The 47647-nt window shown below is 58.7% G+C and carries 50 protein-coding genes and 1 pseudogene; 9 read left to right on the top strand and 42 right to left on the bottom strand.

From position 1 onward, the window contains the following. Positions 1 to 35: 35 nt before the first annotated feature. On the bottom strand, positions 36 to 1424 hold the full coding sequence (locus NQ014_RS09730) for a type VII secretion-associated protein (protein WP_257075073.1): 1389 nt from the start codon (positions 1422 to 1424) through the stop codon (positions 36 to 38). Then, positions 1424 to 5251 (bottom strand): type VII secretion protein EccCa, encoded by a 3828-nt coding sequence (eccCa, locus tag NQ014_RS09735; RefSeq protein ID WP_257075074.1) that lies wholly within the window; start codon positions 5249 to 5251, stop codon positions 1424 to 1426. The genes NQ014_RS09730 and eccCa overlap by 1 nt, the downstream gene beginning before the upstream one ends. Positions 5252 to 5445: 194 nt before the next feature. Here eccCa and eccD point away from each other — a divergent pair, with 194 nt between their 5' ends. Both eccD and mycP read left to right on the top strand, forming a co-directional pair. Further along, positions 5446 to 6861, top strand: coding sequence for a type VII secretion integral membrane protein EccD (eccD, locus tag NQ014_RS09740; protein ID WP_257075077.1), 1416 nt, complete (start codon positions 5446 to 5448; stop codon positions 6859 to 6861). Between the two features lie 14 nt (positions 6862 to 6875). Beyond that, on the top strand, positions 6876 to 8114 hold the full coding sequence (gene mycP / locus NQ014_RS09745) for a type VII secretion-associated serine protease mycosin (protein WP_257075079.1): 1239 nt from the start codon (positions 6876 to 6878) through the stop codon (positions 8112 to 8114). Here the strand turns inward: mycP and eccB are convergent. After that, positions 8073 to 9524, bottom strand: a complete 1452-nt coding sequence (gene eccB / locus NQ014_RS09750; protein ID WP_257075081.1) for a type VII secretion protein EccB — start codon at positions 9522 to 9524, stop codon at positions 8073 to 8075. The two genes, mycP and eccB, sit on opposite strands and share 42 nt — an antisense overlap. Before the next feature lie 115 nt (positions 9525 to 9639). Between eccB and NQ014_RS09755 the strand changes: the two genes are divergently transcribed. Next, positions 9640 to 10794, top strand: coding sequence for a hypothetical protein (locus tag NQ014_RS09755; RefSeq protein ID WP_257075084.1), 1155 nt, complete (start codon positions 9640 to 9642; stop codon positions 10792 to 10794). 589 nt (positions 10795 to 11383) lie between these two features. Here the strand turns inward: NQ014_RS09755 and NQ014_RS09760 are convergent. The 9 genes from NQ014_RS09760 to map form a co-directional block, all read right to left on the bottom strand. Further along, positions 11384 to 13525 carry a DUF6541 family protein gene (locus NQ014_RS09760; protein WP_257075086.1) on the bottom strand — a complete coding sequence of 714 codons (2142 nt, stop codon included), beginning with the start codon at positions 13523 to 13525 and terminating at the stop codon, positions 11384 to 11386. A gap of 59 nt (positions 13526 to 13584) precedes the next feature. Beyond that, positions 13585 to 14475, bottom strand: coding sequence for a tRNA pseudouridine(38-40) synthase TruA (locus NQ014_RS09765; RefSeq protein ID WP_257075125.1), 891 nt, complete (start codon positions 14473 to 14475; stop codon positions 13585 to 13587). A gap of 293 nt (positions 14476 to 14768) precedes the next feature. Then, complete coding sequence (gene rplQ / locus NQ014_RS09770; RefSeq protein ID WP_257075087.1) at positions 14769 to 15245, bottom strand: 50S ribosomal protein L17; 477 nt, start codon at positions 15243 to 15245, stop codon at positions 14769 to 14771. 37 nt (positions 15246 to 15282) lie between these two features. Beyond that, positions 15283 to 16308 carry a DNA-directed RNA polymerase subunit alpha gene (locus NQ014_RS09775; RefSeq protein WP_016422079.1) on the bottom strand — a complete coding sequence of 342 codons (1026 nt, stop codon included), beginning with the start codon at positions 16306 to 16308 and terminating at the stop codon, positions 15283 to 15285. A gap of 73 nt (positions 16309 to 16381) precedes the next feature. Further along, positions 16382 to 16987: a 30S ribosomal protein S4 gene (gene rpsD / locus NQ014_RS09780; RefSeq protein WP_005509964.1), complete on the bottom strand. Its 606-nt coding sequence runs from the start codon at positions 16985 to 16987 to the stop codon at positions 16382 to 16384. A gap of 24 nt (positions 16988 to 17011) precedes the next feature. Beyond that, the gene (gene rpsK / locus NQ014_RS09785; RefSeq protein ID WP_016422078.1) at positions 17012 to 17416 is read right to left on the bottom strand and encodes a 30S ribosomal protein S11; all 405 of its coding nucleotides are present in this window, start codon (positions 17414 to 17416) and stop codon (positions 17012 to 17014) included. A gap of 3 nt (positions 17417 to 17419) precedes the next feature. Next, complete coding sequence (gene rpsM / locus NQ014_RS09790; protein WP_005509836.1) at positions 17420 to 17788, bottom strand: 30S ribosomal protein S13; 369 nt, start codon at positions 17786 to 17788, stop codon at positions 17420 to 17422. A gap of 296 nt (positions 17789 to 18084) precedes the next feature. Next, complete coding sequence (infA, locus tag NQ014_RS09795; RefSeq protein ID WP_016422077.1) at positions 18085 to 18306, bottom strand: translation initiation factor IF-1; 222 nt, start codon at positions 18304 to 18306, stop codon at positions 18085 to 18087. 284 nt (positions 18307 to 18590) lie between these two features. Then, complete coding sequence (gene map, locus NQ014_RS09800) at positions 18591 to 19391, bottom strand: type I methionyl aminopeptidase (protein ID WP_257075127.1); 801 nt, start codon at positions 19389 to 19391, stop codon at positions 18591 to 18593. 137 nt (positions 19392 to 19528) lie between these two features. Between map and NQ014_RS09805 the strand changes: the two genes are divergently transcribed. Further along, entirely contained in the window at positions 19529 to 20110 is a 582-nt protein-coding gene (locus tag NQ014_RS09805) for a hypothetical protein (protein WP_257075094.1), read from the top strand. Positions 20111 to 20291: 181 nt separating this feature from the next. Here the strand turns inward: NQ014_RS09805 and NQ014_RS09810 are convergent, their stop codons facing one another. Next, a complete protein-coding gene (locus NQ014_RS09810) occupies positions 20292 to 20843 on the bottom strand; it encodes an adenylate kinase (RefSeq protein WP_005509947.1) in 552 nt (183 codons plus the stop codon). Further along, entirely contained in the window at positions 20843 to 22174 is a 1332-nt protein-coding gene (gene secY / locus NQ014_RS09815; protein ID WP_257075096.1) for a preprotein translocase subunit SecY, read from the bottom strand. Before secY ends, NQ014_RS09810 begins: the two co-directional genes overlap by 1 nt. A gap of 353 nt (positions 22175 to 22527) precedes the next feature. Between secY and NQ014_RS11000 the strand changes: the two are divergent. Both NQ014_RS11000 and NQ014_RS11005 read left to right on the top strand, forming a co-directional pair. Continuing rightward, positions 22528 to 23187 (top strand): annotated as a pseudogene (locus NQ014_RS11000) (6-carboxyhexanoate--CoA ligase); the annotation flags it as partial. A 78-nt stretch (positions 23188 to 23265) separates the two neighbouring features. After that, positions 23266 to 24387, top strand: coding sequence for an aminotransferase class I/II-fold pyridoxal phosphate-dependent enzyme (locus NQ014_RS11005; protein ID WP_373467723.1), 1122 nt, complete (start codon positions 23266 to 23268; stop codon positions 24385 to 24387). A gap of 106 nt (positions 24388 to 24493) precedes the next feature. Here NQ014_RS11005 and rplO read toward each other — a convergent pair whose 3' ends face one another. The 10 genes from rplO to rplN form a co-directional block, all read right to left on the bottom strand. Continuing rightward, positions 24494 to 24940, bottom strand: coding sequence for a 50S ribosomal protein L15 (rplO, locus tag NQ014_RS09825; protein ID WP_005509936.1), 447 nt, complete (start codon positions 24938 to 24940; stop codon positions 24494 to 24496). Positions 24941 to 24947: 7 nt separating this feature from the next. Next, positions 24948 to 25133, bottom strand: coding sequence for a 50S ribosomal protein L30 (rpmD, locus tag NQ014_RS09830; protein WP_257075099.1), 186 nt, complete (start codon positions 25131 to 25133; stop codon positions 24948 to 24950). Positions 25134 to 25138: 5 nt separating this feature from the next. Continuing rightward, positions 25139 to 25756: a 30S ribosomal protein S5 gene (gene rpsE, locus NQ014_RS09835; protein ID WP_005510059.1), complete on the bottom strand. Its 618-nt coding sequence runs from the start codon at positions 25754 to 25756 to the stop codon at positions 25139 to 25141. 34 nt (positions 25757 to 25790) lie between these two features. Then, complete coding sequence (gene rplR / locus NQ014_RS09840; RefSeq protein WP_005510009.1) at positions 25791 to 26189, bottom strand: 50S ribosomal protein L18; 399 nt, start codon at positions 26187 to 26189, stop codon at positions 25791 to 25793. Beyond that, a complete protein-coding gene (gene rplF, locus NQ014_RS09845) occupies positions 26189 to 26725 on the bottom strand; it encodes a 50S ribosomal protein L6 (RefSeq protein WP_005509895.1) in 537 nt (178 codons plus the stop codon). Before rplF ends, rplR begins: the two co-directional genes overlap by 1 nt. A gap of 15 nt (positions 26726 to 26740) precedes the next feature. Continuing rightward, entirely contained in the window at positions 26741 to 27139 is a 399-nt protein-coding gene (gene rpsH / locus NQ014_RS09850) for a 30S ribosomal protein S8 (RefSeq protein ID WP_005509822.1), read from the bottom strand. A gap of 403 nt (positions 27140 to 27542) precedes the next feature. Then, on the bottom strand, positions 27543 to 28439 hold the full coding sequence (locus NQ014_RS09855) for a GDSL-type esterase/lipase family protein (protein WP_257075100.1): 897 nt from the start codon (positions 28437 to 28439) through the stop codon (positions 27543 to 27545). A gap of 383 nt (positions 28440 to 28822) precedes the next feature. Continuing rightward, positions 28823 to 29377 (bottom strand): 50S ribosomal protein L5, encoded by a 555-nt coding sequence (gene rplE, locus NQ014_RS09860; RefSeq protein ID WP_005509901.1) that lies wholly within the window; start codon positions 29375 to 29377, stop codon positions 28823 to 28825. A 2-nt stretch (positions 29378 to 29379) separates the two neighbouring features. Continuing rightward, positions 29380 to 29694, bottom strand: a complete 315-nt coding sequence (gene rplX, locus NQ014_RS09865) for a 50S ribosomal protein L24 (protein WP_005509963.1) — start codon at positions 29692 to 29694, stop codon at positions 29380 to 29382. Next, entirely contained in the window at positions 29695 to 30063 is a 369-nt protein-coding gene (gene rplN, locus NQ014_RS09870) for a 50S ribosomal protein L14 (protein WP_038627660.1), read from the bottom strand. It abuts the gene before it with no gap. A 281-nt stretch (positions 30064 to 30344) separates the two neighbouring features. Between rplN and NQ014_RS09875 the strand changes: the two genes are divergently transcribed. Both NQ014_RS09875 and NQ014_RS09880 read left to right on the top strand, forming a co-directional pair. Further along, positions 30345 to 31586, top strand: coding sequence for a multidrug effflux MFS transporter (locus NQ014_RS09875; protein ID WP_257075102.1), 1242 nt, complete (start codon positions 30345 to 30347; stop codon positions 31584 to 31586). A gap of 130 nt (positions 31587 to 31716) precedes the next feature. Further along, positions 31717 to 32433 (top strand): VIT family protein, encoded by a 717-nt coding sequence (locus NQ014_RS09880; protein WP_257075104.1) that lies wholly within the window; start codon positions 31717 to 31719, stop codon positions 32431 to 32433. A gap of 44 nt (positions 32434 to 32477) precedes the next feature. On the opposite strand, the gene NQ014_RS09885 is transcribed toward NQ014_RS09880, so the two are convergent. The 18 genes from NQ014_RS09885 to rpsL all read right to left on the bottom strand — a co-directional run bounded on the left by NQ014_RS09885 (position 32478) and on the right by rpsL (position 46418). After that, positions 32478 to 33260: a formate/nitrite transporter family protein gene (locus tag NQ014_RS09885; protein ID WP_257075108.1), complete on the bottom strand. Its 783-nt coding sequence runs from the start codon at positions 33258 to 33260 to the stop codon at positions 32478 to 32480. 103 nt (positions 33261 to 33363) lie between these two features. Then, a complete protein-coding gene (locus NQ014_RS09890) occupies positions 33364 to 34020 on the bottom strand; it encodes a bifunctional 2-polyprenyl-6-hydroxyphenol methylase/3-demethylubiquinol 3-O-methyltransferase UbiG (protein WP_257075109.1) in 657 nt (218 codons plus the stop codon). Positions 34021 to 34073: 53 nt separating this feature from the next. Further along, a complete protein-coding gene (gene mgtE / locus NQ014_RS09895; RefSeq protein WP_257075111.1) occupies positions 34074 to 35423 on the bottom strand; it encodes a magnesium transporter in 1350 nt (449 codons plus the stop codon). Between the two features lie 201 nt (positions 35424 to 35624). Further along, positions 35625 to 35903, bottom strand: a complete 279-nt coding sequence (rpsQ, locus tag NQ014_RS09900; RefSeq protein ID WP_048760623.1) for a 30S ribosomal protein S17 — start codon at positions 35901 to 35903, stop codon at positions 35625 to 35627. Beyond that, entirely contained in the window at positions 35900 to 36136 is a 237-nt protein-coding gene (gene rpmC, locus NQ014_RS09905) for a 50S ribosomal protein L29 (protein WP_005509851.1), read from the bottom strand. The genes rpsQ and rpmC overlap by 4 nt, the downstream gene beginning before the upstream one ends. Next, positions 36136 to 36552 (bottom strand): 50S ribosomal protein L16, encoded by a 417-nt coding sequence (gene rplP / locus NQ014_RS09910; protein WP_048760621.1) that lies wholly within the window; start codon positions 36550 to 36552, stop codon positions 36136 to 36138. Before rplP ends, rpmC begins: the two co-directional genes overlap by 1 nt. Before the next feature lie 3 nt (positions 36553 to 36555). Beyond that, positions 36556 to 37296 carry a 30S ribosomal protein S3 gene (gene rpsC, locus NQ014_RS09915; RefSeq protein WP_016422058.1) on the bottom strand — a complete coding sequence of 247 codons (741 nt, stop codon included), beginning with the start codon at positions 37294 to 37296 and terminating at the stop codon, positions 36556 to 36558. Next, complete coding sequence (rplV, locus tag NQ014_RS09920; protein ID WP_005509775.1) at positions 37296 to 37658, bottom strand: 50S ribosomal protein L22; 363 nt, start codon at positions 37656 to 37658, stop codon at positions 37296 to 37298. The genes rpsC and rplV overlap by 1 nt, the downstream gene beginning before the upstream one ends. A 3-nt stretch (positions 37659 to 37661) precedes the next feature. Next, a complete protein-coding gene (gene rpsS / locus NQ014_RS09925; RefSeq protein ID WP_005509882.1) occupies positions 37662 to 37940 on the bottom strand; it encodes a 30S ribosomal protein S19 in 279 nt (92 codons plus the stop codon). A 14-nt stretch (positions 37941 to 37954) separates the two neighbouring features. Beyond that, positions 37955 to 38797 (bottom strand): 50S ribosomal protein L2, encoded by an 843-nt coding sequence (gene rplB / locus NQ014_RS09930; RefSeq protein WP_005509800.1) that lies wholly within the window; start codon positions 38795 to 38797, stop codon positions 37955 to 37957. 37 nt (positions 38798 to 38834) lie between these two features. After that, positions 38835 to 39140, bottom strand: a complete 306-nt coding sequence (gene rplW / locus NQ014_RS09935; RefSeq protein ID WP_005509869.1) for a 50S ribosomal protein L23 — start codon at positions 39138 to 39140, stop codon at positions 38835 to 38837. Beyond that, complete coding sequence (rplD, locus tag NQ014_RS09940; RefSeq protein ID WP_049190610.1) at positions 39140 to 39787, bottom strand: 50S ribosomal protein L4; 648 nt, start codon at positions 39785 to 39787, stop codon at positions 39140 to 39142. Before rplD ends, rplW begins: the two co-directional genes overlap by 1 nt. Then, positions 39784 to 40440 carry a 50S ribosomal protein L3 gene (gene rplC, locus NQ014_RS09945; RefSeq protein WP_005509762.1) on the bottom strand — a complete coding sequence of 219 codons (657 nt, stop codon included), beginning with the start codon at positions 40438 to 40440 and terminating at the stop codon, positions 39784 to 39786. Before rplC ends, rplD begins: the two co-directional genes overlap by 4 nt. A 31-nt stretch (positions 40441 to 40471) precedes the next feature. Continuing rightward, the gene (rpsJ, locus tag NQ014_RS09950) at positions 40472 to 40777 is read right to left on the bottom strand and encodes a 30S ribosomal protein S10 (RefSeq protein WP_003938093.1); all 306 of its coding nucleotides are present in this window, start codon (positions 40775 to 40777) and stop codon (positions 40472 to 40474) included. A 670-nt stretch (positions 40778 to 41447) separates the two neighbouring features. Next, complete coding sequence (tuf, locus tag NQ014_RS09955) at positions 41448 to 42638, bottom strand: elongation factor Tu (RefSeq protein WP_049170037.1); 1191 nt, start codon at positions 42636 to 42638, stop codon at positions 41448 to 41450. A 502-nt stretch (positions 42639 to 43140) separates the two neighbouring features. After that, entirely contained in the window at positions 43141 to 45273 is a 2133-nt protein-coding gene (gene fusA, locus NQ014_RS09960) for an elongation factor G (RefSeq protein WP_083324598.1), read from the bottom strand. 299 nt (positions 45274 to 45572) lie between these two features. Beyond that, positions 45573 to 46043, bottom strand: a complete 471-nt coding sequence (rpsG, locus tag NQ014_RS09965; protein WP_049193220.1) for a 30S ribosomal protein S7 — start codon at positions 46041 to 46043, stop codon at positions 45573 to 45575. Positions 46044 to 46046: 3 nt separating this feature from the next. Beyond that, positions 46047 to 46418 (bottom strand): 30S ribosomal protein S12, encoded by a 372-nt coding sequence (gene rpsL, locus NQ014_RS09970; RefSeq protein ID WP_038627636.1) that lies wholly within the window; start codon positions 46416 to 46418, stop codon positions 46047 to 46049. 542 nt (positions 46419 to 46960) lie between these two features. On the opposite strand from rpsL, the gene NQ014_RS09975 reads away from it, so the two are divergent. Beyond that, entirely contained in the window at positions 46961 to 47608 is a 648-nt protein-coding gene (locus NQ014_RS09975; RefSeq protein WP_257075123.1) for an SDR family oxidoreductase, read from the top strand. The last annotated feature ends 39 nt before the right edge of the window (positions 47609 to 47647 follow it).

Below are 47647 nucleotides of genomic sequence, written 5' to 3' on the forward strand. Positions count from 1 at the left end.
CCGCCCCAGTCACCTTCTCTCCCCCCCCCTGCGTATTACGGCACCGGCCGAGCGCTTACTACTGCCTGGTCGCATACGGGCCGTACCGGCGCAATAGTCCTTCCTCTGAACTGGCACCCCACACTGACTTGAGTGCCGTCCATCACTTTGTGATGCCAGAGCACTATCGAATTACCTGACGGCAGCCGCTCCTCTACGACTACGACATCGGTGCCCAGTACTTGTCTGCGTTCCGGCGCGGACTTTGTCTCATCCCCGGCAACGGAGCTACTCAAAGCGGCGGCTAGATGTTCAAGCGCCATGTCCTGCGAAAGCGGGCTAGCGAACACCAAAACCCGCATATCTCCACCATCCACCGCAATCAGACGATCTAACGGACTTGCCGAGTCAAGCTCCCACCCGCCGGGAAATCGAGCTTCCACGCCCGCATTGGTCAGTTTGACTACGGGAGCAGAATCGGGAACCGGTTTCGATGTAGACGGAGGCGTAGTTACAGGAGGTGTAGTTACAGGAGGCGCCTGTGCGTGCGACGTCTCACGCTGCTTCTGTCTTCCCTCGTTCTCGCTGACTATGCCACCACTAATCAGCCATGCAGCAATCCCCACAATCAGAACCACCACCGTCAACAAACCGACGGCAGCTACTGACACAACTGTGCTTTGCTTCGACGCTGCGTTCGCTTCTGCCCTGGCCGCAGGACGCCGCCCCGCGATTTCCTCCGATTGCGCCACTTCACCGGCCTCAGCGTCGCCGATGCTTTTCAACCAAGCCGGATTTACGCACTCCCCGAGCCGCGAGGCTGGGCAGTCGAAGACTAAAAATCCACGGTCGCGCAGACGATCGACTAGTAGCGCTCGCCGCGGGTTCGCTAGCCCAGGTGGAACTTCGCCGACGATAAACTCAATATCCTCCTGCCAGCGGGGCGGATACTCGGTGATACCGCGCCCACCACTAACTTCCACATCATCGGGTATCTCCTGGGGTGCATCCGGATACATGGTCAGCTGATAAGCCAGTGCAATGACTGTTTCCACCAACGGTGCGCTGTCGTTCGCTCCGACCAAATGTGTCATCCGACTGGCAATGTGGCCCCCGCTCAGACGAGTGACACAGACACGCGTTTCCTCTACTTCCACCAACACGCTATGAGACACAGTTGACTCATCGAGTTCCACAACGGCGTCGGCAAGCGTCAGGATGTACGGATTGAGCTCAGCAGCCAGTAGCGCGGAGGCCAGCCGGCACTGTCGCACAGCACCCCAATAGCTGGGCACAATGACTGTTTGCATGCTCTCGAGAAGCGGTCTAGGGCCATGCACCGCCAGCTCTGCGGTGTCTGCAGGTGCCGCGAGTCCCCACAGGTGCCAGGTGCCGTGGCGCAGCGTCGGGGTCTGGGTGGTGGAAGGAGATTCGACTCGAATCATCAACTGTCCTCCTGCTCACCAGCGGCATCCAACCACCCCAACTGCACAACCTGCGGACTCTGGCCGTGCGCCACCCAATAGCCACGACCCGGCGGCTGTTCGCAGGGTTTTACGCCGAGGATGGGGCCGTCATCGCGTGTGCCGTCCATGACAAAGACGCTGGCACCCTGATCCTTAACCGCACCCATGACCGGGTCGTGGAGGGAACGCAACGCCCCACTGATTCGACGGGCGAAAAAGATATTGAGCCCAATGTCGGCGGCGTGAGCAATGACTTCTGCCAGCGGCTGCAAGGGGTTACCCCGCGAGCCGGCCACGAGGTCATAGTCGTCCACGATGACATTGATGGTTGGACCACTCCACCAATTTCGGGCCTTCAACTGCGCTGGGGTGATATCCGGTTGCGGGAGACGGGCCTTCAGTACCTCTGCCAGCTCTGCCAGCATGGGTGTCGCCACCGCAGCCGAGCCCGCATAACCGGCCAGCCGCTCTTGGGGCACGGCCTCCATTAGCCCACGGCGGTAGTCAATCACGACGAATTTCGAGTCCGACTGGGAGTACCGCAACTGGTGAACGATGCCCCTCAACGCGGCGGTTCTGCCACTGCCCGCCGAACCGAATATCAGTAGGTGGCGATCCTTTTCTGGGTGGAATATCACCGCGCCCAGACCAGCTTCTTCGAGACCCACTGCAATCGCACCTCTCGTCGCAGCAGCTGGTCGTGGCAAACGCGCAATATCAATCCGCCGCGGCAACAACTGGAGCTTTGGTGCCTGCTCACCGTGCGGTGCCGTTTCTGCAATCCGCTTGGTCTCCGCAGCACCGGTGAGAGATACCAACATCGCAAACCCGCCCGGCGCGACCCCACGTCCTGGGCTCTCCGGCACCAACTCCGCCGCCTTACGATCAATCATTGAATCCATCGACTCCGCCTGCCGCAGCTCAATCCGAGTACCAATCAGATCGCGAACGGCAGGCCTCATGTCCGTCCAGCGATAGGCCGTGAGCAGGACATGAATTCCCACCGCCAGTCCATCTGCAACCAGCGCCTGCACATCGTCACTCAGTGCCGGAAACTCCGTTTTGAACGCGCCCCAGCCGTCAATGACCAACACCGAGTCCGGCTGACCTGCCGCCCGTGCTGCTTCCGGCGAGAGCCATCCATTAGTGCGAAAGAGCTGCTCCCGACGACTTACCTCACGACGCAAAAAACCAATCGTACGGCGAATAAGCTCCTCGTCTCCACGGTGCGCAACTGACGCGACATGCGGCAACTCAGCCAGGTCGCTCAGGCCACCCGCACCACAGTCGACGATATAAAAATGCAGGTCACGGGCGCTGATGCCGTCGGCAAGCGCGAGGACCGCGGTGCGTGCGGCAGTGGTCTTTCCCGACCGCGGCGCTCCGACGATTGCCACGTGCCCGCCGGTCGTGCGCAGGTCAATACGCAGTGGGTCCTGACGCTGAAACAGCGGCTTGTCCACCAGCCCAATCACACCGGTCAATCGCTGTCGCGGCAGCTGCTCGTCGGGCTGAAGCTCGATGGCCTCCGGTAGTGGCGGCAGCCACACCCGATGCGCACGTGTCGGTACGTGCGACACCGCTGCCACCACGGCACTGAGCACCGTCTGCTCCGATGTCTGCACAGGCGGATCCACCATTCCACCATCGCTTGACGACGCACCGAAAGCCTCCCGCGTCCAATTTTCAGCGGTAAATTCAGCGACAGCTGCGACCTGACTCTGCAGCCCCTGCTCTGCCCCAGCCGTCGCACCGTCAACAGGCTGCGGACGGACCACCGGTCCGGAAACATACGCCGACCGAAACCGCACCGGCTCGGCGGCAGCAGATTTGATATATCCGATGCCCGGGATGGCCGGCAGATGATAGGCGTCCGGAACACCCAGCACGCTGCGGGACTCCGCGACGGAAAAGGTCTTCAACCCAATGCGATAGGAAAGATGGCTTTCCAGCCCGCGCAAGCGGCCTTCCTCCAGACGCTGACTGGCCAGCAGCAAATGCATGTGCAAACTGCGCCCCAACCGACCAATTGCAACGAAAAGCTCAGCAAACTCCGGGCGTGCGGAGAGCAGCTCTGAAAACTCATCCACCACAATCAGCAACGCGGGCATGGGTGGCGCATCTATCTGCCCAGCGCGCCGGGCTTGCTCATAATCGCTGACACCGGCGAAATTCCCCGCAGCGCGCAGCTGCTCTTGGCGCCGCGTCATCTCACCGCGCAGTGCGTCTTCCATGCGGTTGACCAGGATAAGCTCCTGCTCCAAGTTGGTAATCACCGCCGAGACATGAGGCAATTGATCCAGTCCCAGAAACGTCGCCCCGCCTTTGAAGTCCACCAGCACAAAGTTCAACTGATCCGGGCTGTGCGTGGCTGCGAGCCCTACCACGGTCGTTCGGAGGAATTCCGACTTACCCGATCCTGTGGCACCAACGCACAGACCGTGTGGCCCCATGCCGCCCTCGGCACTCTCCTTAAAATCCAGATAGACCGGCGTGCCGCCGTCATCGGCCCCTACAGGAATTCGCAGACGAGCACTGCCATAGCGCGGTCGGTAGCGCAGAGTTGTCGGAGGCGGGTACAGCCCGAGCTCCTCCATCACCGGATCTTCCGAGGTCTTAACAGAATCATCTGCGCTTGTTGGCACTTCAAAACGCGCCAAGCTCCGACCAAGCACCTCCGCTTCTGCTGGACTCAGCTGATCAGGTACGCCAATCTCCTCCCGTCCGGACGCGGTTTCCGCATGCACAGCAGTAGTGGAAACAACCAGCGCGATGCCATGGTGAACCGCTGCCTCCCACAACGTTGACTGCGCTTCCACGACGGTCAGCAGAACTACCGAGGTCTCCGACCCCGCCGCGTCAAAAATCGGTGTCAGTTCAGTGACATCGTGCTGTCCGTTCGGATCCGCCAGCACAATCAGCACTGCAGCTGGCAGTGTCTCGATAGCTGTGAGCAGCTCAGTCAGCTGCGCACACGTCGCCGCCCGCAACCGCGCTGGGCCACAGGCATCAGTAACTGCGGGGTGTCCGTGGTGTGGCGTCCATTTCAGCCATTCCCACTCATCTCCCACAACTGCAATCAGGCAATCCTCCGGATGATGAAGCGCAGCAGCTTGGGCGACCATCGCTCGAGCCAGCCCTTGCGCCGCGGTATCTCCAGTGAGCGCGATGATCTCAAAGGCCGACACATCTATGGCAAAGGGCACTCCCTCAACCTGACGAGCCGATCGAATAACTTCCCGCAGTGCTACGGCTGAAACCGGATCCAGTTTCTCGGGCGCCGGAATTGCCGGCGGTGTTACAGGCGTTGCGGGCTGCTGCGTTGCCACCCCGATGCGCAGCTGCAAGAAATCCGGGTCCCCCTTTCGGCGTTCGCACGCCCGCCCCATCGCCCCCAGCTGCCACAGAGTTCCAGGCCGAGGGTGGATAAACTGCGTCGATTCACGCTGCATCCTCGCTGCTTTCGCCACCGCCCGGCGAATACTGGACAAATGCCTCTGATAGTCCTTCCGCGCCGGTGCCATGTCCTTATTTCCCGCCCCGCCCGACACCATCATGCCCACAGTGGAAAACACCATCATCAGCGGAAACATAAACGACATCGGGTTACGTCCCATCCCAGAGACAAACATCAACACCACCATGCCGACCACCGCCACGACCATGATTAACGGCATGAGTGCACGCATCAGCGGCACCGGCTGTGGCTCCGGCGCTTCCGGTGGCGCATCCGGCGCGATTGTGCCTGTCATAGGCTGCGGCCCCGCTTTTCGGGTAGCCGAAATCTCCGCCTGTGCACTAGTCACAAAAATCCCCCCGCTATGTGTCGCCCCTTGTGTTCACTCGACGGCCAATCCCCCTGACCGATCGGTGTACACATAGCTTAAAACACACTCCGGATTCTCGCAGCGCATGACCGAAACTGATAGCGGGGGCACGCGCAGTTACTACTCCGAGTAGCGCTCTAGCGAGTTGTACGACACTCTAGAGGGACTAAAGCATGCAGAATTCATGGGGGAAATACATGCTGGGGGAACTCATTCGCGTGCGCATTGATGCCGCACACATGCCTGAAGACACCAACCGAGCACACGCAGACCTTGCGTTACCGACCAACGTCGCAATCGCCGCACTTGTACCGGATATCCTGCAAATTTTCGATATCGATATTGCGGACTTTCCGCTGGCACAGTGGCAGTTACGGACCGCCGCTGGCACGATATTGCTTGCCGACGACACCCTGAACGATGCCGGTATTGCGCCAGGCGAACGCCTCGTTGTTATCAACGACCCAGGTCCCGTGCCCAAACCTCGACTCTTTGATGCCGCCGATGCTATTACCGACACCACCTATACCGACGGTATCGGTACAGCTGATTTGGTTGTTGGCTGTACCGCCGCCCTCGTGGCCACGGCTTCAATCGCAGCTGCCTCACTGAGCTTGAGCAGTACCGATTCCACACTGGCCGCGGCAATCAGCTTCATCGCGCTGCTGGCAGTAGCCGGTGGACTGCGCCTGGCTCTGTTGCGTAGCGCAAAACCGGCGATTGTCATGTCCCTGGAGCTGCAAGTGCTCATTCTGGGCACCGCTTCGGGACTCTGCTTCGTTGGCCTCGACCTACACCGCATACTCACCGACTGGCCGCCGACTGCTGCGATTAGCGTCGCGCTTGCCGTCATCGGTTTGGTATTTCTCATTCCCAACAGCGACGACGGCGGCAACCGCATCACTGCTACCCTGGGCGCCGCCAGTCTTAGTGCTGCAGTTACCTGCAGTCTTTACGCTGCGACTGTCACACTTTTCCACAACCCGGTTCAATCAGGAGCAATCACCGCTGCTTGCGCAGTCATCCTGATACTGCTGGCACCTTCCATCGCTATCAAAGCTGCCGGTATTCGCGTACCCAAAGTCCCCGCCGCCGGAGAGAGCTTCGATGACAGCGAAACTCCCGAAATATCCCACAACGCACCTAAGCGAGCGGGTTGGCTTCTCGACGGCATCCTCTGCAGTGGCACCGGAAGTCTCAGCATCTCCACATTGGTGGTACTTTTCTCCGGAGGCCATGCGAACAGGTGGTGGCCTCTGGGTATGGCTGCTGCTGTCATCGTCTTTTGTGCAATCCACTCCCGTGGCCAAGCCCGGAAAGTAGCTTCCACCTGCACTGCTTTAGCTGGTCTTGCCGTCATTGTGGCTGTCGCCTTTCAACAGTGGTTCGAGGGCAATTGGCCAATCTCCGCTGGCCTTATCGCCCCAATGCTTGCAGCCACAGCCTTAGCCGCATTTCCAGCGTCACGCATCTCACCTACGACGCGCCGCATAGCTGAGCTAACCGAGGCCTGCAGCATCGCCGTCATTCTGCCCATTGCGGCTATCATCGCCGAATTCCCTGAGTTCGTAAGTGGGTTCTTCCAGTGAAAAACCCACTTTTCATGAATTCCATAAAAACTCGTATCACCGCCACAACCGCACTTTCCACCGTGCTTATCTCCACGTTGACGGCGGCCACCTCAGTAGCACCACCGGGCATCGCGCCGGTAGCGGCTGCCCAAAACAGCCAGGACTGCGTGGCCACGATGCTGTCGTCGGAAAGCGCACTGCATGAACCGACAGTGATCGAAAAAGCTCTTCGGTTTCGCCAAGCATGGCAGCTAACGACGGGTGCGGGGATTACGGTGGCGGTAATAGATACCGGGGTCTCACCCAATGAGCGTCTTGGCGAGGTTCTCGACGGTGGCGATTTTGTCGACGGTGACAGTGGGTTCGTAGACTGCGACGGTCACGGAACTCTAGTGGCCGGCATTATTGCAGGCCGCCCCGGCGCCGATGGTTTCGCGGGACTGGCTCCCGACGCGCACGTGTTGTCGATAAGACAAACGTCCGATGGCGAAGGCAATTTGGAGTCGCTGGCACAAGCTATCGACAAGGCCGTCGCGGAGGGCGCGAGAGTCATCAATATCTCGCTCACATCGTGTGCCCCGGCAGGTGTAATGCCCCAAGGTGCAACGGAGGTTGCCGAGAGCGTCGCACGCGCGGAAGCCTCAGGCGCAGTAGTGGTCGCAGCGGCGGGCAATAAGGGCGATAGCTGTCAGGACGGATCTGTAGCGTGGCCCGCAGTCCTGCCGGAGGTGATTGCAGTATCAGCAGTACAGTTCGACGATGCTGGCCAAGCACAACCCGCGGAGTATGCGATTACGGGACAATGGGTCAATGTCTCCGCTCCCGGCGGCCCCGTACTCGGCCCCGACCCGCGCACCCCTACCGGTCTCATAGACCGCCACGTGTTCGGGTCCGGGGATAGCACCCGAGCTCAACAGATTGCCGGCACTAGCTTTGCCACACCGACCGTGTCGGGCACAGCTGCCCTGCTGCTGGCACGAAACCCAGAGCTTTCCCCAGCGCAGGTTCGCGACATCATCCTTAATTCCGCGAGCCCAATTAGTTCCGGCCTCGGCCTTGGTCGCGGCATCATTGCACCTTATGACGCTCTGATTTGGACCACTGTGGACACCGCCGCGCAGCAGGACGCCAATCCCGCTGCCGCACCAGCCCCGCCGGATCTGCTTTCTTCACAGGAGCGCAATGCACCGCTCCGGGCAACTGGATTGCTCCTGGTATCCGCGCTGGGCCTAGGTGCCTGGTTGCTCTTGCGTCCCAGACAGCGGCCCTAGCGCCGCCTGCTTACTCAGCTCAGGGCCTCCGCGCAACGCGGCCAGCACTTCCCAGTGCACTGGTCGCGTGCCACCGCTGTCGGCGTTGGTTGATGCATTAAACCCGAGGGCAGCCAACGTCGTGCGATCGTGCACAGCAAAGCGCATCCCCTCTGGGGAAATGACGTGTACAGCCCCATTTACGCTTACTGCAATCGAGCTGCGCTCACGGCTGCGGCCATCCACAAAACCATCGACGGCCACACCCGACCCGTCGGCATGCGGGTAATCCACGTGCCGCCCCTCCGGAGCATGCTGCGACCACTGCACGAGAGCTTGCGGCCGTCCTGCTATCCGGCCGGCACACAGCCAGCCATCAGCATCGGCAAACGTCAATGGCTTTTCAGGTAGGCCCGCGACTGCTGGCGCATTCGCTACGGGAACTGCCGCCAGCTGCCCCTCACTGGCCTGCAGAACTGGGCTATGCGCAGCTAATAGCTCTCCTAGCACCGGGGAGAGAATCGCGGCACCGTCGTCAAGCACGATGACGCGCCGCTGCCCGACCTCAACCACGTTGCCGACTGTGTCGAATGGGGCGGCGAAGTGTGTGGGTGCGCCACGGTTCGGAATTGCTGGCACGGCCAGAATCGGAACCTCCGGAATCGTTCTGAGCAACGCAGGGCTGACCGGCCGGACTGCAGCGCGCTCCAACCCCAGCGCTCGCGAAACAGCGGCGTGCTCCGGGTGGTTGATATCCAACCGCGAGCGGTAGCCCTGCGTAATCAGCCAGAGATTTTCGCCATCGGCAACAACAGCACTGTCCGAGTGGGTCCGGGTAAGCTGCTGCGGTTCCCCGCGTACTTCTTCGAGATGCGCAAGTGACTCTGCAACAATCCGCGGTTGGCCTAGGTCTTGAACCGTCCGCTCGCACAAAGACAGCGCCAACTCCGGCGCACCCGCGCTGCCCTTCTTGGCCACTCCCGAGCTCCCCGAGCTCCCCGAGCCTGCCGGCGCGGCCGGAACTGCTGGTGCGCCCTCAATCCCGACAGCAAAACTGATGTCCTCTTTGTCCAACTCACTACTGCGCACCCGTTTCGGCTCCGCAGGATTGCCCAAAATTAACCGCGCCGACGCCAGGTTCGCGACTGGATGCAATCGACCATTGACACGTACATGCAGGCCCTCCGACCCCGACACAACGATCAGCTGCTCATTGGAGCTAGAACCGCCCTGCGGCCGCACCAACGACAGCACCGCGGTTCCGGCGGCCAGTAAAACCACCAGCGCACACCCGATAAACAGTGCTCGCGTTCGCGTGCGCAGAGGGTCGTGCAGCATTCGCGAATCCGCACGCACAAGTGCATGCTCAATCCGACGAATCAAGAACCGATGGCCGCTGACCTGGCTAGGCGTAGTCGGCGTACGTGGCATGAGTTTCCCCCAAAACTATTCCCCCAAATAATCTCTACTCTGCAGAGTAAGCCAGGCCGCGCTACTGTGCGACCAGGGGACTTTTTAATGGGGAACATATTGGGGGGATTTTCACATGCCATTGTCATTGTGGCTGCTCATTACAGCAATCATCATCACCGTCGGCGCGCATGTCCCTGTGCTCGGCCGCAGCCTTCGCGACCGCCTGCGGCGCACCGAGCACGGAAAGCTCATCGGACTTCGCCTCACTCCGGGTCTGCGCAGGCAGCTGAGCGCTGCGGATATCGTCTCGCTTGCCGACGACAGCCCAGTGACCTTAGATGCCTTGTGCTTTTATCACATTGCGCCGGAAATCCGCGGAGAGCATGCGCACCGCTACTTCCGAGCGGCCGAGCGCTCCGGCACAACCCCTGAGCCCTGGACACATCTGGTGGCGACTCTCCCTGTGGAAGCCTCCGGTGACAAAGCCCTACGCTTCCTCATCCACAGGCTGGGAACCCTTGGGATTCGCGCACGGCGATTGACGGCACCGGAGTGTGCTCTGACTGCGAGCTCTGCGGAGGTAGTGCAGCTGCGCCGCACTGGACGCTCTCATCATGTGGCGGCGTTGGGGCGCAAACCGCACCTGTGGTTAAGCCGCCAACGTGACATCGCTGTCACGAATGGCCCGGCGCAGGTCATAGGGGCTGGGAGCAGTGGACAAACCATCACAATGTGTCCCGCGAGCCTACCCCGATTGGAGGTCGACTGCGGCAATCAGGACATTTGCGAGTTGCTCATCGGAATGCTCTCGCTCGGCTATCGAGTAGGAATTCGCACGTCCCGTCCACATTTCTTTACTGTGGCTCTTGATCTGGGCGCAGTACTTCTCGCGCGAGCTGGAGACGACACCGTCGATGTGGTTGTTGTTGAAGAGTTCGAGCCCGACCTGCGTACTGGAATCGCGAGAATCATCGAGGTCAGTCGTACAGGTTCGCCCACGGCAGCAGCAGCGGAAATGCCAGCTTCGTGCCCTCGACTGGCGATGGGCGAATTCACATGGACGCTATCTACCGCCCGCACTACCGATGAATTGCAGCCACTAGCTATGCGGGCAACTAGCGGTTCAGTCCCGGAATCAACGCACCCAAATCTGGCAGATCGCCCGGTGCCGGGGAGCCGTCAGGCTCACCCTGCTGCGCCGGGTCATTCGGAGCGCCATTTTCTTGGCCACCCGGCTGACCGCCTGCTGCAGGAGGCACATCCTCCTTCGGCATCTGTGCACCAGTGACATTGCCATTGTCGATAGTGGCAGCGCCCGCTGGTCCCGAGCACTCCAGAGTCGACGGGCCATAGGCCGCGCAGTTGTAACCGAATGCGCTCAACTGAGAATTCGCTGGCAGCGTCTTCATCTCACCCGCCGGCGGAAACGTAAGGACCTCGTAAGTAACTCCCCCCGGGTTCCAGGACACAGCGTTGGCGGGAACCTTGTTTCCCGTGCCGTCATCGACCATCGGAGGATTGGCAAGATTCACCTGGCAGGCCAAGTAGGCGTCACCGCTCAGATCGTTGAGGAAGCAACGTGTCGTGCCATCCTCCAACTGAAAGAGTCGAGTATTTGGGCCGTCCGCCGGGGTGTAATCCGCATCATTGACCTGGGTGATTGCAGGAGTTTCCGTCGGCGTCTCTGATTCTGTCGGTGTCGTCGACTCCTCAGTCGATTTCGGCGGAGTCGAGGATTCGGTCTTTGCGGAAGAACTGATGGAGCGTTTCGAGACTTCCGGCTTAGCCGGCTCGTCGTCTCCACATCCGGCCAGCGCGAAAGTCATCATCACACCGGCTGCGATCGTTGCCATAAATTTATTCATCCGCATGGTGTCCTAACCTACCCGACCATCGCTCCATCCCCTAGTAGCCGAGGGAGGAATTACTTCCGGAGAACTAGCTCGCATCTCGTCGATGCGTGATGGCGTAATCACATTATTGAAGGCGAAGATAGTTACTTCCCTATCTCGATAAACAGGGGTTACCCCTGGAGCTACCCAGAGCCCTTCACCAGGAAACTCTAAATCCTCCTTGGAATCCCAAATACCCGGGGGTGACAAATAGATGAATCCCACGTTCAGCTTTCGAGCTGAGCGATCGACATCGTTCACCCCATCCGGCCGATCGGGGTCTGGAAAACCGAGGTAATCAGCGTGCCAATACAGCATTGAGGTGGCAGTCCACTTGTTCGCCACTGGCCAGTCGTAGTGCGGGAACACCACCGGCAAGTCATTGCGAGCGTACATCCAGCTGGACCCCTCCGGCGGATTGGTAAACGTGCGGTACTTATGTGCCTCCGGCTGCTCGGCCAACCAATCAAATGCCTTCAAGTCAGCATTGGAAATGATTTGCCATTCTCGAGGGCTCTTGTAGGCGAAATCCGCAGCGCTAGCATTAGACGCCACTCCATAAACCACAATTACAGCAGAGCTCACCGTCGCTAAGCTCAACCCCAGAACCCGCCCCGTCGACGGCACCTTTGACTCACTAATTCGAGCCGCCCACGCGCAGCCCCACGCCACCGCGATGCCCGCAAACGCGGAATACAGGTACGCGGTGACCATCACCAGCCGGTGAGGCGTCGAATAGTGAAGATCCGTGTACAGCGCGAGAATATCGCCCGGCACGCCACCAAAATGATTGAGCGCGTGGGTCGTCATCAACACCGAAACAAACCAGGTCGGTACTACCCACACCCGTCGGCGCGAAGTATCCGCGAAAACCAAAACCGCCATCCCGATGAAACCAAGGATGATAATTGGCCAGAACGGCCGGAATTCCTCAGTGTGGCGAGTCAGCATTGTGGCGCCTCGATACCACGCATCGAAACGATCGAGGTCGTCTACTTCAGCGCTAACCGCGCGCACATCCTCGGTCTGAGAAGTTCCCGTAAGCCACTGCGGCAGGAGAACTGCCACTGCTGGCACAAAGGCGGCTGCAATCACCGCGACGTCGTAAAGCTTGGCGCGGACCGCACCCAGTTCAGGATGCGCGGGACGCGGCAGGCGGTAGCACAACCACCAAATTGCACCGAGCATAACGACTGTAGGCACCGATGCCGGATGGAGCTCTCCGATACCAATTATCGCAAGCGCGGCGCTCAAGATGCGCTGAGGTGCGTGCGGGAGCGACGTAACAAAGGCAAAAACGGTAATCGCTAGCGCAATCGAGACCTGGTACGGCCAGGCCCCCACGAAGACCCCGACGGGCATCAATACCGGAAGCGCTGCGGAAACAAGCGCCGCAACCCCCGCAGCAACGGCGGTGGACAGCTTTCGGCGATCAATAATTCGCCAGGTCAGCGCCGCAGCCGCCGTGGGTATGGTCACGGCCGGAATGATAATTCCGAGGTAATTGACCGCCTCGGTGATTGGTAGACGGACAATCAATATCCAAAGCGCACCGAACGCATGCCATGCGGCGGGATAGTAGGACGCCGCCTGAGTTTCCACATTCTGGATCTCGCCCATCCTAGTGGCCGAGGCCATGCCCTCTTCCGTAATCGAACGGAGCACACTTGCATGCCAGAGTGTGTCCCAGCCTTGCTGGATGGTCGCCATCCCCTCGGACATTGAAGCGATGCGGCCGATAGCAGTCCACGTGAGAACCGCCGCTGCGATAATGACCCCGATACTTGCGATTAGCCCATAGCCCAACTCGCGCCATCGACTTACGACGAGCGGCTGCGTCTCGGCCGACACCGAACGCTCGACACTACCGCGCCGCCGCCGAATCAAAACGCTGCCGCCACTCCAACAAAGCGCGAGAAGGAGTGCCACCGCCCAGCAGATAGACGCACTGACCAAGGTGAAGCGCACATCGATAGCGCCGAGCGTCCACCCTGCAGTACCTGCGATACCAAACGTCACCGCAGGACCGAGGGCCAGAGCCCACGGAGCACGAACGCCGCTGGCTCGCACTACAACAGCGCCGGGGATTACGAGCAGCGCAACCAAGCTAACAATTGCCCACACCACTACCGAACACTCCTCCTACGGTCACTTTCTTCAGGGAATATTACCGAGAGCTTGTACATTTAAGCCTCGTCCACATCTGTCCGGGCATCACGACGCTCACGGGTCTGCTCCGCCCTGGCCGCCAAATCAGCATCGCCGGGGTAATCAACACCTACCAGGCTGAGCCCACGCGCCTCTGCCACCGGGACCAACGGGGAACGCTTCTCTTCACTCAACAACTGTTCAGTGAATCCAACCGCACGTCGCCCCTCACCGACACTAAGGCAAGCCCCTACCAGTGCGCGCACCATAGACCAGCAGAACGCGTCGGCAGTCACATGGGCCTCGTACAGCTCCGGTTCTTCCCGCGTAGATACGTCGAACCACTGGAACCGCTGTAGATCTCTAGTGGTCGTCGCATGTGGCTTGTGCCGACAAAAAGCGGCGAAGTCATTGAGCCCCAGCAGGGCATCAGCCGCCACCTGCATGCGGTCGATGTCCACTGAGCGCCGCCAGTGGGCCGTATCGCGAGCACGGGTAGGAAGCGGGCCACTGACGCAACTAGAGACACGATAGACATAGTGCCGACGTAACGCGGAAAAGCGGGCATCGAAACCCGGGGGTGCAAACGAGGCGCTCCGAAGCGTCACGTCCGCGGGCAATAGTCGCGCTACACGACGAACCAAATTACCCGGATCCCCTGCGATAGAACGGGTGTCTAAACAGGAGACAGGAACATCTGCGTGAGCCACCTGACCGGAGGCATGAACACCGGCATCTGTACGACCGGCCACAGTCAGTTGCACGGGAGTGCGCAACACCTTCTCCAGAGTGGATTCCAACGTCGCCTGCACAGTCCGCACCGGTTCTCCAGTAGGCTTATCGCGCTGAGAAGCCCAACCGTGGAAATCTGTCCCGTCATAGGCAATGTCAAAACGCAACCGAACCAGGTCGGAGTCGGTGCTCCCCATAGCGGCACGATCGGGAGAATCGCACGGGGTATCCGGAGTCGTTGGAGTAAGTGATGTCACGGTTAACAGATTGTAGCCGGGACCCCGGATTAGAGAATCAGCAGTTTCCACCGCAGGGTCTCCGTATGGCTCTCAATGTTGGTGCGTAATCCGTCGGTGTAACCGGAGGCAGAACTGGGGACGGGCGCTATGCACCGTCGTTAAGCACAAAGAACCCCCGGAAGAGCGTTCAGATATGAACTGCTCAACGGGGGTTCAAAGCTGTGACGGTCAGAAGCCGTCAGCGAGGGGAATTACTCCTCCTCTGCAGCCTCAGCCTCTGTAGCCTCAGCCTCGGCCTCTTCGGCCTTTGCCTCTTCAGCCTGCTTGGAAGCAGCAGCGCGAGTTGCGCGAGTTGCCTCAGCAGTTGCGGTCTCTTCCTCAACCAGAGCGATCAGAGAGATCGGGGCATTGTCGCCCTTGCGGTTACCCAGCTTGATGATGCGGGTGTAGCCGCCGTCGCGATCAGCGAACTGCGGACCGATCTCGTCGAACAGCTTCTTAACTGCGTAGTTGTCGTTAAGCAGCTTTGCAACGTTGCGGCGATCTGCGAGAGTGCCGCGCTTTGCCTTGGTGATCAGCTTCTCAACGTACGGACGCAGCAGCTTGGCCTTGGTGTCGGTGGTCTTAATCTTGCCGTGCTCGATGAGCTGCTTCGCGAGGTTGGCCAGAATCTTCTTCTGGTGCGAAGCGGAGCCGCCGAGACGGGAACCCTGCTTAGGGGTAGGCATAGGTATCTCCTCGTTTTAATGAAGTCGCGTCGGTGAACTACTCGTCGTAGCCAGCGCTTGCGCCATCAGTCCAGTCAGCGTCATCGCCCGAGGCAGCGTCCAAATCAGCGACAGCAGCCGGGTCGAAGTTGTTCGGGGAATCCTTCAGAGCGAGGCCAAGCTCAGCGAGCTTCTCCTTGACCTCATTGATGGACTTGTCACCGAAGTTGCGGATATCCAGCAGATCCGACTCGGTACGAGCAGCGAGCTCACCGACAGTGTGGATCTCCTCACGCTTGAGGCAGTTGTAGGAGCGCATAGAGAAGTCCAGATCCTCAATCGGAGTCTGGTACGCAGCGACATCCTCAGCCTCGCGCGGGCTCGGGCCAATCTCGATGCCTTCAGCAGCCTCATTCAGCTCACGTGCCAGACCGAACAGCTCAACCAGAGTCTTGCCTGCCGACGCCATTGCGTCGCGGGCGGTGATCGAGTTCTTGGTCTCAACATCGATGATCAGCTTGTCGAAGTCGGTGCGCTGCTCAACACGAGTAGCCTCCACCTTGTAGCTGACCTTCAGAACTGGCGAGTAAATCTGGTCCATCGGAATGCGGCCGATTTCGCCACCGGAGTTCGGGGTCGCCGGCACGTAGCCACGACCACGCTCAACGATCATCTCAATATCCAAGCGACCGGAATCATTGAGAGTAGCGATGTGGTGATCCGGGTTATGAATCTCCACACCTGCTGGGCACTCAATGTCTGCAGCGGTCACCGCGCCTGCACCTTCGCGACGCAGGTAAACGGTAGCCGGCTCGTCGAATTCGCTCGAGAGCACCAGACCCTTGATGTTCAGGATGATGTCGGAGACATCTTCCTTCACGCCCGGGATAGTGGTGAACTCGTGCAGCACACCGTCGATGCGGATGCTGGTGACTGCAGCGCCCGGAATGGACGACAGCAACGTACGACGAAGAGAGTTACCGAGGGTGTAACCGAAACCCGGCTCCAGCGGCTCGATAACGAACCGGGAGCGAGAGGAATCAATGTAGTCCTCAGTCAGCGTTGGGCGCTGGGAAATGAGCATTTTCGAAAATCCTCCAGGTGGCGACCGCTATATGACGCCATAGGGAATGAATGGATGCAAGCGAAGTTGGTTATTACTTCGAGTAGAACTCGACGATCAGCTGTTCCTGAAGCGGAATGTCGATCTGTGCGCGTTCCGGGGTCTGGTGCACGAGGATGCGCAGGGACTCAGGAACAACCTGAAGCCATGCCGGGACGACAGCGTCGACCAGGTTCTCCTGTGCCTCTTCGAACCAAATCATCTTCTGCGACTTCGGGCGCACGTCGATGATGTCGTACTGGCTTACCTGGAAGGACGGCACGTTGATCTTCTTACCGTTAACGGTGAAGTGGCCGTGGGAAACCAGCTGACGAGCCTGGCGACGGGTACGAGCCAGACCAGCGCGGTAGACAACGTTGTCGAGACGCGACTCCAGCAGGACGACGAGGTTATCGCCAGTCTTGCCCGGACGACGGTGAGCCTCGGCGTAGTAGCGACGGAACTGCTTCTCCATCACGCCGTAGGTGAAACGTGCCTTCTGCTTCTCCTGGAGCTGGAGCAGGTACTCCGACTCCTTGATACGAGCGCGGCCGGCCTGCCCCGGAGGGTAGGGACGACGCTCAAAGTTCATGTCGCCACCGACGAGGTCGACGCGGAGACGACGGGACTTACGGGTTGCGGGACCGGTATAACGGGCCATTTCTGTTCTCTCCTTACCCTATTCCTAGACGCGACGACGCTTCGGCGGACGGCAGCCGTTGTGCGGCTGAGGGGTCACATCCGAGATCGAGGACACCTCAAGGCCAGCGGCCTGGAGGGAACGGATGGCGGTTTCGCGGCCCGAACCCGGACCCTTAACGAAAACGTCAACCTTCTTCATACCGTGCTCCATGGCCTTACGAGCAGCGTTCTCGGCGGCCATCTGAGCAGCGAACGGAGTGGACTTACGAGAGCCCTTGAAACCGACGTGACCAGAGGAGGCCCACGAGATAACAGCGCCCTTCGGGTCCGTGATGGACACGATGGTGTTGTTGAAGGTGGACTTGATGTATGCGTGGCCCTGAGCCACGTTCTTCTTTACAACGCGACGGCCGGTACGACGGCCGCGTGCGGACTTCGGAGCTGCCATGTTTTACTTCTTCTTTCCGGCGATCGTCTTCTTCGGACCCTTACGCGTACGAGCGTTGGTCTTGGTGCGCTGACCACGGACCGGCAGGCCACGACGGTGGCGCAGACCCTGGTAGGAACCAATCTCAATCTTGCGGCGGATATCAGCCTGAACCTGGCGGCGGAGGTCACCCTCGACCTTCCAAGTAGCTTCAATCACGTCACGCAGCGCAGCAACCTGCTCATCGGTGAGAGCGTCGGTGCGCAGATCCGGAGAGATGCCGGTCTTCTCCAGCAGCTCATTGGCACGGGCGGGGCCGATGCCATAGATATAGGTAAGAGCGACCTCCATACGCTTGTTGCGTGGCAGGTCAACTCCAGCAAGGCGTGCCATACGGCAATTTCCTTCCGGTTGATGCGGTGGTTTACTCCACTGCCATCCTTCCCAGACCCGGCTTACTCGGTCGGACGCCGAGTCGCGCAGGTGTTATAGAAAGGCTCCAGCCACCGTTGCCGGAGGTATTCTCGCTTACTTCTGTGAAAAAGCTTTCATAAAGAACCGCCGCGCCAATCTGCTGAGACACCAGGTCTCAACATCACGCGGCCGTCACCAGAAGCAGCTAGGACGGTGGAGTTTCTGTCTAGTTAGTAAATAAGCCCATAACCACTACCAACAGTGGTCAGGTCGATTTACTTGTAGCGGTAGACGATTCGCCCACGCTCGAGATCGTACGGAGAAAGCTCCACTACGACTCGGTCTTCCGGGAGAATACGGATGTAGTGCTGGCGCATCTTGCCACTGATATGGGCGAGCACCTTGTGCCCGTTGTCCAGCTCCACTCGGAACATCGCGTTCGGCAAGGGCTCGACGACGCGACCCTCAACCTCAATTGCGCCTTCCTTTTTAGCCATGTCCTCCACGTCTCTCTGGCGGATACCCGGGACAATCCCGGCACCAGTTGGGAAATCTCTACTCTGCCTGGTGTTTTAGCAATTCCGTGCAGGGATAATCATCACTGCAGCGACACTGCACCCACACCATCGCCCAACTTTACACGCGACCTGCGTTTTTACCAAATAAGACCACTGTGGGACCACCTGCGGGCGCTGGCAGGCGGGTTGGCTCCACGCGCTCAGAATTCATCGCAGCCTTTATGGCAACGTTCTGACCTTTCGCGTGGCCCCTCCCGCACTAGTTATTCATATCGAGGAGTCAAAATACGGGGGCCGTCCGCCGTGGCGGCAACTGTGTGCTCCCAATGGGAGGCCGGCATTCTATCGGCGCTGACGACCGTCCAGCCGTCGTCAAGCTCATCACTACCCCACTCGCCGCCGAGAATGAGCATCGGTTCAATGGCCAATACGGAGCCTTCGACGATGCGAGGCCCCTTTCCTGCTTTGCCTTCGTTTGGCAGGAAGGGGTCCATGTGCATCTCGCGACCAATGCCGTGCCCGCCATATCCATCGACGATGCCGAGTTCAATATCGTGGTGCAGTTCAGCCTCACGGGTGGCCATTTCAAGCGCATACGAAATATCGGTGAGGCGAGCACCCGGAACCATGGCCTTAATACCTTCGGCGAGGACCTCTGATGTCGCAATGTTCAGTTTTTCGACATCTTCACTCAGCTTTCCGACGCCGAAAGTAAGTGCCGAATCGCCGTGCCAGCCATCCAGGATTGCGCCACAGTCAATTGAGACCAAATCGCCATCGGCGAGAACCGTAGACGAAGACGGAATGCCGTGGACAATCACTTCGTTCACCGATGCGCAGACAGATGCCGGAAATCCTTCATAGCCAAGGAAGGACGGCGTCGCGCCAGCATCGATAATGACCTGGTGCGCGATCTCATTGAGATCTGCCGTGGTGACCCCTGGCTTAGCGGCGTCTCGGCAGGCTAGCAATGCACGACCGACGATCTCGCCGGCCGCTTGCATCGCATCCAATTCTCCCTCGGTGCGGGCAGGAACTACTTTGCGGCGGCGTCGAAAACTCATCACGGTGGTTGAGTCTACTCTGACTTAAAAGGGAACCACCGGCTAGCCGCATCCCGCCACCTACGAGGGCATCGTTCGGATCGCTGCCACTTCCGAGCAATTTACACCCAAAGATGAGCTGCCCTACGATAACTGGCATGCATTCACTGTTGAAGTCCGCGCAGACTGCGGGCGTTGTTATTGCTGCCAGCTCGCTTTTCCTGATTGGCGCATGCTCAAGCAACCCCGAACCGTCGCCAGCGCCGACTGTCCCCTCCACTTCCCCTGCCGCGGAATCGCCGGAGGCCCCTGGAAGCACCTCGGGTTTCATGGGCTCCTCTGCACTGCCTGAGTCGATCCAAAACTTCACACCTGATGGAATTAAGGAGGCGATTGGCAGCTGCGTCGAGTCGGATGACTCTAAACCCGTCATTTTTGGCAGCGAGAGCGTACATGGCTTCACCTGCGTAATGGCAGTTGGCGACGGTGGCACCGCAATGCTCAGTACGGCCGAGGACCCGGCCACTGTCGAGCGCATTAACGAAAAGGCCGAGTCCGTCGAAAACTACGCGCCATACGAGCTACCCGGCAAGCACGCCTTTAGCGGCATCAACAAGGGATCCCCTTTCGTTATGGTTATCGACGAGGATAACCGCATCTACCAAGAGTTCGTTTTCGCGAATATTGGCGCCGAGGCCGCACAACCGCTTATCGACGAAATCATTCAGGACTTCCAGTAGCCCTCACTATCGGCTGCCCCTGCCCGACCCCAGCCCCCAACAAACCGCCCACACAAAAAAGCCGCCCTTCCAAACCTCAACGGTTCGAAAGGGCGGCTTCAACAACCATCTACAACCGGCAAACCCATCGGCCCCTGCCAGCGAAAAAGCTAGAGCGTCTAGTTACCGGTGTGCCAGGAGCCTAGTTCAGCTTCTCCAGCTCAGCCATCGTGCGCTCGTTAATCTCCTCAACGGATCCCTCGGCGGCAATCTTGATGATCTTCTCCGAGTAGTAATCCAGCAAAGGAGCGGTCTCATTGGTGTACACGTGCATGCGGTTGCGGATGACCTCTTCAGTGTCGTCTGCGCGACCACGGGCCAGCATGCGCTCGACTACGACATCCTCAGAAACGTCGAACTGTACGACCGCATCCAGCTCAGTACCGAGGTTAGACAGCAGACGCTTCAGCTCTTCTGCCTGACCAACAGTGCGCGGGAAGCCATCCAACAGGAACCCCTTGGCAGCGTCGTCCTCGTTCAGACGGGACTCGACCATACGCACAGTCACGTCGTCCGGAACAAGGTTGCCGGCGTCGATGTAGGACTTCGCCTCAATGCCGAGCGGAGTACCTTCACCGATGTTTGCGCGAAACAGGTCACCGGTGGAGATGTGCGGGACACCGAGCTTCTCCGAGAGGATAGCTGCCTGAGTGCCCTTGCCTGCACCGGGAGGACCTACAAGTACGAGTCGCATTACTTCAAGAACCCTTCGTAGTTACGTTGCATCATTTGGCTTTCAACCTGCTTGACCGTCGTCAGCGCAACACTGACCAGAATCAGCAGGGCTGTACCTCCAAACATACCGCCTGTACCGGAGTTCGCGTCGCCAAGCCCCATATCAAGAGCGACATTTGGCAGAACAGCAATCAGCGCCAGGTACAGCGAGCCGACAGTCAGCAGGCGAATCAGGACGTAGGACAGGTATTCAGCAGTCGGACGTCCCGGGCGGAAGCCCGGAATGAATCCGCCATACTTCTTCATGTTCTCCGCCTGCTCGTGCGGGTCGTACTGCACGGAGGTGTAGAAGAAGGAGAAGAAGATGATCATCAGGAAGAACAGCAGAATGTACTGCCAACTGGACGGCGCCAGCAGGTACTGAATGACATTGCGCTGCCACCAGTTGTCCATGTTCGGATTCGACTGACCGGACTGAACAATCTGGGTAATCAGAACCGGCACGTAAATCAGAGAGGACGCGAAGATGACCGGGATAACACCGGCCTGGTTCACCTTCAGCGGCAGGTAGGTGGAAGATCCGCCGTACTGACGACGACCAACCATGCGCTTTGCGTACTGCACCGGAATACGGCGCTGTCCCTGCTCAATGAAGATAACGCCGATGATGAGAATCAGCACCGCAACGATCACGGTGGCGAACACGACACCGGTAGTGGAGCGCAGAATGTTCGCGCCCTGTGCCGGCATACCAGCGGCAATACCGGCGAAAATCAGCAGCGACATACCGTTGCCGACGCCTCGGTCAGTGATGAGCTCACCCATCCACATGACCAGCACGGCACCGGAGGTCATCACAACGACCATCACCACGAGGTCAAAGACACCCGCATCCTTAACCAGCAGCGACTGCGAGCCGCCCAGCAGGGCGCCACGGTCTGCCATGGCCACAATGCCTGCAGACTGCAGCAACGCCAACGCCACTGTGAGGTAGCGGGTGTACTGGGTCATCTTTGTCTGACCCGACTGCCCTTCCTTCTTCAACTGCTCAAAGTGTGGAATCACCACCGTGAGCAGCTGGACGATAATCGAGGCCGTAATGTACGGCATAATGCCGATGCCGAAAATCGCCATCTGCAGCAGAGCGCCACCTGAGAACAGGTTGATCAGCGAGTAAACGCTGGACTGATCTTTCGAAATCTGCTCGAGCTGCGCGTTGACCAACTGGTAGTCGATACCAGGGGTTGGAATCTGCGAGCCGATTCGGTACAGAATGATCATCGTCAGAGTGAAGAAGATCTTCTTACGCAAATCGGGATCGCGCAACGCCGCAATGAGACCGGAAGCCACGTGCATCCTCCCGAGGTCAAGAAATCCGTTTCTCCCACGCTTTTCCCGAAAGACTTACCCGCTTAGCCGCCAGTAGTCTCCCGTTTTAGTTAAGCAACGCGGATGACGTATTCCTCAAACCTTTAATTGACAGTATTTGACGTAGTGAGTCTACCAGCGTTTCTCCACATCGTCGCAATACGCCTCCATATCACCGTTAGTACAGTGCCCCGCCAATCGCCTCTTTTCGCTTGACGACGATCCCAGCGCCCTTCCCCTCTGAGCCCCCGCCCCTCTCTGTGCTCCACCCAACTTTCTCAAACAAAACTTGAACAGTGTTAAAGTTTTGCTCTGTGAGTACCTACAGCATTCGCATGCGATCCAGCGCCGATGACTGCCATATCTCTGGCGCTGAGCGTCTTGCACCGGCCGTCGAACTACCTCAGCTGGCTTCTGCAATGACTAGCCGTGCACTTCACCACGACAAGGGTCGAGCCGACACAATTCACATCACTGTGGACAAGGTTGAAGAGCCGACTATCGGCACCGTGCCCGCGTTGACTCCCTTTCTAGAGTCGAACCCCAGCCCTGAGGACGCACGCAATCTCATTGCTCAACGCCTACGCACTGCAGGTATACAGGCAGCCGATATCGCCGTCGAGATGGCCTATTCACTCACAGGTCTCCGCGGCGCCGCCCTCATCGATGCCTCCTCCGGTGAGCGGCTCGACCCAAACCCTGCCCGCGGTGTACGGGTTTCCACTTTTGATGCCATCTCGCACCCCAGCAAGGACTGCACCAAGGACCATTTTCACGAGGCGCTCATCCTCGCATCTAAGGTTCACAGCGCCCCGGGTATCGTCGCAGAAATTTGCCTCTCCGATGACCCCTTTTACACGCGCGGATATCTCGCACTGGACGGGGTCTTCCACCGTATCCCAAATATCAAGGACCACGGCAGCACTCTTGGTACTCGCATCTTCATCGTTGAACCCGGCACCGATATCCCCGAGCTAATCGATTACCTGGAGAACGCGCCGGTCTACGTCGAGCTCCCAGCTGACGCCAGCTCCTCGCCGGACGCTACCACCCCAAACAACGACCTCTCAGCAATCGCCGCCCAAAGGAACACTGCCTGGGCCGTTGAAGGACTTGCCCGCACACTACGCACTTTCGAAACCGCACAACTGCCACACAGCCGAATTGACGGAACCGACTATTTACTGTTTTCTTCTTCGGACTACCTCGGCCTGTCCACGCACCCTGAGCTCATCTCAGCTGCCACCGAGGCAATTGGACATTTCGGCACCGGTTCCGGCGGCTCTCGTCTGACCACCGGCACTAGCATCCACAGCGCACTTGAGAATGAACTCGCGCAGTTCTTCGGTTTCGACGATGCCGTTCTCTTTGCTACTGGCTACCAGGCGAACCACTCAACCATCGCTGCCATCGCCACCGCCGACGTTGAAATCTTCTCCGACGCCGCCAACCATGCTTCCATCATCGACGGATGCCGTAATGCTCGAGCTAAGGTCACAGTCTTTCCGCACGCTGACTACCAGGCACTCGATCATCTCCTCGCAGCATCGAGCGCCCGCCACAAGCTTGTCATCTCCGACTCCGCGTTCTCCATGTCAGGCGAGGTCATCGACGGCCCCGCACTCGAGCGCACCTGTCGCCGTCACAACGCATGGCTGATGCTTGACGACGCCCACGGCGTCGGCGTTATCGGAGAACAAGGTCGTGGCACTGCAGCGCACCTGGGCATTCGCCCGGACATTGTGGTCGGCACCGCGAGCAAGGCTCTCGGTGTCGAAGGAGGATACGTTCTCTGCTCGGCACCAGTTGGCGAACTGCTACGCAATCAAGCCCGTAGTTTCGTGTACTCAACGTCGATGAACCCCGGTTCTGTCGCAGCTATCCGTGCAGCGTTGAAGCAGTTGGAGGCTGGGGACGTCGTCAAGCGATTGCAGCGTAATATTGCGCGCGTCCGCTCCCTGGTTGGCGCACAGTCAGACCTCGCATCTGCGATTATCCCGCTGCCCATCGGCGACGAAGCCGAAGCGATGGACGCCTCAGCACAGTTGGCGGAGCTAGGCGTATTCATACCCGCGATTCGCTATCCGACGGTTCCTCGTGGTGAGGCAATGTTGCGTTTGACCATTACCGCACTCCATACGGACGCTGACATTGACCAACTGGAGCGAGCTCTGCGCAACACCGGCCTGCTGTAAGCCAGCGGTTTGCGCTGCCCTCCCCTCCCCTTTCCTCCCCCCCCTCAATACAAAAAGAGCTCTTAACCACTTGGGTTAAGAGCTCTTATGTTAAAGCTTAAATGCTTTAGGCCTCAGTGACAGAGCCGCCTGCAGCCTCGATCTTGGACTTTGCGGAGCCCGAGAACTTGGTTGCGGTGACGTTGACGGAGACGTTGATGTCGCCGTCGCCGAGGACCTTCACCGGCTGGTTAGCGCGGACAGCGCCCTTTGCAACCAGGTCGGCGATGGTGATGTCGCCACCGTTCGGGAACAGACGCTCCAGATCCGAAACGTTGACCACCTGGAAGGTGACCTTCGCCGGGTTCTTGAAGCCCTTCAACTTCGGCAGGCGCATGTGAAGTGGCATCTGGCCACCCTCGAATGCTGCCGAAACCTGCTTGCGGGCCTTGGTGCCCTTGGTGCCGCGACCAGCGGTCTTACCCTTGGAAGCCTCACCACGGCCGACGCGAGTCTTCTTCTTCTTAGCACCCGGAGCCGGGGCCAAGTCGTGGAGCTTAATTGGTTCGCTCATGGTTTACCTACTCCCCCGCTACTTCTTCAACCTCGACCAGGTGACGCACAACGTTCACAAGACCGCGCACAGCCGGAGTATCCGGGCGAACGGCGGAATCGTTGATGCGCTTCAGGCCGAGGGTGCGCAGCGAATCCTTCTGCTTCTGCTTGGTACCAGCGGTACCACGGACCTGGGTAATCTTCAGTGCCATGGAAATCACGCTCCCTGACCTGCGCGTGCGCGCAGCATACGTGCTGGGGTGACCTCTTCGAGGGACTTGCCACGACGTGCGGCGACCTCTTCAGGGCGAACCAGCTGCTTGAGAGCATCAACGGTTGCGTGAACAACGTTGATGGAGTTGTTGGTACCCAGCGACTTGGACAGAACATCCTGAACACCGGCGCACTCGAGAACCGGGCGGACAGCACCGCCGGCAATCAGACCGGTACCCGGAGCAGCCGGGCGCAGCAGCACGATGCCAGCAGCGGTCTCACCCTGAACCGGGTGGGTGATGGTGCCAGCAATCATCGGGACGCGGAAGAAGTTCTTACGAGCCTCTTCAGCACCCTTCTGGATAGCTGCCGGTACTTCCTTGGCCTTGCCGTAGCCGACGCCGACCATGCCCTCGCCGTCACCGACGATGACCAGAGCGGTGAAGCTGAAGCGACGACCACCCTTGACGACCTTGGAAACTCGGTTGATAGTTACTACGCGCTCGATGTACTGCGAACGCTCGTCCTGCTGGCGACGGTCGTTACCGCGGCCACCACGACGGTTGTTGTTCTTGTTGTCAGCGGAGTTACGTCCGCCTTCGCGCTTATCGCGTTCCGACATCACGCATTCCTTCCGTTGGACTTGTAAGTGCGCATTAGAACTTCAGACCACCTTCACGGGCAGCCTCGGCCAGAGCAGCAACGCGGCCGTGGTACTGGTAGCCACCGCGGTCGAAAACGACCTTCTCGATGCCAGCATCCTTAGCGCGAGCAGCAATCAACTCGCCGACCTTGGCGCTCTTGGCCTTCTTGTCGCCCTCGAAGCCACGGAGATCTGCGTCCAGAGTGGAAGCAGCTGCCAGGGTACGACCGATGGAGTCGTCGATAACCTGAGCAGTGATGTGGCGGGAAGAGCGGTGCACCACGAGGCGCGGTGCCTCGGAGGTGCCGCGGACGTTCTTGCGCAAGCGTGCGTGACGGCGGGCACGGGCGACACGACGACGAGTCGAGATGTCCTTGCCTACCGGGAGGCGCTTTTCGTTGGTGTTGCTCATTACTTACCCGTCTTTCCGATCTTGCGACGGATCTGCTCGCCATCGTAACGAATGCCCTTGCCCTTGTAAGGATCATCCTTACGCAGACGACGGATGTTAGCTGCGAGCTGTCCGACCTGCTGCTTATCAATACCTGTGATCGACAGCTTGGTGGTGCCGTCGACGTCGAAGGTGATACCTTCCGGTGCTTCGATCAGGACTGGGTGCGAGTAGCCCAGGGAGAACTCGAGGTCCTTGCCCTTCTTGGCGACACGGTAACCGACACCGAAGATTTCCATCTTGATGGTGTAGCCCTCGGTCACACCGACAACCATATTGTTAATCAGCGAACGGGACAGGCCGTGCAGGGAGCGGCTCTTGCGGTGGTCATCCGGGCGGTTGACCACAATCTCATTGTCCTTCAGCTCAACGGTAATTGGAGCCGGGATGGAGACAGACAGCTCGCCCTTCGGGCCCTTGACGGAAACGTCCTGGCCGTTGACCTGGGCAGTAACGTTTGCCGGGACAACGACAGGGTTCTTACCAATACGAGACATTGTGTAGTTCCCCCTTTACCAGACGTAAGCGAGGACTTCCCCGCCAACCTTCTTCTCGTAAGCCTGACGGTCAGTCAGCAGGCCCTGAGACGTGGAGATGATAGCCACGCCCAGGCCACCGAGGACCTTCGGCAGGTTAGTGGACTTTGCGTAAACACGCAGACCCGGCTTGGAGACGCGACGCACGCCAGCAATCGAACGCTCGCGGGACGGGCCGTACTTCAGGTTCAGGGTCAGGGTCTTGCCGACCTTGGCATCCTCGACTGCGTAGTCCGCAATGTAACCCTCAGACTTGAGGATCTCGGCGATGTTAGCCTTCAGCTTGGACGACGGCATCGAGACAGAGTCGTGGTACGCGTTGTTAGCGTTGCGCACGCGCGACAGCATGTCGGCGATTGGGTCAGTCATGGTCATGGTTAGTGACCGCTTCCTTTCTCGCTGCGGTTCCTTCCCACCTCGTGGCTAACTCCAATGACCGCGCAAACAGCAACTGTCACACGGCGAAAGCTTAAGTTGGAGCGATTACCAATATCGTGATTCCGGCGATTTAAGGGCTACTGTTCGCCAACTCGGTTCAATAGCCGAGTCAGCTCGCCACCCAGGTGACACCAGAGACGATGCGAGGCGAGGGGCCTACAGCAAAGTTCTTACATTTTTACTGCCGCACCTCTTATAGAGGGCAGACCTGGTGATACTAACAAATACCAGCCGAAATGCAAAAACGCCGCAGACGGACGTTAGTCCGCTCGCGGCGTGAAGCCCCACCAATTAGCAGTGGAACTCAATTCCTAGCCGACATGGCGCCGGCTAGAGGAAATTAGTAAAGCTGGTCGGCGATGATGTTACCCATTGCCTTTTCACCGGCCACCGTCGGGTGGTTGGTCATCGGGCCCATCACCGGATCTGCGAAACCGGCGACGAAGCGCTCATCCGGGTTCGGGTTGCAGGTACCGTGGCCGAGGGTTGCCTCGTAGACGTCAATGAAGCCGGCGCCTACGTGCTGAGATGCAGAGCGAATGCTGTCACGGAATGCACCCTGGATCTCGCTGCCACCCGGTGCCGGGATTGGGAAGGTCTGGTCCGAGGTGTTTACCAGGCACAGCTGGTCATTAGTGGCGTACTCAGGGTACGAAGCCAGGACGACCTGAGCGCCCGGAGCAACCTGGTGGACGCGGTCAGTGAACTGACGCAGCGTCTGCTTGAACGCGGAAGGAGCCTGGGGATCCGGCTTTGCGACAAGCTCGCCTGCCACGTCAACCCACTGGACCCAATCCATGCCGCCGTACATCAGGACAACCTTCTCGGTGCCCTCTCCGATGTCGCCGTACTGGATGGAAGCCTCCAGGTATGCGAGGAGCTGACCCGGGAAGCCGCCAAGACCGTTACAGGACCAGTCACCCAGGGACTTGTCCAGCTTCGAAGCTGCAATCTTCGGCCAGTTTTCCATGTCGGTAGCGCAGTTAGCGACCAGTGCGTTCTGTCCCGGCGCCAGGCCACGCGGGCCACCCTTACCGGCATTAGCGGTGAAGGAGTCACCGAAGGTGACAATCTGCTTGACGCCCTTCGGACCGGTGTCGCCGATACCCGGAATCGGAATGTTCGGCATTTCCGGCAGTGCCGGCTGTGCGTTGGCGGCACCTGCGCCCAAGCTCAGACCCAGAGCCGCAACAGTTGCAATAGCAGCCGAGCGGACGGCCACGGAGAAGTTCTTCATGTAGTTAATCCCTTTGCGTTTTAACTTAAGAGCCGCTCTGAGTAGAACCACTGGCTCAATCACACAGAAGCTGAAGCCACTTAAGTCTTGCCCAAATTGATAACGACCACAATGCATTTTGGCGGCCGTCACTATGACGAATGGCAGTTTACAACGAAATCATCACGAATGCCTAACTTTCAACTGAGAAACCTTGTGGCTTTACTAATTTTCAACCCCCCAAAAAGGGTCAACTTCCACACCAGCAACACTGGTAACTTTTACGCAGGCCCCGCACAGCGACTTCACTCCCCCACGAACATAAGCAGTTAACAGAGCAGCAAAAAGCCCCGGAGGCCAAGCGGCATCCGGGGCTTCAGGCAAAAGCTACCGAAGAGGAAAAACTACTTCTTGAACGGGAAGCCCAGCTCGCGCAGCAGCGCGCGGCCTTCCTCGTTGTTGGTAGCGGTGGTCACGACGGTGATGTCCATACCGCGCGGGCGGTCAATCTTGTCAACGTCGATCTCGTAGAACATGGTCTGCTCAGACAGGCCGAAGGTGTAGTTACCGTGACCATCGAACTGCTGATCAGACAGACCGCGGAAGTCGCGGATTCGCGGCAGAGCCACGGTCAGCAGACGATCCAGGAACTCCCACATACGGTCGCCACGCAGGGTGACGCGAGCGCCGATGGCGTCGCCTTCACGGAGCTTGAAGTTAGCGATCGACTTGCGAGCACGACGGGTCTCCGGCTTCTGACCGGTGATCAGAGTCAGGTCGTTGATAGCACCGTTGATCTGCTTCTTGTCCTGAGCAGCAGCGCCGACGCCCATGTTGACGACGACCTTGGTGACGCCCGGAATCTGCATGACGTTCTCGTAGGAGAACTCTTCCTGCATCTTGCCGCGAATCTCATCGCGGTAACGGGCCTTCAGACGAGGGGTGTAATTTTCGCTCATGCTTAGATGTCCTTCCCGGTACGGCGGGAGATGCGAACCTTCTTGCCGTCCTCATCGAAGCGGTAACCAACGCGAGTCGGGGTACCATCTTCGTCGACCAGCATGACGTTCGACACGTGAATCGGAGCTTCCTGAGTGACAATGCCACCCGAGGATGCACCGCGCTCCGCAGCGGAGTTTGCAACGTGCTTCTTGATACGGTTAACGCCCTCGACCAGGACCTTGTCGCGCTTCGGGTAGGCCTCGATGACCTTGCCCTGAGCACCCTTGTCCGGACCGGAGATAACCAGCACGGTATCGCCCTTACGGATCTTCACTTAAATCACCTCCGGTGCGAGCGAGACAATCTTCATGAACTTCTTGTCACGCAGCTCACGCGCGACCGGGCCGAAAATACGGGTGCCCTTTGGCTCACCGTCGGCCTTGATGATGACAGCTGCATTCTCGTCGAACGAAATGTAGGAGCCGTCCGGACGACGGGTCTCCTTCTTCGCACGGACGATGACTGCCTTAACGATTTCGCCTGCCTTGACGTTGCCGCCCGGAGTAGCTTCCTTGACAGTTGCGACGATGGTGTCGCCAATGCCAGCGAAGCGTCGGGTCGAGCCGCCGAGAACGCGGATGCACTGGATTTCACGTGCACCAGTGTTGTCGGCAACGCGCAGACGGGATTCCTGCTGAATCACTGCGTTTCTCCTGACCTGGTTGCATTGTGCGTCAGATTTCCGTCCTAAACGCACGCGGTCTTTATGTCTTGCGTTTACGCTTTACGACGAAAGCACCTGCTAGAGGCGGCTTTCATATCGCTTTGACCTCGTGCTAACTACGGCCTTAAACCGTTGAGAGCAGCACGCAGCCACTTCGCGCAACCTGTGTATTATGGCACGTTCGTGCGGGACAACAAAATCCCTTAGTTTCATGCCCCCAACATGGTTTATGCCTTCTGCGGCAACCATATACTGAGACAGTGACAAATCAACATTCCGAGAGCGCTCAGGCACAGCCAGCACAGACGCTGCCGGTATCGCTACTTGCCGGCTTGGCCTTATTATCCGCAGCCGCTCCGTTCGGCGCAGATACATATCTGGCATCCTTCGTGGAGATTGCACGCGAGTTCTCTAGCACCGAATCCACGGTTCAGCTCACGCTGACAACCTTCATGATTGGCATGGCTGCTGGGCAGCTCGTCATTGGCGCCCTCTCCGATAGTTTAGGTCGCAAGAAGCTGCTTCTCATTGCGACTTTGGTGTTCTTGGGATCGTCAATCCTCTGCGCAGTAGCACCGAATATTGGCACGCTTATTGCAATGCGCCTGTTCCAGGGGTTAGCTGGCGGCTCCACGGTTGTTCTGGCTCGTTCTGTGGTCCCAGACCTCTTGACGGGCAAGGCATCAGCGAAAGCTTTCTCTACCCTCATGGGTATTTCCTCCATCGCCCCGGCAATCGCTCCCCTTGTGGGCGGTTTTCTAGGCCCCGCATTCGGCTGGCGCAGCGTGTTCTGGTTTCTCGCAGCCATCAACGTCGCGATGGTCGCGATTGTGGTTCTGATGGTTCCGGAAACTCTGCCGCCTGAGCGACGCTCCACAGGTGCTCTGCGCAATCTCCTGCCCAATATTGGCAGGCTGCTGCGGCGGCCAGTATTTGTCGGCTACTTGTTGGCTTTCGCTGGTGGCTTCTCGGTGATGTTTTCCTATATCGCTGCGTCACCCTTTATTTTCCAGGAGCTGCTGGGGCTAACCCCTACTCAGTTTTCTCTTGTGTTCGCATCCAATGCAGCGATGTTGACATTTGTGTCAATCCTCAACGGCAAGATGATCAACCGGCTTCATCCCCGCAAAGGCATTTTAGTTGCCCTTACGGTCATGCTCGTGACGTCGATAGGCCTAATTATTAATGCCCTCGTCGGGATTACCTTCTTCACTACTTGGCTGTTGCTGTTCATTACGGTACCGATGATGCCGCTGGTCTTCGCCAATGCCACGGCACTCGGAATTGAGGAGGTTCGAGATATCGGAATTGGCTCAGGTTCCGGTCTCATGGGCTTCACACAGTTCCTCGCGGCCGCCACGGTTTCCCCATTGGTGGGGCTTGGTTCCAATCTGCCCCTCTCGATGGCTATTTCGATGTTGACCTGTGCATTGATCGCGCTGACGGCGGTGTTGGCATTGACGCGCGCCGGCCTCCACAAACGCTCACACCGACTTCCATAAAAGCGACGCGCGAGAGGACTCCCCGCGTTTCACTTCACTGGTTGAGAATGTGCCCGAATCGGCATTAAATCGATGGTGAGGCCTCGTACCACCCGTAGGCATGGGGCTGACATGGAAGAAAGGTCCTGCCATGACCACGCATGCACATCCTCATGAACCACATAAGGCATCTGAGTCGGCGAAGCTCAACTGGCTTCGCGCCGGAGTTCTCGGAGCAAACGACGGTATCGTCTCCACTGCGCTGATCTTGCTCAGCGTGATTGCAGCAGGTTCCTCTCGCGAAGCCATCCTGACTGCTGGCGCCGCGGCCGTTATTGCTGGTGCCATCTCGATGGCCCTGGGTGAATACGTCTCGGTTTCAACCCAGCGCGATACTGAGCGAGCACTGATTGCCAAAGAAAAGGCCGAGCTTAAGAACTTTCCAGATGAAGAGCATAAAGAGCTCGTGGGCATTCTCTCTGGCTACGGCATCCCAGAACATATCGCCGAAGATGCTGCCCACGGCATCGCACAAAGTGATCCGCTGGCAGCTCACCTAAAGCTGGAATTGGGCATTGACGGTGAGGAACTTACCAACCCCTGGGCCGCTGCCGGTTCTTCGGCACTGTCGTTCCTACTCGGCGCCATCCTGCCAATGATTGCGGCACTGATCTTCACGGGCCCCACCTCTGGCGCAATCGCAGTCACCGTTGTCACCATCGTGACTCTGGCCTTGACCGGCTACATCAGCGCCAAGCTCAGCTCCACGCACTCCGGCAAGGCTGCGCTACGCCTGGTGATTGGTGGTGCACTCGGTTTGCTTGTGTCCTACTTCGTCGGTCTGCTCTTCGGGCAGGCTGTCGGTTAGGACGTCAGATAGGCGGCCAGTTAGCACGCGGCGAAGCTCAAAAACTAGTCAACATAGCTGGTCTTCGTCTGGTTCAACCAGGCGTAGACGGCGCCGATTCCCAGGCCACCACCTACGAAGTTGCCCAGCCACACGGCCACCCAGTTACCGGTTATGTGCAGACCATCGAAGCCTGCAGGATGCGGATCAGCGAAAAAGGCCAAGGAAAACAATGAGAAGTTCGCAATCACGTGCTCGAGTCCGAGGCCGACGAACACTGCAATAATCGGCAGAATCACAGCGAACTTCGAAATGATTTCTTTGGCTTGTAGCGCACCTAGGACAGCCATATTGACCACGAAGTTCGCACCCATGGCCTCTACGAAAGCGCCGAAGAACGGCTTGGCCAGCTTCCCCTCAGCCAAGGTGGAAATCAGATGTGTGTCATCAATCCCACCGAGCTTGGCGCTCTGGCTGAGCACCAGCGCCACAATCGCCGCACCGATGAAGTTGTAGAACGTAGCGACGGCCACCATTCGAAAGGCAACTCCCCACGCCATGCGTCCGCGCGCGGCGGACCAGGACACAAACATCATGCTGCCGGTCGCCAGCTCTGCACCGAGCACCACAATGGCGAACAGCCCAAGCCCGAATAGGCACGCAAAAACCAGTCCCCCGGTCCCCGGCGCGACGCCCTCTGCTACTTGGCCAGCGACCGCTGCAAAGGCCGTCCCGAGCGTCAGGTACATACCCGCCAGGACCGCTCGCACGGCAAATCGTCCGTAGTCCTGCGTCAGCAGTTCCTGTTTCTTGTCGCCAGCCGTATCCAGCGTTTCGTATAGCGTCACCGCCGAAGCCTTTCCCTGCGTGCCGTTAATTGCAGTTATTCGCATAAAAGAATAACGACAGGCTGACGCGGAATCGCAACCGCTTTACGACGATCACAGCGCCCTACCCCCGCTCAAGAACGGCAACCAGAAACTGAGAATCATTGCCAAAGGGACGAAGATCCCACGTGGAGTAACGCTGGACCACAGTGAGCCCAGCCTCCTGCGCAGTCGTTTCAAAATCGGCAAAGTCCCAACCACGACCAGCGCCGAAGCCGATAATGGCACGACCGTTCTCCGGATTCAGCACCTCCGCGAAGCCCTGCAGTACCTTCGCGCGGTCTTCTGGCGCTACGAAAGTCAGCACATTGCCGGGGCAAATAATGACATCGAAAGCGGATACCGTGTCATCGTGGGGAGTGTTCTCAAGGCCGTCGTCAAGCACGTGGGGCAGCTGCGCCAAGTCCCCTACCAACCACGTCGCATCCGGGAACTGTCGCTTTGCCTCGTCGATGAGATAGGGGTCGACATCGACACCGACGACTCGATGACTAGCCTTCGCTAGGTAACCGCCGACGCGCCCCTGCCCACAGCCGGCATCCAGGATTCGAGCGTGGCGAGGCACCATTGCATCCACCAACCGCGCCTCGCCGTCAATATCGCGGCCCTCGCGCACGAATCCCCGCCAGCGGTTGGCGTAGCGGCGGGAATGCTGCGGATCGGCGGCGATAATTTCTTTCCAAGTGCGGTGATTGTGGGTGCCATTGCTCATGGCCACCATTATGGCGCAGTTGGTCTCTTTTCTATACCGCCGACGTCCCCTGCGCGACGGGACTAGATTCCCAATACTGACTTAGCGATCAGGAAGTAGATGATCAGACCGGAGGCATCTACAAGAGTGGTAATGAACGGGTTAGCGAAGACGGCTGGGTCAATGCCGAACTTCTTACCAATCAGCGGCATGATGCCACCGACAGTTGCCGCGAGAGTACAAATACCCAGCAACGTCAGGCCAATCACTAGGCCAATGTCCCAGCCGTAAACCAAGCCAGCTAGCAGCAGGCCGAGAGTACCCAGCAGCAGGCCGAGGAACGCACCGACCCTCACCTCTCGGAGAATGACCTTGAATATATCGCGGGGTTGGACATCCCCCAGCGCCAACGCACGCGTAATCGTAGTTGCTGCCTGGTTACCGGTATTGCCACCTGTACCGATCAGCAGCGGCACGAATACCGAGAGAACCACCATCTGAGAAAGAGTCTCTTCGAAAGTTTCCAGGACTTGCACGGTCAATGTTGCACCGATAGCAAGCACGAGCAGCCACACCACGCGAGAGCGAACAATCTCGAAAATGGGCGTCGCGAGATAGGGCAAGCGCAGAGGCTCAGAACCGGAAATACGAGCTTGGTCCTCAGAGTCTGCCTCTTCCAGAATCCGGAGGGCGTCGTCCACCGTGAGCAGACCGATAACACGCCGCTCGCTGTCGACAATCGGCAGAGCTAGGCGCTTACGATCAGCGCACATGCGGGCTACCTTCTCTTCGGATTCGGTCGCCTCCGCGTAATCGGCCTTCCGCAAAATCGCCGCAACATGGATATCACTGCTGGCACGCATCAAGTCACGAAGACTAACCACGCCCACCAGGCGACGATTCCGGTTCGAAACCGGCAGGGTGTAGATGGATTCGGCATCATCCAGATGATTGTAGACGGTCTCCAGAGCCTCCCCCACCGTCATATCGTCGTGAAGCGACACCAGCTCCGGGCTCATCCGACGCCCAATGGAACCATCGGGGTAACCGAGGACGATGTTGGTCAGCTCTCGCTCATCATCCGGTAGATCGGCGAGCAGTTTTGCAGCGACAGACGCAGGCAGCTCGTCGAGCAGTTCTGCTCGATCGTCCGGTTCCATGTCCGCGAAAACTGCGGTAACTTCAGGATCACGGAGGCTGTCGATCAGGTGCGCCTGCAGAGCCGAGTTCAGCTCATCAAAGGTTTCGACCGCCGTGTCTTTCGGCAGTGTGCGGTAGAACAGCGCACGTTCCTCATGGCTGAGGCGGCGCATCTTTCGAGCGGCAGCCTTGGGCTCAATATCAGTTAAGAGCCGTGACAACGTCGCCACGTCATGTGAGCGAAGCGCGGACTCGAGATCTCGATCATCAATCCTGGTCACCTCAGTAGTCACCGAACTTCTCCCCTCACAAAGCACAAATCTTCGCCAATGCTATCAGAGATAAAAACCCACCAAACCTGCACTGAGGGGATTAGAAACACGAAGAAACATGGCTTCCTAAAAAACAAAACCCCCGCCACAGAAAACACTTTCGTGTTTCCCGCGGCGGGGTTCTCGTCGTAAAGCCCTAGCTGATTGCTCAGCTGACGGGTCTTACTTAGCCTTCTCGACGATCTCGAGCAGGCGGTAGTGCTTGTCCTTGGAGAGCGGACGGCACTCTTCGATGCGGACGCGGTCGCCCACGCCAGCCTCTTCGTTCTCGTCGTGCGCCTTGACCTTAGAGTTCGTGCGCATGATCTTGCCGTACAGGGCGTGCTGCTTGCGGTCCTCGAGCTCGACGACGATGGTCTTCTGCATCTTGTCGGACACGACGTAACCGGTGCGCACCTTGCGTGCGCCAGCCTCGGTGGTGTTCATGTTTTCCTCACTCATGCTGCATCACCATCGGTTGGTGCAGCAGACAGGCCGAGCTCGCGCTCACGCATAACGGTGTAAATGCGAGCAATATCCTTGCGGACAGTGCGGAGACGGCGGTTGTTGGTCAGCTGACCGGTAGCGCTCTGGAAACGGAGGTTGAACAGCTCCTCCTTAGACTCCTTGAGCTTGGCAACCAGGTCATCGTTATCCAGCGAGCGAAGCTCGTGGGCGGGAATGCCGTTCGACATCAGTACTGATCCTCCTTCCGAACGATTCGGGTCTTGATCGGCAGCTTAGCGCCTGCGCGCTTCAGTGCCTCGACAGCGACTGCCTCGTCCGGGTAGGACATCTCGAACATGATGCGACCCGGCTTGACGTTTGCAATCCACTTCTCGACCGGGCCCTTACCGGAACCCATACGAACACCCAGTGGCTTCTGGGTCAGCGGACGGTCCGGGAAAATCTGGATCCAGACCTTACCACCACGCTTGACGTGGCGGTTGATAGCAATACGCGCTGCCTCAATCTGACGGTTGGTGATGTAGGCCGGCTCGAGAGCCTGGAGACCGTAGTCACCGAAAGTCACCTTGTTGCCGCCCTTGGACATACCAGAACGGGTCGGGCGGTGCTGGCGACGGAACTTAACGCGCTTCGGGATGAGCATGAATTAGCCCTCCTTCTTCTCAGATGCACGCTGACGACGCTTGCCACCACGACGCGGGCGGTCGTTGCCGCGACGCTGGCGGTCGTTGCCGGCGTTGATCTCGGACTCGCGACGGCCACCGATCACGTCACCCTTGTAGATCCACACCTTGACGCCAATGCGGCCGAAGGTGGTGTGAGCCTCGTGGGTGCCGTAGTCGATCTCCGCACGCAGGGTGTGCAGCGGAACGCGACCCTCGTGGTAGCGCTCGGTGCGGCCCATCTCGGCACCGCCGAGACGACCGGAGCAGACAACCTTGATGCCCTTGACGTGCGGCTGACGCATTGCAGACTGGATAGCCTTGCGCATTGCACGACGGAAAGCGACACGGTTGGCGAGCTGCTCAGCGATGGACTGAGCAACCAGCTTCGCATCCGCGTCAATGTTCTTGACCTCGAGGATGTTCAGCTGAACCTGCTTGCCGGTGAGCTTCTCGAGCTGGCCGCGGATGCGGTCAGCCTCGGAGCCACGACGACCGATAACGATACCCGGGCGAGCGGTGTGGATGTCCACGCGCACGCGGTCACGGGTGCGCTCGATAACGACATCGGAGATGCCGGCGCGCTCAAGACCGGTGGACAGCAGATCGCGGATCTTGATGTCCTCGGCCAGGTAGTCAGCGTACTGCTTGTCGGCGTACCAGCGGGACTTCCAGTCGCTGGAAATACCGAGGCGAAGACCGTGTGGATGGATCTTCTGTCCCACTATCGGTCACCTTCCTTCTGGCTCTCGACGACCACGGTGATGTGGCTGGTGCGCTTGCGGACGTGGAAAGCACGGCCCTGCGCACGCGGGCGGAAGCGCTTCATGGTCGGTCCCTCGTTGGCGTAAGCCTCAGAGATGACCAGAGTACGACGGTCCAGGCCGAAGTTGTTCTCAGCGTTTGCAGCTGCAGACGCAACAACCTTGGCAACCGGATCAGCAGCACCCTGCGGAGCGTACTCCAGGATGTTCAGTGCCTCGTCGACGGACTTACCGCGAACGGTGTCCAGGACGCGACGTGCCTTCATCGGAGTAACGCGGACGAAGCGCGCAGTTGCGCGTGCAGAAGTAATGTCGTTGCTCATGGCTTATCGACGTCCCTTCTTGTCATCCTTGACGTGACCCTTGAAGGTCTTGGTCGGGGCGAATTCGCCCAGCTTGTGGCCGACCATAGAGTCATCCACGAACACCGGCACGTGCTTGCGACCGTCGTGAACGGCGAAGGTGTGGCCGATGAAATCGGGGAGAATCGTGGAGCGGCGAGACCAGGTCTTGATGACCTGCTTGGTGCCCTTCTCGTTCTGTGCATCGACCTTCGCGAGGAGGTGCTCATCGACGAACGGGCCCTTCTTAAGGCTGCGTGGCATTCTCAGTTCCCTCCTTAGCGCTTCTTATTCTTGTTGGTACGACGGCGACGAACGATCAGCTGGTCGCTCGGGCGGTTCGGCTTACGGGTGCGGCCTTCCTTCTGGCCCCACGGGGAAACCGGGTGGCGACCACCGGAGGTCTTACCCTCACCACCACCGTGCGGGTGGTCTACCGGGTTCATGACAACACCGCGGACAGTCGGGCGCCAGCCCTTCCAGCGCATACGGCCGGCCTTGCCCCAACGGATGTTGATCTGATCCTGGTTTCCGACCTCACCGACGGTTGCACGGCAACGTGCGTCGACGCGACGGATCTCAGAGGACGGCATACGCAGAACTGCGTACTTGCCTTCCTTACCGAGAAGCTGAATAGAAGCACCAGCAGAACGTGCCAGCTGAGCACCAGCACCCGGCTTGAGCTCCACGCAGTGAATGGTGGAACCGGTCGGGATGTTGCGCAGCGGCAGGTTGTTACCAACCTTGATGTCGGCGTTAGCGCCGGACTCAACGATGGCACCCTGCTTCAGGTTCTTCGGAGCGATGATGTAGCGCTTCTCACCGTCTGCGTAGTGCAGCAGTGCGATGTTGGCGGTACGGTTCGGGTCGTACTCGATGTGAGCGACCTTTGCCGGAATGCCGTCCTTGTCATTACGACGGAAGTCGATGACACGGTACTGGCGCTTGTGTCCGCCACCCTTGTGGCGAGTGGTGATGTGACCGTGAACGTTACGGCCACCAGTCTTCGACAGCGGGCGCAGCAGAGACTTCTCAGGAGTCGAGCGAGTAACCTCGCTGAACTCGGAGACGGAGCTCTGGCGGCGACCCGGCGTAGTCGGCTTGTACTTACGAATAGCCATACTTTTGCTCTTCCTTAACTTCCTCGTCGGCTAGCGGCTAGGCTGCCGAACCGCCGAAGATGTCGATGGGATCGCTGCCGGCCGCGAGAGTCACGTAGGCGCGCTTGGTGTTCTTGCGCTTGCCGTAGCCGGTGCGGGAACGCTTGCGCTTGCCCTCACGGTTGAGGGTGTTGACGGAAGCGACCTTGGCACCGAAAATCTCCTGGACCGCGATCTTGATCTGGGTCTTGTTAGCGTCGGTGTGGACCAGGAACGTGTAAACGCCCTGCTCCATGAGTCCGTAGGACTTCTCAGACACTACCGGTGCAACGATGATGTCGCGGGGATCTGCGATGGTAGCCATTACTTCTCCTCCTTACCGGCGGTGCGAGTGATGAAGTCATTGAGTGCCTGAACGGCGAAGATGACGTCATCGGCCTTCAGAACGTCGTAGGTGTTCAGCTGATCCTCAGACAGGATGTGGACACCTGGCAGGTTACGAACCGACTTCCACGAGTTGACGTCCTCGCGCGGCAGAACGACGAGCACGTTGCGGCGCTCAGTCAGACGCTCGACGAAAGTACGAGCTGCCTTGGTGGACGGGGTCTGGCCTGGGACCAGTTCCTCGACAACGTGGATGCGGTCGTGGCGAGCACGGTCAGAGAGTGCGCCGCGCAGAGCAGCTGCAATCATCTTCTTCGGGGTGCGCTGGCTGTAGTCGCGCGGCACCGGGCCGTGGACAATGCCACCGCCGGTCCAGTGCGGAGCACGGATCGAACCCTGACGAGCGCGACCGGTACCCTTCTGGCGCCACGGCTTGCGGCCACCGCCGCGAACCTCACCGCGGGTCTTGACCTTGTGAGTGCCCTGGCGAGCTGCTGCACGCTGTGCGACAACAACCTGGTGCATCAGGGCGATGGACACCTCCGCGTCGAACACGGAAGCAGGAAGCTCAACCGAACCGTTCACGCCGCCTTCAGCGGTGTGTACGTCTAGCTTGAGGTTGGTCATGCGTGAGCACCACCCTTCGTGGCAGTCTTAACAACCAGGAGGCCGCCGCGTGCACCCGGAACTGCGCCCTTGATGAGCAGCAGGTTCGCGTCAGCGTCAACCTTCTGAATCTTCAGGTTCTGGGTCGTGACCCGGTCGTTACCCATGCGGCCTGCCATACGCTTGCCCTTGAAGACGCGTCCTGGCGTGGCGCAGGCGCCAATGCCACCAACACGACGGTGAGCAGCCTGGTTACCGTGAGCAGCACCCTGGCCGGCAAAGCCGTGGCGCTTCATACCACCGGCGAAGCCGTGGCCCTTAGAGGTACCAGTGACGTCGACGTACTCAATTTCGCCGAAGATGTCGACACCAACGGACTGGCCGACCTCGTAAGAGGAAGCGTCCGGGGTGCGAATCTCAACGCTGTGGCGACGCGGGGTCACACCGGCCTTCTTGAAGTGGCCGGCCTCCGGCTTGTTGACCTTACGCGGGTCAATTTCGCCGTATGCAATCTGGACGGCGTCGTAGCCGTCGGTTTCCTTAGTGCGCACCTGAGTCACTACGCACGGCCCAGCCTCAACGACGGTAACCGGAACAACGCGGTTCTCCTCGTCGAAGATCTGAGTCATACCGAGCTTCGTGCCCAGGATGCCCTTGATCTCGTTTTCACTCATTTATCTTGTCTCCGCTACCAAAAGTCCAGGATCACTGAATGTTCACATCGACACTTGCCGGAAGGTCAATGCGCATAAGTGCATCGACGGTCTTCGGCGTTGGATCGAGAATGTCGATCAGACGCTTGTGAGTGCGCATCTCGAAGTGCTCGCGCGAGTCCTTGTACTTGTGCGGCGAACGGATAACGCAGTAAACGTTCTTTTCGGTTGGCAACGGCACCGGGCCAACGACGCGTGCACCCGTACGGGTAACGGTCTCCACGATCTTTCGCGCAGAAGCGTCGATAGCCTCGTGGTCGTAGGCCTTGAGCCTGATGCGGATCTTCTGTCCGGCCACGCTTGTCCTCTCCTCGGTCGGCGCGCCCCAATTAAAGGGGCGTCGACCCTGTCAATGTTTCTCGACGCCGTCAGCAACTATGGCCAGCGCCAGAAATTAAAACTGGGTTGTGCATTACTTCAAAGCGATTTCGTCTTCGATCGTCATGGCAAATTAACTTTTGGCCATGACCCGAGCGGACGAATAACGCCTTGCACTCAAATCCCAGTGGAAAACAAGTCCCCCTCGTGGGGCTCTTCATTTGCCTACTGCCGCTGTTAATTTGCCATGCCACCTCCGACCCCCGCGGTCGGGCGTGTCGCCCATTTTCTCCGTGAGGCACGATCGGGAATAAACTTCCCTACGTGGTCATGCTCGCCTTACCATAGGCGCTATGTCCAATTTCGTACTGGTTCCCAGCTGGGCCTGATACAACAATTGGCGCGAACACCTTTGTTAAAGCAACCTCCGTATTAAAGCACGTCCGGGCTACGAATGTAAAATCACGATTCCAAAGTGCAACGTACATCACACCCATTACGGCACAGTCTGCTTGACGACGGCTATTGCGCCGCCCCCACCCCGTCTAGTGTCGGCTATGTGCAGATACAAAAAATCCCGACTTCCGCTTACGCGGAGTCGGGATTCTTCTAAGACTTAAGTTAAAGCATTTCCCCTATGGGGAGAAACCTTACTTAACGATCTTGGTAACGCGACCAGCGCCGACGGTGCGGCCACCCTCGCGGATAGCGAAGCGCAGGCCCTCGTCCATTGCGACCGGCTGGATCAGCTTGACAGACATGTCAACGTTGTCGCCCGGCATGACCATCTCGACACCTTCCGGCAGGGAAACGACGCCGGTGACGTCGGTGGTGCGGAAGTAGAACTGCGGACGGTAGTTGTCGAAGAACGGGGTGTGACGGCCGCCCTCATCCTTGGACAGGATGTAGACGGAACCCTCGAACTCGGTGTGCGGGGTGTAAGCGCCCGGCTTAGCAACGATCTGACCGCGCTCGATGTCCTCACGCTTGGTACCGCGGAGCAGCAGACCACAGTTGTCGCCAGCCTCAGCGGAATCCAGCAGCTTGCGGAACATCTCGATACCGGTAACGGTGGTCTTCTGGGACTTCTCCTTGATGCCCAGGATCTCGACCTCGTCGTTGACGTTCAGAACGCCGCGCTCAACACGACCGGTAGCAACGGTGCCGCGACCGGTAATGGTGAAGATGTCCTCAATCGGCATCAGGAACGGCTTGTCGGTCTCGCGGACCGGATCCGGGATGTTCTCGTCGCAGGCTTCCATCAGCTCGAGGATGGAGTTGACCCACTTCTCTTCGCCCTCAAGAGCCTTCAGAGCGGAGATGTGAACGATCGGAGCTTCCTCGTCGTAGTCCTGCTCAGCCAGCAGCTCGCGGACCTCCATCTCGACGAGCTCGATAATCTCTTCGTCGTCGACCATGTCGCACTTGTTCAGTGCAACGAGGATGTACGGAACGCCAACCTGGCGAGCCAGCAGAACGTGCTCGCGGGTCTGCGGCATCGGGCCGTCAGTAGCAGCAACAACCAGGATTGCGCCGTCCATCTGAGCAGCACCGGTGATCATGTTCTTGATGTAGTCGGCGTGGCCCGGGGCATCGACGTGAGCGTAGTGGCGCTTCTCCGTCTGGTACTCAACGTGGGAAACGTTGATGGTAATGCCACGTTCCTTCTCTTCCGGTGCCTTATCGATGGCATCGTAAGCGAACGACTCGTTCAGGTCCGGGAACTTGTCAGCCAGAACCTTGGTGATAGCGGCGGTAGTGGTGGTCTTACCGTGGTCAACGTGACCAATGGTACCGATGTTGACGTGCGGCTTCGTACGCTCGAACTTCGCCTTTGCCACTTTTAGTCCTCCTGGAGGTCTAGGTGGCCACGACTCTCGCAGCCACAATTTTGTGGTCACTCTATCCGCCTTCACAACATCAGAAGCCTTCAAGCTGTTCGCTTACGACTTCGGAACGTGCGCGCGCAAAAGAGCACTATTCTTTCACTGTGCCAGTTACTCGATACTAGGGCAGGATACTGGAGTTTTCCAAACCAGACCAACCCCCTAGTTAAGGGTGGGTAACGGCCAGCAACTCACATCGTCATTTACCTGCATAAATGCTAGATATTTGAGTTGCGATTTAAAATCGCCCAACGATATGAATTGCGAGCAGCTACCCCCTAGAGCTTGCCTGTGCTAACACACGCCAACAGTCTGACGATGTCTCAGCACAGTCAAAGCTAGAGGGAATCTACTAAAGCTGCAGACCCTCGCACTGCGTTCCCTAAAAAGAGCGACACTGCAGTGCGTGCAGGGATGGGGCCAGCTCCGATTGAGTGCCCCACCCTACCGACGCAACTTAAGCGCCGGTACGAGCTGCAATGATCTCCTCGGCCACGGAGGACGGAACCTCAGCGTAGGAGTCGAAGATCATGGTGTAGTTAGCGCGACCCTGGGTCTTGGAGCGCAGGTCACCAACGTAGCCGAACATCTCGGACAGCGGAACCAGAGCCTTGACAGCCTTGACGCCGGTGCGGTCTTCCATGGAGTTGACCTGGCCACGACGGGAGTTGATGTCACCGATAACTTCGCCCATGTACTCTTCCGGAGTAATGACCTCAACGGCCATCATCGGCTCGAGCAGGACCGGCTTAGCCTTCTGAACAGCTTCCTTCATAGCCTGCTGACCAGCAATCTTGAAGGCCATTTCAGAGGAGTCAACTTCGTGGTAAGCACCATCGAGCAGGGTTGCCTTGATGTTCACCAGCGGGTAGCCAGCGAGGGTACCGTACTGCATTGCGTCCTGAATACCAGCGTCGACAGACGGGATGTATTCCTTCGGAACACGACCACCAGTGACCTCGTTGACAAACTTGTAAGTGGTGGACTCGCCCTCTTCCACCTCGTCAGTAGCCGGAGCGTACGGCTCCAGAGCAATAATGACGCGGGCGAACTGACCCGAACCACCGGTCTGCTTCTTGTGGGTGTACTCGAACTTCTCGACTGGCTTGCGGATGGTCTCGCGGTAAGCAACCTGCGGGTTACCGATGTTTGCTTCAACCTTGAACTCGCGCTTCATGCGGTCAACCAGGACGTCGAGATGGAGCTCGCCCATACCGCCGATAACGGTCTGGCCGGTTTCTTCATCCAGGTGAACAGTGAAGGTCGGATCCTCTTCAGCCAGACGCTGAATAGCGGTACTCAGCTTCTCCTGGTCGGCCTTGGACTTCGGCTCAATAGCAACGTCGATAACCGGATCCGGGAAGGACATGGACTCCAGAACAATCGGAGCATCCTGTGCACACAGGGTGTCACCGGTGGTGGTGTCCTTCAAACCGATGAAGGCGTAGATGTTACCTGCCACTGCCTCGTCAACAGGGTTCTCCTTGTTGGCGTGCATCTGGAACAGCTTACCGACGCGCTCCTTCTTGTCCTTGGTGGCGTTCAGGACCTGCTGGCCAGGCTCCACGCGACCGGAGTAAACGCGGACGAAGGTCAGCTTGCCGAAGAACGGGTGAGCAGCAATCTTGAATGCGAGAGCGGAGAACGGCTCATCCTTAGACGGCTTACGGACCATTTCGACGTCCTCGTCGCCCATCTGGTGGCCGTGAACTTCACCGATGTCCAGCGGATTCGGCAGGAAGTCAATGACAGCGTCGAGCAGCGGCTCAACACCCTTGTTCTTGTAAGCGGTACCACAGTAGACCGGGTAGACCTCAGAGTTCAGGACCATCTTGCGGATGGCACCCTTGATCTCGTCCATGGTCAGCTCTTCGCCACCGAAGTACTTCTCCATGAGCTCCTCGTCGGACTCAGCGACGGTCTCAATGAGCTTCTCACGGTACTCGTTAGCCTTGTCGACCATGTCCGCCGGAATCTCCTCGACCTGCGCAGGAGTACCGATCTCAACCTTGCCCGGCCACATGAGGGCCTTCATCTCCAGCAGGTCAACAACGCCGTCGAAGTCATCCTCAGCGCCAATCGGCAGCTGCATAACCAACGGCTTAGCACCGAGGCGGTCAACGATGGTGCCAACGGTGTAGTAGAAGTCAGCGCCCAGCTTGTCCATCTTGTTGACGAAGCAAATACGCGGGACATCGTACTTCTGAGCCTGACGCCAAACCTGCTCAGACTGCGGCTCGACACCTTCCTTACCGTCGAAGACTGCGACGGCACCGTCGAGCACACGCAGGGAACGCTCAACCTCAACGGTGAAGTCGACGTGGCCCGGGGTATCGATGATGTTGATCTGGTTGTCGTTCCAGAAACAGGTCACAGCAGCGGAGGTAATGGTAATACCGCGCTCCTTCTCCTGCTCCATCCAGTCGGTGGTAGCGCCACCATCGTGAGTCTCGCCGACCTTGCGGTTAATACCCGTGTAGTACAGGATGCGCTCAGTCGTAGTCGTCTTACCAGCATCGATGTGCGCCATGATGCCGATGTTGCGGACCTTGTGGAGGTCCTTCTTAACGGGAAGTGCACCTTCAGCCACTTGATTCCCCACTCGTTTCAAATCGGTTTGGCGGTGAGACTCAATCACGGGATTGCAATTGGCCGTCAAATCCGCCGTCGGTCGGGTTTGCTTTATCTATAATGCCACCGTCTTGGCGCGAAGTCGCGCCGTGACGTACACCTATTGCGTAAATTCTACGCAAGACATCGGGTGTTAGCGCCGGGCTGGCCCCTATTGAGTGACCCTTAAAGATCTGTGGACCGCGACCGACGCGCGCCGTTGACATACCGGCAGCTGCTTTACGACGGTGACCACTCGCGGCCTCCGTCGATAAGCGACTACCAGCGGTAGTGAGCGAATGCGCGGTTAGCTTCCGCCATCTTGTGAGTGTCCTCACGACGCTTGACGGATGCACCCAGGCCGTTGGATGCATCGAGGATCTCGTTAGCGAGACGCTCGGTCATGGTGTTCTCACGGCGCTGACGGGAGAACATCAGCAGCCAGCGCAGTGCCAGCGTGGTGCCGCGGCCCGGGCGAACCTCGACCGGGACCTGGTAGGTGGCGCCACCAACACGGCGGGAACGAACCTCAAGAGCCGGCTTGACGTTCTCGATTGCGCGCTTCAGAGTCAGCACCGGATCAGTACCGGTCTTCTCTTCGCACATCTCAAGTGCACCGTAGACGATGCGCTCTGCAGTCGACTTCTTACCGTCGATCAGAACCTTGTTGACCAGCTGCGACACCAGAGGGGAGCCGTAGACCGGGTCGTTGACGACAGGACGCTTCTGTACTGGGCCCTTACGTGGCATGGCTTACTTCTCCTTCTTTGCGCCGTAGCGGGAACGAGCCTGCTTGCGGTCCTTGACGCCCTGGGTGTCAAGGGAACCACGGACGATCTTGTAGCGGACACCCGGGAGGTCCTTAACACGACCACCGCGAACGAGCACCATGGAGTGCTCCTGCAGGTTGTGGCCCTCACCCGGAATGTAAGCCGAAACCTCGACACCGGAGGTCAGGCGAACACGAGCGACCTTACGAAGAGCCGAGTTCGGCTTCTTCGGGGTGGTGGTGTAAACACGGGTGCAAACGCCGCGGCGCTGAGGGGAACCCTTCAGAGCTGCGGTTGCAACCTTAGCCTTCTTGTCATGGCGGCCCTTGCGGACCAGCTGCTGAATAGTGGGCATGAAGCCTCTTTCTGTTTTCAATCCTCGCTGGGCATTCTCACGACCGATGCCAACCGCAGCGGAGTAACCACCTTCCGTGTGAATGCATCACAAGAAAAGTTATTACTCATCCAGTGGTGAGCCCATCGGTTGAACGCAAGAAATGGAGGGATTTTGAACGTGCGAAACCCAGTCAGCCGCTCTCGCTGGCCTACTGGGTAATGTCTCAAGTTCCCAATTCTTTTCTGGGATCGTTGTATAACAGTACGCGAGCTGCGGGTTTAGTCCAAACACCCTGGTAATGGCCTATAAATTTCAAGCACTTTGAGCGCTTGTGGGTTTGGTGATCAAATTTTTGGGTGTTCAGCACGGCGCGCCTCGCCCCAAAAGACGCAGACGTTACTATGCCGGTTTGAATCGATAACTCGGCCAATTCTGCCGTCCGTTCGGTTTGCCCATAGTACTGTCCTGCATCAGCGCTGGAGAAACTTAATCGCCATGTTCACCACAGGCGAATGCCTTCTTCATTGCCAGCAGTGTACTGGCAGCGTATAGGTGGGGACATGTCTAAGAAAGTTATTGTCATTGGCGGCCACGGCAAGGTGGCCCAAATCGCTACTCCCCTACTTATCGACGATGGCTACGAGGTCACGTCGGTTATTCGCAACCCCGACCAGGTTCCGGATATCGAGGCTCTCGGCGCCACACCAGCCGTTTACGACATCGCCAGTCTCTCGACCGAACAGTTTGCGGACCTTCTCAGCGGGCACGACGCTGTGATTTGGTCCGCCGGCGCTGGTGGAGGTTCAGCAAAACGGACTTACGCGATCGACCGCGACGCAGCTATTACTTCGATTGCCGCGGCCGAGCAGGCTGGCGTTAAGCGCTACGTCATGGTCTCCTACTTTGGTGCGGGCCACGACCATGGCGTTCCAGAGGATCACAGCTTCTTTGCCTATGCCGAGTCCAAGGCTGCAGCCGACGAAGCGCTGCGCGCTTCAAACCTTGAGTGGACCATTCTCGGCCCGAGTGCGCTCACGCTCGACAAGGGCCAGGATTCCATCGACACCACGGCGGACAAGGCAGGCGAGGTCGCTCGTGCGACCGTTGCCAATGTCATCGCGCAGACCGTGTTCAACGAAACTACCGTTGGTCGCATCATTAACTTCAACGAGGGCAACACCCCGATTGCAGAGGCTCTCAAGGAGTAGAGGAAGGAAACCGGGGACGGACCCCCTAGCCCCTCCCTC

Origin of the sequence: Corynebacterium sp. 5QC2CO (assembly GCF_024580435.1) — a bacterium.
Classification (GTDB): domain Bacteria; phylum Actinomycetota; class Actinomycetes; order Mycobacteriales; family Mycobacteriaceae; genus Corynebacterium; species Corynebacterium jeikeium_D.

Excerpts from the sequence above, each read along its gene's own strand:
- NQ014_RS09775 (WP_016422079.1), bottom strand. The coding sequence starts at position 16,308 with ATGCTCATTTCCCAGCGCCCAACGCTGACTGAGGACTACATTGATTCC.
- rpsL (WP_038627636.1), bottom strand. The coding sequence starts at position 46,418 with ATGCCCACTATTCAGCAGCTGGTCCGCAAGGGCCGCCATGACAAGAAG.
- NQ014_RS09805 (WP_257075094.1), top strand. The coding sequence starts at position 19,529 with ATGCATTCACTGTTGAAGTCCGCGCAGACTGCGGGCGTTGTTATTGCT.
- rpsK (WP_016422078.1), bottom strand. The coding sequence starts at position 17,416 with ATGGCAGCTCCGAAGTCCGCACGCGGCCGTCGTACCGGCCGTCGCGTT.
- rplQ (WP_257075087.1), bottom strand. The coding sequence starts at position 15,245 with ATGCCTACCCCTAAGCAGGGTTCCCGTCTCGGCGGCTCCGCTTCGCAC.
- rplP (WP_048760621.1), bottom strand. The coding sequence starts at position 36,552 with ATGCTCATCCCGAAGCGCGTTAAGTTCCGTCGCCAGCACCGCCCGACC.
- rpsE (WP_005510059.1), bottom strand. The coding sequence starts at position 25,756 with ATGTCGGAACGCGATAAGCGCGAAGGCGGACGTAACTCCGCTGACAAC.
- NQ014_RS09755 (WP_257075084.1), top strand. The coding sequence starts at position 9,640 with ATGCCATTGTCATTGTGGCTGCTCATTACAGCAATCATCATCACCGTC.
- rplR (WP_005510009.1), bottom strand. The coding sequence starts at position 26,189 with ATGAGCAACACCAACGAAAAGCGCCTCCCGGTAGGCAAGGACATCTCG.
- rpsM (WP_005509836.1), bottom strand. The coding sequence starts at position 17,788 with ATGGCACGCCTTGCTGGAGTTGACCTGCCACGCAACAAGCGTATGGAG.
- rplC (WP_005509762.1), bottom strand. The coding sequence starts at position 40,440 with ATGAGTGAAAACGAGATCAAGGGCATCCTGGGCACGAAGCTCGGTATG.
- rplE (WP_005509901.1), bottom strand. The coding sequence starts at position 29,377 with ATGAGCGAAAATTACACCCCTCGTCTGAAGGCCCGTTACCGCGATGAG.
- NQ014_RS09730 (WP_257075073.1), bottom strand. The coding sequence starts at position 1,424 with ATGATTCGAGTCGAATCTCCTTCCACCACCCAGACCCCGACGCTGCGC.
- NQ014_RS09880 (WP_257075104.1), top strand. The coding sequence starts at position 31,717 with ATGACCACGCATGCACATCCTCATGAACCACATAAGGCATCTGAGTCG.
- eccD (WP_257075077.1), top strand. The coding sequence starts at position 5,446 with ATGCAGAATTCATGGGGGAAATACATGCTGGGGGAACTCATTCGCGTG.
- NQ014_RS09855 (WP_257075100.1), bottom strand. The coding sequence starts at position 28,439 with ATGAAGAACTTCTCCGTGGCCGTCCGCTCGGCTGCTATTGCAACTGTT.
- rpsD (WP_005509964.1), bottom strand. The coding sequence starts at position 16,987 with ATGGCCCGTTATACCGGTCCCGCAACCCGTAAGTCCCGTCGTCTCCGC.
- NQ014_RS09975 (WP_257075123.1), top strand. The coding sequence starts at position 46,961 with ATGTCTAAGAAAGTTATTGTCATTGGCGGCCACGGCAAGGTGGCCCAA.
- rpsS (WP_005509882.1), bottom strand. The coding sequence starts at position 37,940 with ATGCCACGCAGCCTTAAGAAGGGCCCGTTCGTCGATGAGCACCTCCTC.
- rplO (WP_005509936.1), bottom strand. The coding sequence starts at position 24,940 with ATGAGCGAACCAATTAAGCTCCACGACTTGGCCCCGGCTCCGGGTGCT.
- rpsG (WP_049193220.1), bottom strand. The coding sequence starts at position 46,043 with ATGCCACGTAAGGGCCCAGTACAGAAGCGTCCTGTCGTCAACGACCCG.
- eccB (WP_257075081.1), bottom strand. The coding sequence starts at position 9,524 with ATGCCACGTACGCCGACTACGCCTAGCCAGGTCAGCGGCCATCGGTTC.
- rpmD (WP_257075099.1), bottom strand. The coding sequence starts at position 25,133 with ATGGCACTGAAGATTACCCAGGTCCGTGGTACCGCTGGTACCAAGCAG.
- NQ014_RS09810 (WP_005509947.1), bottom strand. The coding sequence starts at position 20,843 with ATGCGACTCGTACTTGTAGGTCCTCCCGGTGCAGGCAAGGGCACTCAG.
- rpmC (WP_005509851.1), bottom strand. The coding sequence starts at position 36,136 with ATGTCGAACGGCATTCCCGCCCACGAGCTTCGCTCGCTGGATAACGAT.
- rplV (WP_005509775.1), bottom strand. The coding sequence starts at position 37,658 with ATGAGCAACGACATTACTTCTGCACGCGCAACTGCGCGCTTCGTCCGC.
- rpsQ (WP_048760623.1), bottom strand. The coding sequence starts at position 35,903 with ATGAGTGAGGAAAACATGAACACCACCGAGGCTGGCGCACGCAAGGTG.
- rplD (WP_049190610.1), bottom strand. The coding sequence starts at position 39,787 with ATGACCAACCTCAAGCTAGACGTACACACCGCTGAAGGCGGCGTGAAC.
- rplW (WP_005509869.1), bottom strand. The coding sequence starts at position 39,140 with ATGGCTACCATCGCAGATCCCCGCGACATCATCGTTGCACCGGTAGTG.
- rplF (WP_005509895.1), bottom strand. The coding sequence starts at position 26,725 with ATGTCTCGTATTGGTAAGAACCCTGTCGTTGTCCCGGCAAACGTTACT.
- mycP (WP_257075079.1), top strand. The coding sequence starts at position 6,876 with ATGAATTCCATAAAAACTCGTATCACCGCCACAACCGCACTTTCCACC.
- infA (WP_016422077.1), bottom strand. The coding sequence starts at position 18,306 with ATGGCTAAAAAGGAAGGCGCAATTGAGGTTGAGGGTCGCGTCGTCGAG.
- map (WP_257075127.1), bottom strand. The coding sequence starts at position 19,391 with ATGAGTTTTCGACGCCGCCGCAAAGTAGTTCCTGCCCGCACCGAGGGA.
- rplB (WP_005509800.1), bottom strand. The coding sequence starts at position 38,797 with ATGGCTATTCGTAAGTACAAGCCGACTACGCCGGGTCGCCGCCAGAGC.
- NQ014_RS09890 (WP_257075109.1), bottom strand. The coding sequence starts at position 34,020 with ATGGTGGCCATGAGCAATGGCACCCACAATCACCGCACTTGGAAAGAA.
- rpsH (WP_005509822.1), bottom strand. The coding sequence starts at position 27,139 with ATGACCATGACTGACCCAATCGCCGACATGCTGTCGCGCGTGCGCAAC.
- NQ014_RS09765 (WP_257075125.1), bottom strand. The coding sequence starts at position 14,475 with ATGGGGAGCACCGACTCCGACCTGGTTCGGTTGCGTTTTGACATTGCC.